General features: G+C 65.7%; 49 protein-coding genes. 31 read left to right on the top strand and 18 right to left on the bottom strand.

All coding sequences use genetic code 11. The features are described 5' to 3' along the window. Positions 1-91 precede the first annotated feature (91 nt). Positions 92-1,702, bottom strand: coding sequence for a bifunctional aminoglycoside phosphotransferase/ATP-binding protein (locus tag ACODTW_RS12840; protein WP_488946415.1), 1,611 nt, complete (start codon positions 1,700-1,702; stop codon positions 92-94). Between the two features lie 226 nt (positions 1,703-1,928). Here ACODTW_RS12840 and ACODTW_RS12835 point away from each other — a divergent pair, with 226 nt between their 5' ends. Next, a complete protein-coding gene (locus ACODTW_RS12835) occupies positions 1,929-4,964 on the top strand; it encodes a phosphoenolpyruvate carboxylase (RefSeq protein WP_488946414.1) in 3,036 nt (1,011 codons plus the stop codon). A 69-nt stretch (positions 4,965-5,033) separates the two neighbouring features. Here the strand turns inward: ACODTW_RS12835 and ACODTW_RS12830 are convergent, their stop codons facing one another. After that, positions 5,034-6,218: a TCR/Tet family MFS transporter gene (locus ACODTW_RS12830; protein WP_488946413.1), complete on the bottom strand. Its 1,185-nt coding sequence runs from the start codon at positions 6,216-6,218 to the stop codon at positions 5,034-5,036. A 371-nt stretch (positions 6,219-6,589) separates the two neighbouring features. Continuing rightward, on the bottom strand, positions 6,590-6,811 hold the full coding sequence (gene rpmE, locus ACODTW_RS12825) for a 50S ribosomal protein L31 (protein ID WP_054166111.1): 222 nt from the start codon (positions 6,809-6,811) through the stop codon (positions 6,590-6,592). 168 nt (positions 6,812-6,979) lie between these two features. Between rpmE and ACODTW_RS12820 the strand changes: the two genes are divergently transcribed. Further along, positions 6,980-8,812, top strand: a complete 1,833-nt coding sequence (locus ACODTW_RS12820; protein WP_488946412.1) for an ABC transporter transmembrane domain-containing protein — start codon at positions 6,980-6,982, stop codon at positions 8,810-8,812. A 7-nt stretch (positions 8,813-8,819) separates the two neighbouring features. Here ACODTW_RS12820 and thiE read toward each other — a convergent pair whose 3' ends face one another. From thiE to ACODTW_RS12805, 3 genes are all read right to left on the bottom strand, one after another. Next, positions 8,820-9,446, bottom strand: a complete 627-nt coding sequence (thiE, locus tag ACODTW_RS12815) for a thiamine phosphate synthase (RefSeq protein ID WP_488946411.1) — start codon at positions 9,444-9,446, stop codon at positions 8,820-8,822. A 203-nt stretch (positions 9,447-9,649) separates the two neighbouring features. Continuing rightward, complete coding sequence (locus ACODTW_RS12810) at positions 9,650-10,579, bottom strand: class I fructose-bisphosphate aldolase (RefSeq protein ID WP_488946410.1); 930 nt, start codon at positions 10,577-10,579, stop codon at positions 9,650-9,652. Positions 10,580-10,700: 121 nt separating this feature from the next. Continuing rightward, on the bottom strand, positions 10,701-11,156 hold the full coding sequence (locus ACODTW_RS12805; protein ID WP_488946409.1) for a hypothetical protein: 456 nt from the start codon (positions 11,154-11,156) through the stop codon (positions 10,701-10,703). Positions 11,157-11,433: 277 nt separating this feature from the next. On the opposite strand from ACODTW_RS12805, the gene ACODTW_RS12800 reads away from it, so the two are divergent. From ACODTW_RS12800 to ACODTW_RS12770, 7 genes are all read left to right on the top strand, one after another. Further along, positions 11,434-12,246, top strand: coding sequence for a transglutaminase-like domain-containing protein (locus ACODTW_RS12800; RefSeq protein ID WP_488946408.1), 813 nt, complete (start codon positions 11,434-11,436; stop codon positions 12,244-12,246). Positions 12,247-12,338: 92 nt separating this feature from the next. Next, entirely contained in the window at positions 12,339-12,692 is a 354-nt protein-coding gene (locus tag ACODTW_RS12795; protein WP_488946407.1) for a DUF1428 domain-containing protein, read from the top strand. Between the two features lie 81 nt (positions 12,693-12,773). Further along, positions 12,774-14,276, top strand: a complete 1,503-nt coding sequence (locus ACODTW_RS12790) for a pyruvate kinase (protein ID WP_488946406.1) — start codon at positions 12,774-12,776, stop codon at positions 14,274-14,276. Between the two features lie 131 nt (positions 14,277-14,407). After that, complete coding sequence (locus ACODTW_RS12785; protein WP_488946405.1) at positions 14,408-15,664, top strand: Bcr/CflA family multidrug efflux MFS transporter; 1,257 nt, start codon at positions 14,408-14,410, stop codon at positions 15,662-15,664. Positions 15,665-15,748: 84 nt separating this feature from the next. Further along, entirely contained in the window at positions 15,749-17,965 is a 2,217-nt protein-coding gene (locus tag ACODTW_RS12780; RefSeq protein ID WP_488946404.1) for a primosomal protein N', read from the top strand. Positions 17,966-18,228: 263 nt separating this feature from the next. Continuing rightward, the gene (locus ACODTW_RS12775) at positions 18,229-20,166 is read left to right on the top strand and encodes an alpha/beta hydrolase family protein (protein ID WP_488946403.1); all 1,938 of its coding nucleotides are present in this window, start codon (positions 18,229-18,231) and stop codon (positions 20,164-20,166) included. Positions 20,167-20,197: 31 nt separating this feature from the next. After that, positions 20,198-22,153 carry an alpha/beta hydrolase family protein gene (locus tag ACODTW_RS12770; protein ID WP_488946402.1) on the top strand — a complete coding sequence of 652 codons (1,956 nt, stop codon included), beginning with the start codon at positions 20,198-20,200 and terminating at the stop codon, positions 22,151-22,153. 3 nt (positions 22,154-22,156) lie between these two features. Here ACODTW_RS12770 and ACODTW_RS12765 read toward each other — a convergent pair whose 3' ends face one another. Continuing rightward, positions 22,157-23,047, bottom strand: coding sequence for a serine hydrolase domain-containing protein (locus ACODTW_RS12765; RefSeq protein WP_488946401.1), 891 nt, complete (start codon positions 23,045-23,047; stop codon positions 22,157-22,159). Between the two features lie 7 nt (positions 23,048-23,054). Further along, positions 23,055-24,290, bottom strand: a complete 1,236-nt coding sequence (locus tag ACODTW_RS12760; protein WP_488946400.1) for a divergent polysaccharide deacetylase family protein — start codon at positions 24,288-24,290, stop codon at positions 23,055-23,057. Positions 24,291-24,474: 184 nt separating this feature from the next. Between ACODTW_RS12760 and ACODTW_RS12755 the strand changes: the two genes are divergently transcribed. From ACODTW_RS12755 to ACODTW_RS12725, 7 genes are all read left to right on the top strand, one after another. Then, a complete protein-coding gene (locus ACODTW_RS12755) occupies positions 24,475-25,077 on the top strand; it encodes an anthranilate synthase component II (protein WP_488946399.1) in 603 nt (200 codons plus the stop codon). Positions 25,078-25,084: 7 nt separating this feature from the next. After that, positions 25,085-26,122, top strand: coding sequence for an anthranilate phosphoribosyltransferase (trpD, locus tag ACODTW_RS12750; RefSeq protein ID WP_488946398.1), 1,038 nt, complete (start codon positions 25,085-25,087; stop codon positions 26,120-26,122). Next, positions 26,119-26,943: an indole-3-glycerol phosphate synthase TrpC gene (gene trpC, locus ACODTW_RS12745; RefSeq protein ID WP_488946397.1), complete on the top strand. Its 825-nt coding sequence runs from the start codon at positions 26,119-26,121 to the stop codon at positions 26,941-26,943. The genes trpD and trpC overlap by 4 nt, the downstream gene beginning before the upstream one ends. Next, positions 26,940-27,425: a cyclic pyranopterin monophosphate synthase MoaC gene (gene moaC, locus ACODTW_RS12740; protein WP_488946396.1), complete on the top strand. Its 486-nt coding sequence runs from the start codon at positions 26,940-26,942 to the stop codon at positions 27,423-27,425. The genes trpC and moaC overlap by 4 nt, the downstream gene beginning before the upstream one ends. Before the next feature lie 108 nt (positions 27,426-27,533). Then, the gene (locus ACODTW_RS12735; RefSeq protein WP_488946395.1) at positions 27,534-28,733 is read left to right on the top strand and encodes a molybdopterin molybdotransferase MoeA; all 1,200 of its coding nucleotides are present in this window, start codon (positions 27,534-27,536) and stop codon (positions 28,731-28,733) included. 233 nt (positions 28,734-28,966) lie between these two features. Next, on the top strand, positions 28,967-29,704 hold the full coding sequence (lexA, locus tag ACODTW_RS12730; RefSeq protein ID WP_488946394.1) for a transcriptional repressor LexA: 738 nt from the start codon (positions 28,967-28,969) through the stop codon (positions 29,702-29,704). Positions 29,705-29,836: 132 nt separating this feature from the next. Next, positions 29,837-30,058 carry a hypothetical protein gene (locus ACODTW_RS12725; RefSeq protein WP_488946393.1) on the top strand — a complete coding sequence of 74 codons (222 nt, stop codon included), beginning with the start codon at positions 29,837-29,839 and terminating at the stop codon, positions 30,056-30,058. An 18-nt stretch (positions 30,059-30,076) separates the two neighbouring features. On the opposite strand, the gene ACODTW_RS12720 is transcribed toward ACODTW_RS12725, so the two are convergent. Further along, a complete protein-coding gene (locus ACODTW_RS12720) occupies positions 30,077-30,286 on the bottom strand; it encodes a hypothetical protein (RefSeq protein WP_488946392.1) in 210 nt (69 codons plus the stop codon). A gap of 1 nt (position 30,287) precedes the next feature. Continuing rightward, positions 30,288-30,968: a lipoyl(octanoyl) transferase LipB gene (gene lipB / locus ACODTW_RS12715; RefSeq protein ID WP_488946391.1), complete on the bottom strand. Its 681-nt coding sequence runs from the start codon at positions 30,966-30,968 to the stop codon at positions 30,288-30,290. 173 nt (positions 30,969-31,141) lie between these two features. Here lipB and cimA point away from each other — a divergent pair, with 173 nt between their 5' ends. Together cimA and ACODTW_RS12705 are read left to right on the top strand one after the other, a co-directional pair. After that, a complete protein-coding gene (gene cimA, locus ACODTW_RS12710; RefSeq protein WP_488946390.1) occupies positions 31,142-32,767 on the top strand; it encodes a citramalate synthase in 1,626 nt (541 codons plus the stop codon). Positions 32,768-32,805: 38 nt separating this feature from the next. After that, entirely contained in the window at positions 32,806-33,600 is a 795-nt protein-coding gene (locus ACODTW_RS12705) for an RNA methyltransferase (protein ID WP_488946389.1), read from the top strand. 165 nt (positions 33,601-33,765) lie between these two features. Here the strand turns inward: ACODTW_RS12705 and ACODTW_RS12700 are convergent, their stop codons facing one another. Further along, positions 33,766-34,017 carry a hypothetical protein gene (locus ACODTW_RS12700; protein WP_488946388.1) on the bottom strand — a complete coding sequence of 84 codons (252 nt, stop codon included), beginning with the start codon at positions 34,015-34,017 and terminating at the stop codon, positions 33,766-33,768. 492 nt (positions 34,018-34,509) lie between these two features. On the opposite strand from ACODTW_RS12700, the gene ACODTW_RS12695 reads away from it, so the two are divergent. From ACODTW_RS12695 to ACODTW_RS12680, 4 genes are all read left to right on the top strand, one after another. Next, positions 34,510-35,526 (top strand): ABC transporter substrate-binding protein, encoded by a 1,017-nt coding sequence (locus ACODTW_RS12695; RefSeq protein WP_488946387.1) that lies wholly within the window; start codon positions 34,510-34,512, stop codon positions 35,524-35,526. A 6-nt stretch (positions 35,527-35,532) separates the two neighbouring features. Further along, the gene (locus ACODTW_RS12690; RefSeq protein WP_488946386.1) at positions 35,533-36,291 is read left to right on the top strand and encodes an ABC transporter permease; all 759 of its coding nucleotides are present in this window, start codon (positions 35,533-35,535) and stop codon (positions 36,289-36,291) included. Beyond that, positions 36,288-37,046 (top strand): ABC transporter ATP-binding protein, encoded by a 759-nt coding sequence (locus ACODTW_RS12685; RefSeq protein WP_488946385.1) that lies wholly within the window; start codon positions 36,288-36,290, stop codon positions 37,044-37,046. The genes ACODTW_RS12690 and ACODTW_RS12685 overlap by 4 nt, the downstream gene beginning before the upstream one ends. 112 nt (positions 37,047-37,158) lie before the next feature. Then, positions 37,159-37,986, top strand: coding sequence for a hypothetical protein (locus ACODTW_RS12680; protein WP_488946384.1), 828 nt, complete (start codon positions 37,159-37,161; stop codon positions 37,984-37,986). A 79-nt stretch (positions 37,987-38,065) separates the two neighbouring features. Here ACODTW_RS12680 and ACODTW_RS12675 read toward each other — a convergent pair whose 3' ends face one another. Then, positions 38,066-39,334: an NAD(P)/FAD-dependent oxidoreductase gene (locus ACODTW_RS12675; protein ID WP_488946383.1), complete on the bottom strand. Its 1,269-nt coding sequence runs from the start codon at positions 39,332-39,334 to the stop codon at positions 38,066-38,068. 242 nt (positions 39,335-39,576) lie between these two features. On the opposite strand from ACODTW_RS12675, the gene ACODTW_RS12670 reads away from it, so the two are divergent. Continuing rightward, on the top strand, positions 39,577-41,820 hold the full coding sequence (locus ACODTW_RS12670; protein WP_488946382.1) for a methyl-accepting chemotaxis protein: 2,244 nt from the start codon (positions 39,577-39,579) through the stop codon (positions 41,818-41,820). A 24-nt stretch (positions 41,821-41,844) separates the two neighbouring features. Here ACODTW_RS12670 and ACODTW_RS12665 read toward each other — a convergent pair whose 3' ends face one another. Continuing rightward, positions 41,845-42,627: an ArsR/SmtB family transcription factor gene (locus tag ACODTW_RS12665; protein WP_488946381.1), complete on the bottom strand. Its 783-nt coding sequence runs from the start codon at positions 42,625-42,627 to the stop codon at positions 41,845-41,847. 110 nt (positions 42,628-42,737) lie between these two features. Further along, on the bottom strand, positions 42,738-44,819 hold the full coding sequence (recG, locus tag ACODTW_RS12660; protein ID WP_488946380.1) for an ATP-dependent DNA helicase RecG: 2,082 nt from the start codon (positions 44,817-44,819) through the stop codon (positions 42,738-42,740). A gap of 100 nt (positions 44,820-44,919) precedes the next feature. On the opposite strand from recG, the gene ACODTW_RS12655 reads away from it, so the two are divergent. From ACODTW_RS12655 to ACODTW_RS12645, 3 genes are all read left to right on the top strand, one after another. Next, entirely contained in the window at positions 44,920-45,192 is a 273-nt protein-coding gene (locus tag ACODTW_RS12655; protein ID WP_488946379.1) for an FAD assembly factor SdhE, read from the top strand. Between the two features lie 250 nt (positions 45,193-45,442). After that, positions 45,443-49,069, top strand: a complete 3,627-nt coding sequence (gene mfd, locus ACODTW_RS12650) for a transcription-repair coupling factor (protein ID WP_488946378.1) — start codon at positions 45,443-45,445, stop codon at positions 49,067-49,069. Positions 49,070-49,155: 86 nt separating this feature from the next. Beyond that, positions 49,156-49,650, top strand: coding sequence for a hypothetical protein (locus tag ACODTW_RS12645; protein WP_488946377.1), 495 nt, complete (start codon positions 49,156-49,158; stop codon positions 49,648-49,650). Between the two features lie 40 nt (positions 49,651-49,690). Here ACODTW_RS12645 and ACODTW_RS12640 read toward each other — a convergent pair whose 3' ends face one another. After that, a complete protein-coding gene (locus ACODTW_RS12640) occupies positions 49,691-50,326 on the bottom strand; it encodes a DsbA family oxidoreductase (RefSeq protein ID WP_488946376.1) in 636 nt (211 codons plus the stop codon). A 160-nt stretch (positions 50,327-50,486) separates the two neighbouring features. Here ACODTW_RS12640 and ACODTW_RS12635 point away from each other — a divergent pair, with 160 nt between their 5' ends. Continuing rightward, positions 50,487-51,224, top strand: coding sequence for a hypothetical protein (locus ACODTW_RS12635; RefSeq protein WP_488946375.1), 738 nt, complete (start codon positions 50,487-50,489; stop codon positions 51,222-51,224). A gap of 68 nt (positions 51,225-51,292) precedes the next feature. Here ACODTW_RS12635 and ACODTW_RS12630 read toward each other — a convergent pair whose 3' ends face one another. From ACODTW_RS12630 to cobS, 3 genes are all read right to left on the bottom strand, one after another. Next, positions 51,293-51,967 carry a lipid-binding SYLF domain-containing protein gene (locus ACODTW_RS12630; protein WP_488946374.1) on the bottom strand — a complete coding sequence of 225 codons (675 nt, stop codon included), beginning with the start codon at positions 51,965-51,967 and terminating at the stop codon, positions 51,293-51,295. 68 nt (positions 51,968-52,035) lie between these two features. Next, positions 52,036-52,653 carry a histidine phosphatase family protein gene (locus tag ACODTW_RS12625; protein WP_488946373.1) on the bottom strand — a complete coding sequence of 206 codons (618 nt, stop codon included), beginning with the start codon at positions 52,651-52,653 and terminating at the stop codon, positions 52,036-52,038. Further along, positions 52,650-53,486 (bottom strand): adenosylcobinamide-GDP ribazoletransferase, encoded by an 837-nt coding sequence (gene cobS / locus ACODTW_RS12620; RefSeq protein WP_488946372.1) that lies wholly within the window; start codon positions 53,484-53,486, stop codon positions 52,650-52,652. Before cobS ends, ACODTW_RS12625 begins: the two co-directional genes overlap by 4 nt. Positions 53,487-53,560: 74 nt before the next feature. Between cobS and cobT the strand changes: the two genes are divergently transcribed. The 4 genes from cobT to ACODTW_RS12600 all read left to right on the top strand — a co-directional run bounded on the left by cobT (position 53,561) and on the right by ACODTW_RS12600 (position 57,508). Beyond that, a complete protein-coding gene (cobT, locus tag ACODTW_RS12615; protein WP_488946371.1) occupies positions 53,561-54,619 on the top strand; it encodes a nicotinate-nucleotide--dimethylbenzimidazole phosphoribosyltransferase in 1,059 nt (352 codons plus the stop codon). Between the two features lie 21 nt (positions 54,620-54,640). After that, positions 54,641-55,738, top strand: a complete 1,098-nt coding sequence (locus ACODTW_RS12610; RefSeq protein ID WP_488946370.1) for a threonine aldolase family protein — start codon at positions 54,641-54,643, stop codon at positions 55,736-55,738. A 108-nt stretch (positions 55,739-55,846) separates the two neighbouring features. Continuing rightward, positions 55,847-57,142, top strand: a complete 1,296-nt coding sequence (gene purD, locus ACODTW_RS12605) for a phosphoribosylamine--glycine ligase (protein WP_488946369.1) — start codon at positions 55,847-55,849, stop codon at positions 57,140-57,142. Positions 57,143-57,160: 18 nt separating this feature from the next. Continuing rightward, a complete protein-coding gene (locus ACODTW_RS12600; RefSeq protein ID WP_488946368.1) occupies positions 57,161-57,508 on the top strand; it encodes an ArsC family reductase in 348 nt (115 codons plus the stop codon). The last annotated feature ends 163 nt before the right edge of the window (positions 57,509-57,671 follow it).

The raw sequence follows: 57,671 nt of genomic DNA, 5'->3' as shown, positions 1-57,671 counted from the left end.
GCCCGCGGTCATTGACCTGGATCAGCCGCACAATTGCCCCCGCCAATGGCTGGGAAGCGGAACCATCCGTCCGGTCCGCCGACGGGGAGTGTCACCGTCGGGCACCAGCCAGATGGCTGCGCGCGATGGCGGCGGTTTCCTTGGCGTCCCCGCTGGCGGGGATCACTTCCCAGCGCATGTCGCCCAGGTCATAAGCAGCCTGTCGGCGCACAATGCCGGCCGTGGCGTCGGATGCGTCATTGCGTCGCCGGGCCACGCGGGCCAGGGCGACGGCCTGATCGGCGACCAGCCACAGGCCGGTGAAGGGCACACCCGCGGCGCGCGCCACTGCCTCCACCGCCTGGCGCTGGTCGGGTCTGGCGTAGACAGCGTCGCAGATGACCCCGTGATGGCTGTCCAGCACCAGCCCGGCCTGTCCCACCAGTTCCGCATAGGTGCGGGTCGAATGGTCGGGGCCATAGAAGCTGTCCGGCAGGGCGGTCGTTTCGTCCACGCCCGCCAGCCGTTTGCGCAGCGCATCGCTGCGCAGGATCACCGCACCGGGGGCCGGACCCAGGCGGGGGGCCAGCATGCGGGCCAGCGTCGTCTTGCCCGTGCCGGACAGGCCGCCGATGGCGATCAGGGCGGCCGGCGGCGGGTCCAGCAGGCGGTTGGCCAGATCCAGATAGGAGATGGCATCGGCCCGTAACGCCATTGCCTGCGCCGGGTCGGCCTGACCGGCGGCGGCCGATGCCGTCAGATGGGCGCGGATGCCGGCCCGCACCGACATGAACAGCGGCAGCAGCGACAGGCCGGCCAGATCGCCCGTGATGTCCAGATAGCGGTTGAACAGGATATTGGCATGTCCGCGCAGGCGGCGATGTTCCAGATCCATCAGCAGGAAGGCCAGATCGTAAAGCACATCGGTGACGGCGATACGGTCGCCGAATTCGACACAGTCGAAAGGCACGGGCCGGCCGTCGATCATGACGATGTTGCGCAGGTGCAGGTCACCATGGCAGTGGCGTATATAGCCGGCATCCCGCCGTCGGTCGATCAGGCTGCCGCCCTGGGCCAGCGCCGCCTCCGTTGCCGCTGCCAGCCTGTCCACGGCCGCCGCATCGAACAGCAGGCCATGGCGGCGCATTTCCTGGATATTGGTGCGGGCCAGGGCCGCCATCTCGTCCGCCCCCGGCGCGTGGGGCCTTGGTTCGGCCGTTTCATGGAATTCCGCGATGATGGCCGCCAGATCGCGCATGATCTCCGGCGTCAGGGTGCCTTGCTCCGCCATGCGGTCCAGCAGGGCCGATTGCGGAAAGCGGCGCATGACCACCAGATATTCCAGCACCGACGGGTCGGGTCCGCCATCGGCGGCCACGGGTGCGTCATCGACCAGCCGGACATGTCCGTCCCCATCATGCACCAGCCCGCCGACGCCCAGGTACAAGGTTGGCGCCGTCCGCCGGTTCAGCACCAGTTCCGCCTGACAGGCATCCAGGCGCTGCGACAGGGTGGCGTAGTCGAAGAAAGGATAGGTGACGGCCCGCTTCATTTTGTAGGCGCGGTCACCGGCCATGAAGACGCGGGCCGCGTGCGTGTCGATCCGGTCCACCGCGACATCGTCGGGCAGGCCATGCGTGCGGGCGGCCGACAGCAAGGCAATAGCCTGCGTCTGCCCGCCTTCACCCAACACCGTTCCGCTGTCCCTTGCCCTGCTGTGCATGCGCAACACCCCGGCCGCAACTGCATGATTAAGTGAATGACGTTACAAGTAATCTATCGACTGACCTGGCACCTGTCTTTATTCTAAGGCTTCGTTATGCGCCGCAATGCGGACTGATTATGTCCGTCATTACCCTTTCGGGCGTTGACTAGGTAACGGAGTTACATCACCCTGCGACGCTGCGCCGCAACAGAATGCGGCCAATCCCCTGACGATGGAAGCCCTCATGCCGCTGGATCCCGCCATGCCCCAAGCCGCCGCCCCGTCTGATCTGGAATTCCTGGCGACTACCACCGGCAAGGGACCGCTGCTGGCGACCAAACAGGCCTGTTACCCGGCACCCAAGGGGCTGGACCTGCTGGGGCTGACCAATGACCTGATGGGGCGGCTGGACCGCTACACGGCCGAAGCCGGGCAGGATCCTTTCACCAATCCCGTCATGCTGCTGGCCCTTGATATCTCCCGCCGCGTCTCGTCAGGTGAATTGCCGCCCGGCGCCCTGGAACAGTTGATCCAGTATCTGTCGGCCGAAGGGTTCCTGGCCCGTGCCGCCCGACTTTCCAATTATCTGGGCGAGGCGTCGCCCGAAGCCAATGCCAGCCGCATGGAAGAACTGCTGGACGTGCTGGCCGATGGCAGCGGGGGCGAACCGCTGGCCTTCGAGGCGTTCCAGAAGGCGGTGGAAAAAGAGATTTTCGGTATCGTTATTACCGCCCATCCGACCTTCAACCTGCCCGGCACGCTGATGTCGGGGCTGGCCTGTCTGGCCACCAGCCGCGACCAGCAGGGCAAGCCGCTGACGGCGGAAGGCCGCGAAGCGCTGATCCGGCAGATGGCCGCGGTTCAGCATGCGCCGGAGGAGATGTCGCTGGCGCGTGAACATGAGCTGTCGCTGGACGCCATCGCCAATATCCAGATCGCCATTCGCACGCTTTATCGCGCCGTGCTGCGCGTTGGCCGCCGGCATTATCCCGATCGCTGGACGGAACTGACCCCGCGCCTGCTGACGGTGGCCAGCTGGGTTGGCTATGACCTGGATGGACGGTCCGACATCCGCTGGTCCGACACGCTGCACAAGCGGCTGCTGGTGCAGCAGCGGCAACTGCGCTTCTATCTGTCCACCCTGCGCGACATCCGCGCCGGCGCACCCGTGCTGGAGGATCTGCGCCACACGCTGGCCCTGATCGAAAGCCGGCTGGCCCTGGCGCTGAACCAGGTGACGGACGAGATCGCGACCTTTGGCGGGTCGGAAGCGCAGGACATGGACCATCTGCGCCGCATCGCCAAGCGCATGCATGAAGGTCTGCCGCTGCGTCTGGTCGATGCTTCGGAAGCCATTGAATTCGTGGACCGTGCCATCCGCCTGTCCGCCGCGATTGAGGGCGAGAAGGCCCTGGCGACGGTGGAGGCCCTGGCCGTGCTGCGGGCCGAACTGTCGGCCTTCGGGCTGGGCATGGCCCATACCCATGTGCGCCTGAACAGCACCCAGGTCCATAATGCCATCCGCAAGGCCGTGGGCCTGGAGACGGCGGCCGACGATCCGCGCTATCGCCAATCCTATCTGGCGGCCCTGACCGACCTGCTGGACAAGGTGGAGCCCGTCGCCATCAATTTTGGCTCTGTCGTGGCCGAACGCACCAGCGCCAAGCGCCTGTTCATGGTCGTGGCGCAGATGCTGAAATATTCGGATTCGCGCACGCCCATCCGCTTCCTGATCGCGGAAAGCGAAAGCGCCTTCACGGTCCTGTCAGCACTTTATTTCGCCAAGCTGTTCGGGGTGGAGGAGAGGGTCGATATCAGCCCGCTGTTCGAAACCGAAAAGGCGCTGGAAACCGGCAGCCGCATCATCGAACAGCTGCTGGAGAACCCGCATTACCGCACCTATGTGCAAAAGCGCGGGCGCCTGTGCATCCAGACCGGCTATTCCGATGCCGGCCGCTATCTGGGTCAGACGCCGGCCAGCGCGTCGATCGAACGTCTGCGTCTGCGCGTGCTGCGCCTGTTCACGCGCCATGCGCTGGAAAATGTGCAGCTGGTGATCTTCGACACGCATGGGGAAAGCATCGGCCGCGGTGGTCATCCGGGCGGCCTGCACAACCGTCTGGCCTATGTCAGCCCGCCGGCGACGCTGGCCTTTGCCGCCAAGCACAATATCGACCTGAAGCAGGAGGTCAGCTTCCAGGGTGGCGACGGCTACACTTATTTCGTGACGCCGGCATCGGCGCTGGCCGTGGTGACCCGCATCCTGGAATATATGATCGGCACGGCCAAGCCCGACCTGGATCATGACGTGTTCTATGCCAAGGGCGACTATATCCGGGAGTTCTTCACCACGGTGAAGACCTTCCAGGTCGGGCTGGTGGAAGACCCGAACTATGGCGAGCTGCTGGCGGCGTTCGGCACCAACCTGCTGTTCCCCAGCGGCAGCCGCGCCATCAAGCGTCAGCATGATGCCGCCCCCGATCCGGCGGCCCAGGTCATGGCCGGGCAGTTCCGCGCCATCCCGCACAATGCCATCCTGTTGCAGCTGGGCCTGCCGGCCAATGTGCTGTCCGGCGTGGGGGAGGCGATCGACCGCGACCCCGAACAGTTCCGCATGCTTTATGCCAAGTCCCCGCGTTTCCGCGAGCTGATGGGCATCGTCACCTATGGGGCCGCGGTGTCCTGTCCGGATGCGCTGAAGGCCTATGTCGACACGCTGGACCCCGGCCACTGGCTGGCCCGCGCCGCGCGGGAGGAAAACCCGCAAGTTGCCGACGACATGCGCCGCATCGCCGCCGTGCTGGAAGAGACGCCGACCCAGGCCCGCCTGATCCGCATCTTCCGCAAGCTGTTCCGCGATTACGGCGTGCTGCGTCAGAACCTGCAGCGCGCGGGTGCGGCCCCGGCGCCCAATCCGGACCTGGAACGCCATCTGGCCCTGCTGCATGCCATCCGCCTGTCGCTGACGCACCAGATCTATCGTCTGGCCGTGCATATTCCGGAATTTTCCAGCCAGCATTCCATCACCAACCAGCGGCTGGTGACGCGTCTGTTGCACCTGGATGTGCCCTGGGCCCTGGAACAGCTGGCCCGCATCTTCCCGGCCCGCACAGAGGCGACGCTGGACAATGGCTTTGGTGAGGTCGCGACCTATGTCAGCGATGAAAGCCAGGATTACAGCCAGGAAAACCAGAACATCTTCCGGCCTATTGCCTCCCTTTACGAATTGATCCGCCGCACCGGCAATGCGCTGACGCAGCGGATCGGGTTCTTCGGGTAAGGGGAGACATGTGAAGTGGACCCCGGCTGGCGGGTGGCTGGCCGGGGGCTTCTCTGTGGTGGCCGGAGTTCAGGTCCTTACCGGCTCTCCGAACAGCAGGCCCAGCACCAGGACGGCACCAATCGCATAGAGCGCGATGACCGACAGCCAGATGGCGCCGGGCCAGTGTGGGTGGACGGCCAGATAGAGGCCGGAGAAACCGAGCGGGGCCAGGATCGAGGCCAAGCTGACCACCGAGGCCAGCACGCCCTGGAATTGCCCCTGATCCTGATCATTTACAAGCCGGGTGGCCAGCGATTGCAGCGCGGGTGTGCCAATGCCACCCAACGCGAAGATCGGCATGATGGCAAAGACCATCCAGCCGTGCTGGCTGAACGCCATGACCGTCAGCGCAATGCAGACGCCGGCCACACCGGCCAGGATGGCCGATCTCTCACCCAGCAGGCGCACGGCTGGTCCGGGCAGGAAGGCCTGGGCCAATGTCTGGCACACGCCAAAGGCGGCCAGCGACAGGCCGATCCACATTCCGTTCCAGTGAAAGGCATCCCCCGCCCACAGTGCCCAGCAGACCCCATAGGCCTCCCCCGTGGCGCTGAAGATGAAAAATACCGACAGGACTGGCAGCAGATGTGTCATGGACAGGACGCGGTGCAGGGGCCGCAGGGGGTTCAGGTCGGCAAGGTTGATCGGGCTGCGGCTGGCTGTCCGCGATTCCGGCAGGGCAAGCAGCGCCAGCACCAGATTGACGCCGTTCAGCAGGGCGGCGGCCAGGAACGGCAGCCGCAGCCAATGATCCCCCAGCGCGCCGCCCAGGACGGGGCCGATGATAAAACCGGCACCGAACATGGCGTTCAGCAGGCCGAAGCGGCGGGCGCGGCTCTCTGCGGGTGAAATATCGGTGATGTAGGCTGTCGCCACCGACATGTTGGCGCTGGTCAGGCCGGCGATGGCGCGCCCGGCCAACAGCATCCAGAGATTGGTGGCGAAGGTCAGGAACAGGTAATTGGCGGCGGCACCCGCCAGCGACAGCAGCAGCACCGGTCGGCGGCCGATCCGGTCGCTGAGCGCGCCGAGCAGCGGGGCGAAGATGAACTGCATGACCGCATAAAGCGCGATCATGACGCCCATGAAGGGAGTGACGTCGGAGGCGTGCGTCACGTCCTGAAGCAGGGCGGGAAGGATGGGAAAGATCAGCCCGATGCCGACAGCATCCAGGATGATGGCGATGAAAATGGTGAACAAGGGCTTGTTCATGATGCGATGCTCCGGTCAACGCACAGCACAAAGTCCCCCGCAGGGGGCCGATGGCCTGCGATTGAGCCTGACCCCAGGGGTCAGGATTGGTTCTGGGGAGCGCTGGCCGGGCCCTGCACAGGATGGCAGGACCGGCGTATGCTTGACCGCCTGGACGTCAATTCGTCCACCTGTTTACTCCGCCTGTTGGCGGATCAAGGGAAGCGGTCGCTTTTCGCGACGCGCCAACCCTACGCCTGACATCCGGAGGCGGCAAGACCCATCATGAAAGCCGTCAGAAAGTGGATGCGGCCCTCGAATGCGCACAAACACAAAAAGCGCCGCCAGGATGCCCCGGCGGCGCTTTTCGTCATGCCTTGCGGCCAAGCTGCTTACTTCAGGCCGAAGCTCTGGAAGCGCTTGTTGAACTTGGCGATCTGGCCGCCGGTATCCAGCAGCTTCTGCACGCCCGTCCACGCCGGGTGGGACTTCGGGTCGATGTCCAGACGCAGCGTGTCGCCGGCCTTGCCCATGGTGGTGCGGGTCTTGAAAGAGGTACCGTCGGTCATGACAACGGTGATCTCGTGGTAGGCGGGGTGGATATCAGGCTTCATGGTCGGCAGTCCCTAAATCGAAGCCGCGCTTATATACAAAGCACGGAGTGAAGGCAACCCCGTCCGGCCCTGCGACAACGCAAGGCTGGGCTGATGCAGGATCGGCGCGGCAGCGAAGTCACCGGGGGCGTTGTTGTTGCCCTGACGCGGCCATGCGGGTACCACGGGATGGCTTTGATTTCCACCCGCATTCTTAGCAGCGGAGCGTTTTCCTTGGTATTTCGTGACAGCACTGCCGACCGCACCGCTTCTGAGGGGCGCCAGCGCCGCGATCTGAAGCCGCTGCGCATGCTTTGGCCGTTTCTGCGGCCTTATCGGCTGCAAATGGCCGGCGCCACCCTGGCGCTGATTGTGGCGGCGGGCACCGTCCTGGGCCTGGGGCAGGGCCTGCGCGCCCTGGTGGATCGTGGATTCGCGGCTGGCAATGCCGACCTGCTGAATCAGGCGCTGCTGGTGCTGCTGGTCGTCATCCTGCTGCTGGGCCTGTCCACCTTCGGCCGATTCTATCTGGTCTCCTGGATCGGGGAGCGGGTGGTGGGCGATATCAGGCGCAAGGTGTTTGACCATCTGGTCACGCTGTCACCCGCCTTTTTCGAGACCAACAAGACGGGCGAGATCCTGTCGCGCCTGACCACCGACACGACCCTGCTGCAACAGGTGATCGGCACCAGCGTCTCCATCGCGCTGCGCAATGCGCTGATGCTGACGGGCGGGCTGGTCCTGCTGGTGCTGACCAGTCCGAAGCTGACGGGACTGGTGTTGCTGGTGGTGCCACTGGTCGTGGCCCCCATCGTCATTTTCGGGCGCAAGGTCCGCAGCTATTCCCGCGCCAGCCAGGATGCCGTCGCCGGCATCGGTACCCGCGTGGACGAGGTGCTGGGCGGCATCCGCACCGTCCAGGCCTTTGGCCGCGAGCCCCTGGAGCGCGGCCGCTTCGCCGACAATGTGGAAGAAGCCGTCCGCGTCGCCCGGCGCCGCATCCGGGCGCGGGCCTGGCTGACCATGATGGTGATCATGCTGGTCTTCGGGGCCATCGGCACCGTGCTGTGGATCGGCGGGCATGATGTCATTGCCGGCCGCATCAGCGGCGGGCAGCTATCGGCCTTCATCTTCTATGCCGTCATGGTGGCGGGCGGCGTCGGCGCCCTGTCAGAGGTGGCCAGCGACCTGTCGCAGGCGGCCGGTGCCACGGAGCGGCTGTTCGGCCTGCTGTCCGTCGTGTCCGACATCCGCCCGCCAGCCCACCCCATCCCCCTGCCGTCCCCCACGAAGGGGGAGGTGCGGTTCGAGGATGTGCGTTTCAACTACCCCTCCCGCCCCAATGACAGCGCCCTGTCGGGCCTGTCCCTGACCGTGCGGCCGGGGGAGCGGGTGGCCCTGGTTGGGCCGTCAGGGGCCGGCAAGACCACGATCTTCCAGCTGCTGCTGCGCTTCTATGATCCGCAGGAAGGGGCTGTGCGCCTGGATGGGGTGGACATCGCCCAGGCCGATCCGGCCGACCTGCGCGCCCGTATCGGCATCGTGCAGCAGGACAGCGTCATCTTCTCCGCCAGCGCCATGGAGAATATCCGCTATGGCCGGCCCGACGCCACGGAGGCCGAGGTGCGGGCCGCCGCATCGGCCGCGCATGCGCTGGACTTCATCGAAGCCATGCCGGAAGGATTCGATACCTTCCTGGGCGAAAAGGGCGTGCGCCTGTCGGGTGGACAGCGTCAGCGCATCGCCATTGCCCGCGCCATCCTGCGCGACGCGCCCGTGCTGCTGCTGGACGAGGCGACATCGGCCCTGGATGCCGAAAGTGAACGGGTGGTGCAGGCGGCACTGGAAACGCTGATGAAGGGCCGTACCACCCTGATCATCGCCCACCGTCTGGCCACCGTGGTCAATGCCGACCGCATCATTGTGCTGGATGGCGGCAAGGTGGTGGAAGAGGGCACGCATGAGGAACTGCTGGCCCGCGGCGGGCTTTACGCCCGGCTGGCGGCGCTGCAGTTCGCGTGAAGGGGCTTTACGCCCCCGCAATGGCCGCGTTGAACGCCTTCACGGCCGCCGCCGGGCCGTCGGGATGGTTCCAGACCCCGCTGCTGACGGCCAGGAAATCCGCCCCCGCCTTGACCAGCACGGGGCAGTTCTCCACCGTGATGCCGCCGATGGCCACGCAGGGCACCTCCATCATCTCCTGCCACCAGGACAGGATTTCCGGTTCGGCCCGGGCGATGGGGTCCTTGGTTGCCGTGTCGAAGAAGGCGCCGAAAGCGACATAGTCGGCGCCATCCTCCCCGGCGACCATGGCCAGATGTCGGCTGTCATGGCAGGTGACGCCGACAATGGCGTCGCGGCCCATGATCTTGCGCGCCTGGGCATAGGGCGTGTCCTCCTGCCCGACATGCACCCCGTCACAGCCACCGGCCGCCGCCAGATCGGGCCGGTCGTTCAGGATGAAGGCCACCTCCCGGCTTTGCACCACGGGGCGCAGCGCGTCGATGGCGCGGCGGATGACATCATCGCCCACATCCTTCAGCCGCAACTGCACGCAAGCCACATCGCCCGCATCCAGGGCCGAGGCCAGCAGGGCGGGGAAGGTGGCCAGATCGATCTTGGGCGGGGTGATGAGGTAGAGGCGGCAGTCGGACATGATGGTTCCGGAACAGGATCGAGAATGAAAAAGGGCCCGGCGGGATGAACCACGCCGGGCCCCTTATTGGGCACTATATAGCAAGGGTCAAGGGCATTGACCCTTGCTATCCGCGCCGACCGGCGCGGCGCCCGCGCGTGCGGGCGTAAAGCCAAACCGCCGGACGGCGGCGCCCGGCGTTTGAGGGAACAAGCGTAACCCGCTTATTCCTTGCCCTGATAGATGCGGACCAGCTTGTCCAGCAGGGCCAGCGCGTCTTCGCGGCTACGCTGGAACGCGTTGCGGCCGATGATGGAGCCGTTGCCGCCGCCGTCGCGGATGGCGCGGGCATCCTCATACACCGCATCCTCGCCCTTGGCCGCGCCGCCGGAGAAGACGACGATGCGGCGGCCGTTGAAGCAAGCCTGGGTGATGTGCTTCACGCGCTCGGCCAGCGTCTCGCGCGGGACGTTGTTCTTTTCATAGACCTTGCGGGCCTCGTCCTGCTCCAGATCGGCCGTGGGCAGCTTCACCTTGATGATGTGGGCGCCCAGCAGGGCCGCCATGTGGGCGGCATAGGCGTCGACATCCAGGGCCAGTTCGCCCTTCTTGGAGATGTCGCCACCGCGCGGATAGGACCAGATGACCGTGGCGATGCCCTTGGACTTGGCTTCGCGCGACAGTTCGCGGATTTCTTCCATCTGGCCGAACTGGGCGTCGGAGCCGGGATAGATGGTGAAGCCGATGGCCGAAGCGCCGATGCGCAGCGCGTCATCGACACTGGCCGTCACGGCCTGATCGGCGCCTTCCTTGAAGCGCGACAGGCTGTTGGCGCTGTTCATCTTCAAGATCAGCGGGATGGAGCCGGCGAAGGTGGAGGCACCGGCTTCCAGCGGGCCCAGCGGGGCGGCATAGGCCGACAGCCCGGCATCGATGGCCAGCTGGTAGTGATAGTGCGGGTCATAGGCCGCCGGGTTCATGGCGAAGCTGCGGGCCGGACCATGCTCGAAACCCTGGTCGACGGGCAGGATCACCAGCTTGCCGGTGCCGCCCAGGCGGCCTTCCATCAGGATGCGGGCGAGATTGGCCTTGGTGCCGGGATTGTCGCTCTCATACCAGGAAAGGATTTCCTTCACGCGGCGGGTAAGCTTCATGTTCGTTTTCCTGCCAGGTTTATGGGCCCAGGATCGGGGCCGTGTCGGGTGCCGGTTTGATATCGCAGGAAAGGGGGGCAATGCAACGCGACACCCCGTTCCTGTAGTGTTTGTAATGCCGTTACATATGTGTAAAATCAATATGTTGGCTGAGGTATTGCCGTAAGGGGGCATCACGGTTGCGCCGCCAGCACGGCTTGACAACGTTTACCGGCGGATTGTGCAGCCGGCTCCCGTGCGCATCGGCCAGCGACGACAGCCGTTCGACCAGTCCCGCCGGTGTCTGCGGTCCCGCGTCGAACACGATGTCGGTGACGCCGGCGCGCAGCGCCGCCATCACCTGTCCCGGCAGGTCGGCACAATCCAGCAGGGCCAGGAACGGCCCGGTCGCGGCCTTGTTCCAGGCCCGCAGCAGCCCCGCCCACCAGCCGGCCCCGGCCAATCCCGCAATACCGTGGTCGGACAGCAGCCGCACGGGCCGCCCCCCCGCCAGGTCCAGCACCAAGCATCCGGCCGCATAGCCATCCACGCGCACGGCGGGCACGGCGGACCAGTCGGGCTGACATGCGATGGGCATCGTCGGGGGCTCTCACGGCGGACATTGTCTGCGACTGATCTTGCCCCCCGGACGGGCATGTGGCAAGGCGGACGCCGCCCCGGCGGCTTTTTCTTCGCATCTGCAGCAAAACCGATTAACCAATCCTTTGTCGCGGACGGTTGGGGGCGTAGCATGGTTGCTGCGCCCCTGGTCGGGTCGGGTGTGATTGCCGCCGCGCATGTCGCGGGGGCTGTCGGTATATGCGGGGGGGGGGATGCCCCTTCCGTCCGGCAAAAACCCTGGCGCGGGAGACGGCATGATCCGCATCCAACTGGGCTGTCAGCTCACTTACGATTTCCCCCAACAGACGGCCATGATCGTCATGTTGAATGTGCATTATTCGCGCGTGGCGCAGCTTGAAACGCCCGACCACCTGATCACCAGTCCGCCGGTGCCGATCCAGGGCTATCGCGACAGTTTCGGCAACTGGTGCTGCCGGCTGGTGGCGCCAGCGGGCCGCATGGTTCTGGGCACCAACAGCATCATCCACGATGATGGCTTGCCAGACCCGGTGGAGCCGGATGCCATGCAGCATGAAGTGCAGGACCTGCCGGCCGATACGCTGCTGTTCCTGCTGCCCAGCCGGTATTGTGAAACCGACAACCTGTCGGCGGAGGCGTGGCGGTTGTTTGCCCATGCACCCATGGGCTGGGGGCGGGTGCAGGCCATCTGCGATTTCGTCCATGGCCATATCAAGTTCGGCTATGAACATTCACGGCCCACGCGGACCGCCAGCGAGGTCTATGCCGAGCGGCGGGGCGTGTGCCGTGACTATGCGCATCTGGCCGTGGCCTTCTGCCGGGCCATGAACATCCCGGCCCGGTACTGCACTGGCTATATCAGCGATATCGGGGAGCCGCCGCCCTATGCCGAAATGGATTTCGCGGCCTGGATGGAAGTCTATCTGGGTGGGCGCTGGCATGTGTTCGACCCGCGCAACAACAAACGCCGTGTGGGGCGCATCCTGATCGCCACGGGGCGCGACGCGGCCGATGTGCCACTGACCCACACGTTCGGGCCCAACACGCTGGCGGGGTTCAAGGTGACCACGGTGTTGATCGACGGATAGAAAGCCGCCGGCCCCAAAAATTTCACACCTGCTGTCGGCGCGGCCGGGTCACCATCGTCCTTGGCGTATAGTTCCAACCAAGGGAGGCTGTGATGGCTTACGTCGATGGCTATGTCGTGCCCGTGCCGAAGGACCGGCTGGCCGATTACAAGGAACTGGCAACGGTGGCGTCGCAGGTCTGGAAGGACCATGGCGCGCTGTCCTATGTGGAATGCGTCGCCGATGATGTGTCCTGGGGCAAGCAGACATCCTTCCCCCGGTCGGTGGAGTTGAAGGAGGATGAGGTGGTGATCCTGGCCTGGATCATCTTCCCGTCCAAGGAAGCGCGTGATGCCATCAATGCCAAGGCCATGTCCGACCCGCGCCTGAAATGCGATCCGGACAATACGCCGTTTGATGCCACGCGCATGTTCTGGGGCGGGTTCACCCCCCTGGTGGAGGCTTGACGCCGGGCGCGGCGTGATGCCGCTGCCTTGACCTTTGTCATCACCCCGTCATCGCCCATCGCCTAGTCTCTGGGATGGTGCATGAGGGAGGTTACGATGCATGGCGGTCACGCCCACCTGGGCAACGAGGATGCGCGGGTGCTGATGGCGGAGGTTTCGGCCCTGCGCACCCTGGTGCTGGCTGATGGCGAGGCGCTGCTGCGCGACTGGACCGGCACCACCGACGCGTCGCCCGGCATCACCAACCTTTCCCATTATCTGGCTGTGCGCCGCCATGACCTGCGGGCGCTGCAACGGCGGCTGATGGCGCTGGGCCTGTCATCGCTGGGGCGTCTGGAAAGCCGCGTACTGCCCAATCTGGATGCGGTGCTGGTGGCGCTGGCGGCCCTGTCGGGTGTCAAGGCGCCGGTGGCCGCACCCGATGCGGCCTGCTTTTTCGCCGGGGAGGGGCGGCTGGCCCAAGCCTCGGATGCGCTGATGGGGGCGGCCCCGCCGCGACGCCGGTGCCGCATCATGGTGACCCTGCCCAGCGAGGCGGCGGACGAACCCGACATGATCGCTGATCTGGCGCGGCGCGGCATGGATATCGCCCGCATCAACTGTGCCCATGACGATGCGGATGCCTGGCGGTCGATGGCGGAGCATATCCACCGTGCGGCCGCCCTGACCGGGCGTGATCTGTCCATCCTGATGGATATTGCCGGACCGAAGATCCGCACCCAGGCCGTCAAGGCCAAGGGCGGGCGTGACCGGCTGCGCGCGGGCGACCTGTTCCGTCTGCAGGCGGAAGGCAAGCCGCATGTAGACGAGGATATACAGGTCGCCGCAACCGCGTCGCTGCCGCAGGTCGTGCATCGTCTGCGGGTGGGTGATCGTCTGCGCTATGATGACGGCACGCTGGAAGGTGTGGTGGAAGCGGCGGGGGAGGGCAATGCCCTGATCCGGGTGACCCGTGCCAAGGGCGGGGTGGTGAAGCTGAAGCCCGAAAAGGGGCTGAACCTGCCCGATACGGCCCTGGGCCTGTCGCCGCTGACGGCCAAGGATGAGAATGACCTGGCCTGTGTCATCGAATGCGCTGACATGATCGGCTATTCCTTCGTCTCGGAACCCAACGACATCGACCTGCTGGAAGCAGCACTGGGGCGGAATGCGCCGCGGCCCCGGCCGCTGGGCCTGGTTGCCAAGATCGAACGGCCGGAAGCGGTCAGCAATCTGCCCGCCCTGATGGCGCGGGCGGCGGCGGGCGGGCGGCCCTTTGGCGTCATGATCGCCCGCGGTGATCTGGCGGCGGAAATCGGGTTCGAACGCGTGGCCGAAATGCAGGAGGAGATCCTGTGGCTGTGTGAGGCCGCGGGTGTGCCTGTCATCTGGGCCACGCAGGTGCTGGAAGGGCTGGTGAAGGAAGGCATCCCGTCGCGGGGAGAAATGACGGATGCCGCCATGGCCGCCCGTGCGGAATGCGTCATGCTGAACAAGGGGCCGGCCGTGGGTGCCGCCGTGGACGTTCTGGACCGGCTGCTGGCCCGCATGGACGGCCACATTGTGAAGAAGACACCGACCCTGCGCGCCCTGAAATCCTGGTAACCGGCTCCTCTTCTCCGCCATGCGGACACCGGGCCCCAGCCATGGGGAGGGGCCTGTGCGTTGCAGCGAATCTCTATGCTAATTAATGCACTACCCGGTACTGCCGGGCGGGGTAGCATTGGATAGTCGGGATGCGCAGCGTGGACAGCGGGGACATGGGTCCTGAACAGACGGCCGGCGGTCATGTCGCCACGGGCAGCGGTCAGCCGCCGGTGAATGGATTCGCCTGGTTTGTGCTGGTCATGGGCTTTCTGACCATGTTCGGGCCGATGGCCATCGACATGTATTTGCCGGCCATGCCGACCATTGCCCATGATCTGGGGGGCAATCAGGCACAGGTGCAGATGACCCTGTCCATGTTCCTGATCGGCTATGGCGGTGGACAGCTGCTGTGGGGGCCGCTGGGCGATCGGTTCGGGCGCAAGCCACCGGTTTTCTTCGGCATCGCCCTGTTCATCGCCGGCAGCGTGGGCTGTGCCACCGCCGACAGCATCTGGACGCTGAGCGCCTGGCGCGTGCTGCATGGGATCGGCGCGTGTGCCGCCCCCGTCATCGCGCGCGCCATGGTGCGCGACCAGTTCGACCGCGACCGTGGCGCGTCGGTCATGTCGCTGATGATGCTGGTCATGGGCGTGGCGCCGATGCTGGCACCGCTGGCCGGCGGGCAGATCCTGGACCATCTGGGCTGGCGCGGCATCTTCTGGTGCCTGTGCGGGTTCGGCGTGCTGGCGGCCCTGGCCCTCACCACGGTGCGGGAAACGCGGGGCCACGCGGTCTCCGCCGCGGCCGGGCAGGGGGGCAATATCCTGGCCAACTACCTGCTGCTGCTGCTGGACCGCCGCTTCATGACCTATGCGCTGCCCAGCAGCTGCGTGTCGGGCGGCCTGTTCGCCTATATCTCCGGCACGCCCTTCATCTATATCCAGCATTTCGGCGTTCCGGCGGAACAATTCGGCCTGTGGTTCGGCTTCAATGTCGTGGCCATGATGGCGGGCAGCATCATCAACAGCCGTATGGTCCTGCGCCATGGCGTGGACCGCATGATCGGCTGGGGCATCGCCGCCACCGCGGCGATCGGGGCGGCTCTGCTGCTGAGCGGCGGCGTGCTGGGCATCGGCGGGATTTTCGGCGTGGCGGTGCCGCTGTTCTTCTTCCTGGGCGCCATGGGACTGGTGGGGGCCAACGGCATGGCCGGCGCCCTGGCCGCCTTTCCGCATCTGGCGGGCACGGCCTCTTCCCTGTCCGGCGCCCTGCAGCTTTGCACCGGGGCGGCGGCCGGGACCATCGTCGGCGCCCTGTCGGAAGGCGGATCACCCCTGCCCATGTGCGCGGTTCTGTGCGGCTGTGCGGTGTCCGGCCTGCTGCTGCGCTGGGTGCTGCAGCGCTGAACCGGCCATTGGCAGCGCCGGTCAATTGTGCAATCTCCTGCGGGACGGTTGCTGTGCCGGGGATCGCGTGGGAATGATCGGGTGATGGACGATCTGCTGGAAGGTACGGTGAAGCCGCCCGCCCGCGTGCGGGTGCTGCTGCCGTTGCCGTTGCCGGAACCCTATGATTACAAGGTGCCGGGCGACATGGTGCTGCCGCCCGGTTCCTATGTGGAGGTGCCGCTGGGTCCGCGGCGCCTGTTCGGCATCGTCTGGGGCGAAGGTGACGCCGCCACGGGTGTGGAGGAGCGCAAGCTGCGCGCCGTGCTGCGCCATATCGACCTGCCGCCCATGCCGGAAGTGGGGCGGCGTTTCATCGAATGGGTGGCCGCCTATACCATGGCCCCGGTCGGGGCCGTGATGCGCATGGCCGTGTCGGTGTCGGCCGCGCTGGAGGACCCCCGTGCGCTCACCGCCTATACCCGCGCCGATGGCGACCTGCCCGACGACCTGCGCCTGACCCCGGCGCGCCGGCGGGTGCTGGAGATCCTGTCCGACGGGCCGCCGCGTCTGGCTGCCGATGTGGCGGCGGAAGCCGGGTGTGGCCCCGGCGTGGTGCGCGGGCTGGCGGAGGCGGGCGCCCTGGTTACCGTACCCATGCTGGCCTTGCCGCGCTTTCCCCGGCCCGATCCCGACGCCAATTCCAAGGCGCTGTCGCCGGCCCAGCAGATGGCGGCCGATGATCTGTCGGCCAAGGTGACGGCGGGCGGGTACAATGTCACGCTGCTGGACGGCGTCACCGGGTCCGGCAAGACAGAGGTCTATTTCGAAGCCGTGGCCGCCGCCCTGCGCGCCGGCAAGCAGGCGCTGGTCCTGCTGCCGGAAATCGCCCTGTCTGCACAATGGCTGGACCGGTTCGCGGCGCGGTTCGGCGTGCGCCCGGCGGAATGGCATTCCGACATGGCCCCACCCATCCGCCGCCACACCTGGCGCGCCGTGGCAAAGGGGGAGGCCCGTGTGGTGGTGGGCGCCCGCTCGGCCCTGTTCCTGCCCTTCCCCGACCTGGGCCTGATCATCGTGGACGAGGAGCACGAGGCCGCGTTCAAGCAGGAGGACGGGGTCATCTATCATGCCCGCGACATGGCCGTGGCCCGCGCCCATCTGGCCCGTATCCCCATCATCCTGGCCAGCGCCACCCCGTCGCTGGAAACCCTGGTGAATGCGGAAACGGGCCGCTATGCCCGCATCGACCTGCCGTCCCGCCATGGCGGGGCGACCATGCCCGATGTCACCCTGATCGACCTGCGCCGCAAGGATCAGGCCCCGCCCGCCCGGCAATGGCTGTCACCCGTGCTGCGCGAGGCTTTGGCCCAGACCATGCTGGCGGGTGAACAGGGCATGTTGTTCCTGAACCGCCGGGGCTATGCGCCACTGACCCTGTGCCGGGGCTGCGGCCACCGGCTGCAATGCCCCCATTGCACGGCCTGGCTGGTGGAACACCGGCTGTCGCGGCGCCTGCAATGCCATCATTGCGGCTTTCAATCGAAAGCCCCGGAAGCCTGCCCCAAATGCGGGGAGGAGGGCAGCTTCGTGGCCTGTGGCCCTGGTGTGGAGCGGGTGGCGGAGGAGGTGGCGATCCTGTTCCCCGATGCCCGCGTTGCCATGATGACATCCGACACGCTGGCCGGACCGCGCGCCATGCAGAATGTCATCGAACAGGTGAAGGACGGGGCCATCGACCTGCTGATCGGCACACAGGTCATGGCCAAGGGCCATCATTTCCCGCTGTTGACCCTGGTTGGCGTGATCGATGCCGATCTGGGCCTGTCCGGCGGCGACCTGCGTGCGGCCGAACGCACCTTTCAGCTTCTGCATCAGGTGGCGGGCCGCGCGGGGCGTGAACAGCGGCCGGGCCGTGTGATGCTGCAGACCCATATGCCCGAACATCCCGTCATGCAGGCACTGGCCGCCCATGACCGTGACAGTTTCCTGGCCGTGGAAAGTGAACAGCGCCGGCAGTTGGAAATGCCGCCATACGGCCGGCTGGCTGCCCTGATCGTGTCGGGGGAGGACGAGGCGGAGGTGGATGCCGCCGCCGCCGCGCTCGGCCGCGCTGCCCCGCGGGAGCGGGAGGAACTGACCATCCTGGGCCCGGCGCCGGCGCCGCTGGCCGTGCTGCGCGGGCGCTTCCGCCGCCGGCTGCTGCTGAAGGGGCCGAAGAATGTGGCCTTGCAGCCGGTTCTGCAGGATTGGCTGCTGCGGGTACAGGTGCCGGCGTCCGTACGGGTGCAGGTGGATATCGATCCTTACAGTTTCCTGTGACCTCTCAGCCCCTTGTCCACGTAGTCTCGCCCGGTGCCGGCTCGGTTGTGAAGCACACCGGGCGACGCTGCGATTCTGGTGTATTCTCCGGCACCTGCGTGTGACTTCCATCCAACTGTGTGCGGGTTGTTTTGGCAGCATCCAGTATTCACCCCTGCGAATCTTCCATCGCTTTACGGCGCCGATAACGCTCGATTAGCCTTTTGCAGATTGGGGCGTGGGGACGCCCCGAAAGGCAAAATGGGGAGCGGTGGGGCATGGGGATGAACGGGGTGTGGGGCCGGGTTGCCGGGTTGGTTTTGTCGATGATGCTGACGGGCAGCGCCCTGGCGGAAAAGGTACCAGAACTGCCGGTGGCGGCCTTCGCACACAGGCCCTATATGGCCGATCTCTCCCTATCCTTCGACGGCTCCCATGTCGCCTATCTGGCGCCACATAATGGACGCATGCATCTGGTCGTGCGAAAGCTGCGGCCGGGCCCGGAGGACAAGCCGGCGATCATCGCGCCCACCGATGCGGAGATCACCGGTTTCGACTGGATCAGCAATGAGCGGCTGCTGGTCTATGTATTCATGACCGACCGTAAGCCGGTTGGCGATGGCGGCAGCATGCCGTTGCGTTTCTTTCGCACCATCTCCGTGTCCCGGGACATGAAGGAGATGAAGATCCTGTTTGAACGGCCACCCGCCAAGATCAGCAATTATTACTTCCTGGCGGCCCCGATCCTGCAGTTCGTCGATGATGAAAATGTGCTGATGGCCGTGCCGCTGGACGAGGATCCGGAACCCGGTGTGGTCAAGATGAATGTCATCACCGGTAAATTCACGCGTGTGCGCAAGGCCTTGCCCAATGTCTATGAGTATCTTCCCGACCCGTCGGGAAAGATCCGCGTGGCTATGTCCTATAATGACAAGACCCAGACGAACCGTTTTCTGCGCCTGAACAGCGAAGGCTATTTCGAGCTGATGCACAAATCCAACATGGCCGACGACAAGGAGGATTTCAGCGTCTACGGCTTTGATCCCGAGGGCAAGTGGCTCTATGTCGGGGTGCGTCCGGAGGGGAACCGCAACGCTATTTACCGCTACGACATGACGACCGACAAGCTGGAAGAGAAGGTCGCGGACCATCCGAATTATGATATCGGCGCCATCACACGGCGCGGCGCGGTCGTGGGTTTCGCCTGGATGGACGATCTGCCCAACCGTCGCTGGCTGGACCCGGAGAAGCAGAGACTGCAGGAAACGCTGGATAAGGCCGTCCCTGACAGCCGTGAGGTCATCGTCGACACGGCCGACGACCTTAATCTGATCCTGGTCGCCAGCTATGCCGACAATGCCCCGGTGACCTACCGGCTGTTTGATCGCAAGAAGAAAAGCCTGGAGATGTTTGGCGACACCTTCCCGGATATCCCGCAGGACTATGTTGCCCAGCAGAAGCCTGTCACCTACAAGGCCCGTGACGGGCTTGATATCCCGGCCTACCTGACCCTGCCGGTGGGGGTGGAGCCCAGGAACCTGCCCTTCATCGTGCTGCCGCATGGCGGGCCACATAGCCGCGACGCGGCCGTGTTCGATGTGTTGCCACAATTCCTGGCCAATCGGGGCTATGCGGTGCTGCAACCGAATTTCCGGGGCTCCACCGGCTATGGGGCCGTCTACTCCGCCGCCGGCAGCCGGCAATGGGGCGGGCTGATGCAGGATGACGTCACCGACGGCGTGCAATGGGCCATATCGCAGGGCATCGCCGATCCCAAGCGCATGTGCATCGTGGGCTGGTCCTATGGCGGTTATGCCGCGCTGGAAGGGGCGGTGAAGACGCCCGACCTGTTCAAATGCGTCATCGCCACGGCCCCCGTTGCCAATCTGGAACGGCTGTATGATGATCTGAAATATAGCGGCGGCAAGAACTACAATCGCAACATGTTCTTCGGCGACGACCGGTCCTCGCTGAACGCCATCTCGCCCTATCACAATGCCGACAAGATCCAGGCCCCCGTGCTGCTGATCCATGGTGATCTGGATTATCAGGCCCCGGCGGCCCACAGCCGCGACATGGAAAAGGCGCTGAAACGGGCCGGCAAGTCGGTGGAGTATATCGAGATCAAGGGCATGGACCACTCACCCATGGTGACGGAGCAGATGGTAACGGTCCTGTCCGCCTGGGATCGGTTCCTGAAGGCGCATATCGGATCACGATAGGCGTGTTACAGCCATAAACAGGGGGAACGGGATGATGGGGTTTGGGGGAAACGTGCCGCGGCTGGTCGGCCTGCTATTGTGCGCGGCCTTTACGGGGGGAGCCCCGGCCGTGCTGGCCGACCCCGCACCCCTTCTGCCGGTCGAATATTTCGCGCATCGGCCCGTGATGGCGGATGTCGACCTGTCGCCCGACGGCAGTCATGTCGCCTTTCTGGCGCCGGTCAATGGCCACCAGCATCTGGTGGTGCGCAAACTGCCCATCACCCAAGGGGAGAAACCGGCCATCATCGGGCCGTCCGATGCGGAAATTGTCGGGTTCGACTGGATCAGCAATGAACGCCTGCTGGTGCGCATCCTGACGACGGAGAAGATGAACACCACCGACGGGCGGCTTCCCCTGCGCTTTACCCGCACGGTGTCCGTTTCCCGTGATTTGCAGGAAGTGAAGGTGCTTTTGCAGCGGCCGCCGGACAATGGCTATATCCTGCAGCACACCCCCATCCTGCAATTCATCGACGATGAAAATGTGCTGGCGGCCTTCCCGACGGAAAACGGGCCCTGGCCCGGTGTTATCAAACTGAACGTGCTGACGGGCAGCTACTCCCGCGTGCGCCGGCCGGTGCGCAACGTCATGTCCTATATTCCCGATCCGACCGGGGAAATCCGCATCGCGGAAACCTATGACGACCGCAAACTGGAAAGCCGCTATCTGCGCCGCGTGGCCGGGGGCGATTTCGAAGTGATGATGAAGAACAAGGTCCTGGAGGATGACGGGGCCTTCGCCATCCTGGGCTTTGATGCGTCCGGCCAGAATCTTTTCGTCGCGTCCCGGCACGAGGGCGACCTGTCGGCCATCTACAAATATGATCTGGCCAATGACCAGATGGGAGAGAAGGTGGCCAGCGACCCGCATTTCGATGTGGACGGCGCCATCGTGCAGCGCGGCGCCGTCGTCGCCTTTGCCTGGATGGACGACCTGCCGCGTCGCCAATGGCTGGACCCCGCTGTCCAACGGGTGCAGGACGCGCTGGACAAGGCGCTGCCGGACAGCCGGGAAATCGTCATCGATACGGCTGCCGGCGGCAATCTGGTGCTGGTTGCCAGTTTCTCGACATCGGCGCCCACGACCTATCGCCTGTTCGATCGGCGAACGAAGGAATTCGCCCTGTTCGGCGACACCTATCCCGGTATCGCCCAGGATATGATCAGCCCGCGCAAGCCCGTCACCTACAAGGCGACCGATGGCACGGACATACCGGGCTATCTGGTTCTGCCGGTGGGGGTGGAGGGCCGGAACCTGCCCTTCATCATCATGCCGCATGGTGGCCCGTTCAGCCGCGATGATGGCACCTTTGACGTGATGGCCCAGTTCCTGGCCAATCGCGGCTATGGCGTGCTGCAGCCCAATTTCCGGGGCTCCACCGGCTATGGCGCCGCCTTCAACGAAGCGGGGGAGCATCAGTGGGGCGGGTTGATGCAGGATGATGTGACCGATGCCGCGAACTGGGCCGTGGCCCAGGGCTATGCCGACCCCCGGCGCATGTGCATCCTGGGCTGGTCCTATGGCGGCTACGCGGCGCTGATGGCGGCCGTGAAGACACCCGACCTGTTCAAATGCGCCGTCGCCACGGCGCCTGTCGCCAATCTGGAGCGGCTATATGACGAGGTGAAAATCTCCGGCTTCGGCAATCTGACGCGCGGGCTGCATTTCGGCAGCGATTCCGATGCGTTGAAGCCGATCTCCCCCTATCATCAGGCCGACAAGATCAAGGTGCCGGTCCTGCTGGTCCATGGCGATCTGGATTATCAGGCGTCCGTCGGCCATAGCCGCGACATGCGCCGCGCCCTGGAACGGGCCGGCAAGCCGGTGGAATATGTGGAGATCAAGGGAATGGACCATTCCCCCCTGGTCACCGAACAGATGAAGAAGGTGCTGGAGGCTTGGGAGAAATTCCTGAAGGCGAATATCGGCCCGGGCGCATCCTGACGGTCAGGACAGCAGACGGCGCACGACCTCGTTCTCTGTTGTGGTGGGATGGCCGTCGTCGCTGAAACAGGCGGCAGTTTGAACAGAGCCGGGGGACAGGCGGTGATAGACGGCCCCCGTGCTGCCGGGTCCGCCAGCCGAATGGCCCGTGACATCGAACGCCCGGCCCGGTGCCGTGCCCATCCGCCCCACCATCAGGCCCAGCCCGTATCCAGGCGCCAGCCAAGGGCGACCGGAAATGGGGCCACCCAGGTCATGACGGGCGGTCATCGTCGTCCGCGCCGACGGTGACAGGAGATCGCCGGTCAATAGCCGGTGCAGGGCCAGGGCCGCTTCCGACACCGGCCCGATGATGGTGCCGTGATAAACCCAGCCAGGGTCATAGCCATGGCCGCCCGCAAAGACGGTGCCATCCATGTCCGCCACGGTTACGGCCAGCCGCGCGGACGGCAGCCCCAACGGGCGCAGCACCAGATGGGCCAGCAGCTCGGCCAATGGCTGGTCGCAGAGCCGTTCAAGAGCCCGCCGGACCAGCAGATAGCCGACATTGGAATAGGCCCAGCCCGCGCCCGGTGCGAACAAGGGCCGGTCGGGCGGCACGCGGCTCAGCAGCGCGGCGTCATCCCAAGGCGCCGTTCCCGCCGCAACGGCCGCGTGATAGTCGGGCAGCCCGCCATAATCGCCGAGGCCTGACTTGTGCCCCAGCAATTGCCGCCAGCTATACGGCCAGCCGGGCACGGGCTGGTCCAGATCCAGCCGGCCTTGGTCGCACAGACGCAAGGCAGCCGCTGCGATCAGCGGCTTGGTGACACTCCACCAGGGGACGACCGCCTGCGACGCTTGCGCCATCAGGCAACCATTGCCGTCGACCGCGGCCGTGAGGAGGGTTGCCATGACGGTGTCACCCGTGGGGCAGGGCTGCCGTCAGCGGCACCAGTTGGAAGCCCTTGGCCTCCAGCGTCGGCAGCCATTGGGCCAGGGCGGCCGTTGTCACGTCATGCGGGTGGCCGATGGCGATGGCCAGGCCCTTGCGCCGCGCGATTTCCTCCACCTTGGCCAGGGAGGCGGCCACGGCCTTGGGCGTCATCTCATGGTCCAGGAACACGTCGCGCGCCAGGATCGGCACCTTGTAATGGGCGGACAGGGGCCCGGCCTTGGTGTCGGCCGTGGTGCGGCTGTCCAGGAACATCAGGCCCCGGCCGGCCAGTTCCGCCATGACCACGGCCATGCCGTGCTGATCGGCGGTGAAGCGGCTGCCCATATGGTTGTTGATGCCGACAAAGCCCTGGAAGGCGGACAGGTTGGCGGCCAGACGCTGGCGCAGGACCGCCTCGTCCATCCTGGTGGTCAGGGCGCCGGGGCCAGGGTCCTCCTTGCCCGTCGGTTCCATGGGCATATGGACCAGCAATTCGTGTCCGCCCGCCCGTGCCCGCTCCGTCAGGTGCGGCAGGTCGCGGGCATAGGGCAGCCAGGCAAAGGTCAGGGGACCGGGCAGCGTCATGGTCTTTTCGGTACGCGCGCGGTCGACGCCCATATCATCAATGACAATGATGATGCGCGGCCGTCCGTCCGCCGCCGGGGCCGGCAGAGCGAAATGCTTCCAGGCGGGCGTGCCGGCCGGCACCTCCGTCACGGGGGGCAGCGGGCGGGGTGGGGGCAGCATCGCCGTTTGCGTGGGCTTGGGCGCTGCGGTTGGGGCCTGTTGTGCCGGCGCTGTCGGCTGCTGGGCAGGTGGTGCATCCGGCACGGCGGGTGCGGGGCCGGGCAGGGTGGGCAGGTCGGCCTGTTCGGCCGCGTCCTCGTCCGTTGCGTCCTCCGGCTCGTCCGGGGCGTCGGCGTCGGCGGCTTCCTCCGTCGGGGTCAGGGCGGGCCCGGCGGGGACCGGGTGATAGCGTTCCTGGCCCAGCAGCGCCGTCAGGCCGCCGGCCACCAGTACCAGGGCGATGAAGCCAAGCGCGATGCGCCCGCCCAGGTTCAACCGGCCCAGCCACATCAGGGCCAGGCGCCGCGTCCGCACCAGCCCGTCGCGCCCCCGCTTGGCCCGGCTGCCCCCCACGGTGACGCGGGGGCGCTTCGGCTTCGGGCTGCCGGCGGGACGGGGGCGGTTGGTGCCGGGGGGCCGGGTGGGGGCGGGCATGGAAAAGGCAACCTCGGCGGGAAGGGATGGACAAGCTTAGTGCTACAAAGCGGGTACGGCGCGCAATGCCCCAGCCGCAATGCCGCCCGCCGGACAGGACAGGGCTGCACGGACTGGAAATCAGGACGGTCAGTCTGTAGGCTTCGCGGTCCAAGGCCCAGGGGGCCGTTGCTGGAATATGGCCATGCTGCTGTTCATCGACAATTACGACAGTTTCACCTGGAATCTGGTGCATTATCTGGGCGAATTGGGCGCTGACATGGCCGTGTGGCGTAATGATGCCCTGAGCGTGGAAGAGGCGCTGGCGTTGAAGCCGGAAGCCATCGTCCTGTCGCCCGGTCCCTGCGACCCGGACAAGGCCGGCATCTGCCTGCCCATCATCCATGCCGCGGCCGAACATAAGATCCCGCTGATGGGTGTGTGCCTTGGGCATCAGGCCATCGGTCAGGCCTTTGGCGGCCGGGTCATCCGCGCGCCGGAACCCATGCATGGCAAGCTGTCGGACGTGTATCATGATGGCAAGGGTCTGATGGCGGGCCTGCCCAGCCCGTTCAAGGCCACGCGTTACCATTCCCTGATCGTGGAGAAGGAAACGCTGCCGGATTGCCTGGAATCCACGGCCTGGCTGCCTGACGGCATGATCATGTCGCTGTCACACAAGACGCTGCCCATCCATGGCGTGCAGTTCCATCCGGAAAGCATCGCGTCCGAACATGGGCACAAGATCTTCGACAATTTCCTGACCCTGGCCGGCGTGACGCGCGGGCCGCGGCTGCGCGTAGCGTGAGGCGGCGATGTCGGGAAATATGGGGGATTTCAAGACGCTGCTGGCCAAGGTTGCCACCGGCGCCAGTCTGAGTGAGGAGGAGGCGGAACACGCCTTCTCCATCATCATGGCGGGCAATGCCACGCCGTCGCAGATGGGCGGGTTCCTGATGGCGCTGCGCGTGCGCGGCGAAACGGTGGCGGAGATCACAGGCGCCGCCCGCGCCATGCGGGCCAAGGCCATCCGGATCGACGCGCCCGACGGCATCATCGACACCTGCGGTACCGGTGGCGACGGGGCCCATACCTACAACATCTCCACGGCCGTGGCCTTTGTCATTGCCGGCTGCGGTGTGCCGGTGGCCAAGCATGGCAATCGCGCCATCTCCTCCAAATCGGGGGCGGGGGATGTGCTGTCGGCGCTGGGCGTCAATCTGGATGCCGATTTCACCCTGGTGAAGCGGGCGCTGTTCGACGCCCATATCGGCTTCCTGCTGGCGACCCGCCATCACACGGCCATGCGCAATGTCGGGCCGACGCGGGTCGAACTGGGCACGCGCACCATCTTCAATCTGATGGGCCCGCTGTCCAATCCGGCTGGTGCCAAGCGGCAGTTGATGGGCGTGTTCGACGCCAGATGGGTCGAACCGCTGGCCCATGTGCTGCGCAACCTGGGCTCCACCCGCGCCTGGGTGGTCAGCGGCGCGGACGGTCTGGACGAGATCACGACCACCGGCCCCACGCATGTGGCCGAGTTGCGCGATGGTCAGGTCCGCACCTTCACCATCACGCCCGATGATGCCGGCCTGCCGCGCGCCACGCTGGCCGAGCTGCGCGGTGGCATGCCGGAGGAGAATGCCGAGGCGTTGCGCGCCGTGCTGGCGGGGGCCGAAGGCGCCTACCGCGACATCGTCCTGCTGAACGCGGCGGCCGCCCTGGTCGTGGCCGACGCCGTGCCCGACCTGAAGGCGGGGGTGGCGAAGGCCGCCGATTGTATCGCATCCGGACAAGCGACCCTGGCGCTCGACCGGCTGGTTTCCATCACCAACACGCCGTTGACGCTATGACCAACCAACAGACACCCGACGTCCTGGCCCGTATCTGCGCCGACAAGGCCGACCATGTGGCCCGCGCCAGGGCCGCCCGGCCCCTGTCCATGGTGGAAGCACTGGCCCGGGAGCAGCCGGCCCCGCGCGGCTTTGCCAAGGCGCTGGAGAACACCGTGGCGCAGGGGCGCTGGGCCCTGATTGCAGAGATCAAGAAGGCCAGCCCCTCCAAGGGCCTGATCCGGGCTGATTTCGACCCGCCGACCCTGGCGCGGGCGTACAGCGACGCGGGCGCCACCTGCCTGTCGGTGCTGACCGATGTCCCCTATTTCCAGGGGGATGACGCCTTTCTGCAGGCGGCGCGTTCCGCCGTGGACCTGCCGGCGCTGCGCAAGGATTTCATGATCGATCCCTATCAGATCGTGGAAAGCCGGGCGCTGGGTGCCGACTGCATCCTGCTGATCATGGCCTGCCTGGACGATGTCCTGGCCCGCGACCTCTATGACGCCACCGTGGATCTCGGCATGGATGTGCTGGTGGAGGTGCATGACGAGGCGGAGATGGAACGGGCGCTGAAGCTGCCCGGCGGTCTGCTGGGCGTGAATAACCGCAACCTGAAGACCCTTGCCATCGATCTGGCCACGACGGAGCGCCTGGCCGCCATGGTCCCGGCGGGCCGGCATCTGGTGGCGGAAAGCGGCATCCACAGCCCGGCCGACCTGACCCGGCTGGCGGCAGCCGGGGCGCGGCGCTTCCTGATCGGGGAAAGCCTGATGGCCAAGCCCGATGTGGCGGCCGCCACCCGTGCCTTGCTGTCCACACCCATGGTGGCAGCAGCATGAGCAACCCCCTGACCCATTTCGACGAGGCGGGCAACGCCGCCATGGTCGATGTCTCCGCCAAGGAGGAGACGGTCCGCGTCGCCATCGCCCGCGGCCATGTCACCATGCGGCCGGAGACATTGGCCTTGATCCGCGATGGGGGAGTGGAAAAGGGCGATGTGCTGGGCGTGGCCCGGCTGGCCGGGATCATGGCGGCGAAGAAGACGCCCGACCTGATCCCGCTCTGCCATCCGCTGATGCTGTCCAAGGTTGCGGTCGATTTCCAGCTGGATGCCCGCGCCAACCGGGTGGAGATTGAGGCCACGGTCAAGCTGAAGGGCCGCACGGGTGTGGAGATGGAGGCGCTGACCGCCGTCACGGTGGCCGCACTGACCATCTATGACATGTGCAAGGCTGCGGATAAGGGCATGATCATCGGCGGCGTGCATCTGGTCTATAAGGAAGGTGGCAAGAGCGGCACCTTTTCCGTGCTGCCGGAGTAAGGGCCGCACAGGATCGGGAGAAAATCGGGGGTGTCGCCGCCTTGCCCCGTTGCCGTCCGTGATATATGCCCCAATATGTCGACGTCCTGCGACTGACGGAGCATCCGCGTGATCCCCCTTTCCGAGGCCCGTGCCCGCATCCTGGCCAAGATCGCCCCGTTGCCGGCCGAACAGGTGCCGATCACCCAGGGGCTGGGCCGGGTGCTGGCCGCCGATGTGGTGGCGCGCGTCACCCATCCGCCTGTCGCTGTATCCGCCATGGATGGCTGGGCCGTACGCACGGCGGATATCGCCTCCTTCCCCGTCACGCTGACCCGCATCGGGGAAGCGCCGGCCGGTTGCCCCTTCATGGGCGCGGTGGGGCCGGGGCAGGCCGTGCGCATCTTCACCGGTGGCGCCCTGCCCGATGGGGCCGACACCGTGGTGGTGCAGGAGGATGCGGACGATCATGGCGCCACCGTTACATGCAAGGATGGCGGTGGCCCCGGCCGCTGGGTCCGACCGGCGGGGCAGGATTTTGCCACGGGTGATGTCGGGGTGCCGGCGGGGCGCAAGCTGACCGTGCGCGACATCGCGCTGGCCGCGTCGATGAATGTGCCCTGGCTGAAGGTGCGACGCCGCCCGCGTGTCTCCATCCTGGCTACCGGCGACGAGGTGGTGATGCCCGGCGATATGCTGGCGCCCGGCCAGATCGTCAGTTCCAATTCGCTGGCCCTGTCCGCCCTGGTCCGGCAACTGGGTGGGGAGGCGGTGGATCTGGGGATTGCCGGCGACAGCACCGACAGCTTGTCCGCCCTGATCGCCGCTGCGTCGGGCACCGACCTGCTGGTCACCATCGGCGGCGCGTCGGTGGGGGAACATGATCTGGTGCGCTCCGCCCTGGGTGCGGCCGGGCTGGAGCTGGATTTCTGGAAGATCGCCATGCGGCCGGGCAAGCCGCTGATGTTCGGCCGCATGGGCGGCGTGCCCGTCATCGGTCTGCCGGGCAATCCGGTTTCCGCCCTGGTCTGCGCCTGGCTGTTCCTGCGCCCGCTGCTGCTGGGCCTGCAGGGGCTGCCCACGGATGACGCGGTGCGCGACGCCGTGCTGGCTCGCGATATGGGCCCCAATGACGGACGGGCCGACTTCATCCGCGCCAGACTGGCGGTGGACGGGCAGGGCAGGGAAGTGGCCGAGCCATTTCCCAAACAGGACAGCGGAATGTTGAGCCGGCTGGCCTGGGCCGACTGCCTGATCCTGCGCGCGCCGCACGCCCCGGCCGTGAAGGCCGGGGAGATGGTGCGGATCATGCCGCTGGACGCGCTTTGACGCGGTGATCCGCCCGGCTTCGGCTTTTTTCCTCCCGGTCTGGCGCAACACGGCCTGCAACCATGCAGGGAGTATCCTTTCCGAAGCTTCACCAGATTCTCGCAGAAAAACACGAACCAAACTGGAACATTGATTGACGTTCCGGGATTGTTCTATATTCTGACAGTGAATATGCCGATGGCTGGACGCCCGAATATCGGGCGGTCGCGACCGGACCAGGCTGAGGGGATGCCATGCTGACGCGCAAGCAACAGGAACTGCTGTTCTTCATCAATGACCGGCTGAATGAGGGGGGCGTGTCGCCTTCGTTCGATGAGATGAAGGATGCGCTGGGCCTGAAGTCGAAGTCGGGCATCCATCGTCTGATCACCGGACTGGAGGAGCGGGGGTTCATCCGTCGCCTGCCGCACCGCGCCCGCGCGCTGGAAGTGCTGCGCCTGCCGGAGAAGCCGTTGGCCAAGACAAAGCCCGTGCCGGCCGCTGCCGCCCCGGCCCCTGTGGCGGAGGTGTCGCCGCGCTTCAAGCCCAATGTCATCAAGGGGGATTTCCGCGGCGCCCTGCCGGGTCGGCAGGCCAGCAACGATGCCGAAGCGGTGGCCCTGCCGCTCTATGGCCGCATCGCCGCCGGTTTGCCGATCGAAGCGATGCGCGATAATTCCGTCACCATCGATATCCCGGCCAGCATGGTGGGGGCTGGTGACCATTACGCGCTGGAAGTCGCCGGTGACAGCATGGTGGAAGCCGGCATTCTGGACGGCGACACGGTGATCATCCAGCGCTGCGACACGGCGGAGAATGGCACCATCGTCGTCGCCCTGGTCGATGGGCAGGAAGTGACGCTGAAGCGGCTGCGTCGGAAGGGCAATTCCATCGCCCTGGAACCGGCCAACCCGAATTACGAAACCCGGGTCTTCGGCTCTGACCGCGTCAATGTGCAGGGCCGGCTGATCGGGCTGATCCGGCGTTACTGATCCCGTTGGTTGTGGCGGCCCGTCCCCACGGAAGGAGGCGCCGCCGCAATCCCGTCACCGACGTGCCGTGCTTTCGCCCGGTGCCGCGCGCAGGGTCCTGGTCATCCAAGCCTGTTGATGGTGACCCCGATCATGTCCGCCGTTCCACCGCGCATTCTGCTTTTGCTGCTGCTGCTGCCGCTGCTGTTGGCCGCCTGCGCCGGTCCCTGTGGTCGCATCGACAGGGAATTGCGGCAATTGAATGCCGACACCATCCGCAACCCCGCCATCGCCGCCGACGGGCGTTATCTGTCGCAGTTCCAGGAGCTGGCGGCGCAGTCGGTCGAACATGGCTGCCTGGCGGACGACCGGTAGGGGACGTGTCCAGGGGGCTCAGCCCCTTCCTTCCATCAGGTCGCGGATGCGCGACAAATGCTGGCAGGCGCGGCCCACCCCCAGCAGCAGCACGCCCAGCAGCAGGCCGACCAGGGCGGGGCCATAGGTGTCCGGCGTGGGGGCGACCAGCATGAAGGCGCTGACCACCAGGGCGGCGGTGCCGACGCCGTAAAGGACCAGGGCGCTGATGCTGCGGCGCGGGTTCATCTCAATCCTCCACGGCGCAGGCGGCGGGCGTCCGGGCGACGGCATTTTCGCCGAACACTTCTTCAAACGCGGCCTGCATGGCCATGTCCACCTCCGGCATCGTGACGATATGGCCCAGGGCCGCCAGCGAGGTGACGCCATGTTCGCGGATGCCGCAGGGCACGATTCCCCCGAAATGGCTCAGGTCCGGCTCCACATTCAAGGAGACACCGTGGAAGCTGACACCGCGACGCACGCGCACGCCGATGGCGGCGATCTTGTTCTCTGTGCCCGGCTGGCCGAAGGGACCCATATCGACCCAGACGCCGACGCGGCCGCAGCGGCGTTCGCCCTTTACGGCGAACTGGGCCAGGGTGCGGATCAGCCATTCCTCCAGCCGCCAGACGAAATCATGCAGGTCGCCGCCGCGCGCCTGTACATCCAGCATGACATAGCCGATGCGCTGCCCCGGCCCATGATAGGTATATTGGCCACCGCGCCCCGCCTGGAACACGGGGAACTGCATGGGGGCCAGCAGGTCCGTCTCCCGCGCCGACGTGCCGGCGGTGTAGAGCGGGGGATGTTCCAGCAGCCAGACGGTTTCCGGCGCCGTGCCGGCCCGCACCTCGGCCACGCGCGCTTCCATGAAGGCAAGGGCTTCCGGGTATTCGACTAGGCTATCGCTGATCCGCCACAGGGCCATGATGGGCAACTTCCGAAGCTTGGGGGGAGCTTTGGCTGCCTATTTAGGGCAAAAACGCCCGCTTACCAATGGGCATGCGACCGGGGGACAGTTGCCCCATGCGCGCATGACCATTGATCCGCCGGCCGCGATGCGCCACATTCGGCAACGTCGTTGCTATCTGGCCTTTGATTATGAACGAAACGAACCGCGTCTATCTCTATGACACCACGCTGCGCGACGGGGCGCAGACCTCCGGCGTTGATTTCACCGTGGCGGACAAGATCGCCATCGCGCAGGAGCTGGACGCGCTGGGCATTGATTATGTCGAAGGCGGCTGGCCCGGGGCCAACCCGACGGACGACGCCTTCTTCGCCGATCCGCCGCATCTGCACCGCGCCACCTTCACGGCCTTTGGCATGACCCGCCGGCCGGGCCGCAGCGCGTCGAACGATCCTGGCCTGTCGGCCCTGCTGGACAGCCCGGCCGATGCGGTGTGCATCGTTGGCAAGACCTGGGATTTCCATGTCGATGTCGCGCTGTCGATTCCGCGGGAGGAAAATCTCTCCCTGATCGCCGACAGCATCCGGGAAATCGCGGCGCGTGGGCGTGAGCCCTTGTTCGACGCTGAACATTTCTTCGATGGGTTCAAGGCCAATCCCGATTATGCCCTGTCCTGCGTGAAGGCGGCGTATGAGGCGGGGGCCCGCTGGATCGTGCTGTGCGACACCAATGGCGGCACCCTGCCGGACGAGGTGGAACGCATCGTCGGGGAAGTGACCAAGCACATCCCCGGCGGTCGCATCGGCATCCACACCCATAATGACACGGAAAACGCCGTGTCCAATTCCCTGGCCGCCGTGCGCGCCGGGGCCCGCATGGTTCAGGGCACGCTGAACGGGCTGGGGGAGCGCTGCGGCAATGCCAATCTCCTGTCCCTGATCCCGACCCTGTCGGTGAAGATGGGGTTCGAGACGGGGGTGGATGCCGATGGCATGGCCCGTCTGGTCCATATCAGCCGCATGCTGGACGAGCGGTTGAACCGCACGCCCAACCGCCACGCGGCCTATGTCGGTGAAAGCGCCTTTGCCCATAAGGGCGGGCTGCATGTCTCCGCCGTGGAGAAGGATCCCAGCAGCTACGAGCATGTCGATCCGTCGCTGGTCGGCAACCGCCGGCATGTTCTGGTCTCCGATCAGGCCGGCCGGTCCAACATCCTGGCCCGCCTGCGCGAGGTGGGGGTGGCCGTCGACCCCAGGGATGAGCGGGTCGGCCATCTGGTTGATCTGGTCAAGCGCCGGGAGTTCGAGGGCTATGCCTTCGATGGGGCCGAAGCCAGCTTCGAGCTGCTGGCCCGCCGTGCCCTGGGGGAGGTGCCGGACTATTTCCGCCTGGCCGCCTTCCGCGTGCTGGATGAACGCCGCTGGAACGCCAAGAACGAGCTGGTGACCCTGTCGGAGGCCACCACGAAGGTGGAGGTGCCGGGCCCCAACGGTCCGGAATCGGTGATGACGGTGGCAGAGGGCAATGGCCCCGTGAACGCCCTGGATCAGGCGCTGCGCAAGGCTCTGATCCCCGTCTATCCGGCGCTGGAGGGCATGCGGCTGGTCGATTACAAGGTACGCATCCTGAATGCCCAGGATGGAACCAAGGCCGTGACCCGCGTCATGATCGAAACGGCGGACCGCCACGGACACCGCTGGTGTACGGTCGGCGTGTCGGCCAATGTCATCGATGCCAGCTTCAATGCCCTGTCGGACAGCATTACCTATTGCCTCTACCGGGCTGGTGCCGCTATCGACAATCCTGCGGCGGCCTGAGGTCGGGCCGCCTTTCAGGGTCCAGATAGCGGCAAGCGATGTCCAGCGGTACGAACAAGCGGGAATTGGCCAAGATGCAGGCGGACGGCGATGGGCCGGCCGTCATCCTGATCGAACCCCAGATGGGGGAGAATATCGGCGCCTGTGCGCGGGCCATGCTGAATTGCGGTCTGACTGATCTGCGTCTGGTCAATCCGCGTGATGGCTGGCCCAACGAGAAGGCGGTATCGGCATCCGCCGGCGCTACCCTGGTGCTGGACCGCGTGCGCGTGTTCGACAGTACGCCCGCCGCCATCGCCGACCTGCACAAGGTCTTCTCCACCGCCGCGCGTGTGCGCGACATGGTGAAGCCCGTCGTCACCCCGCGTGAGGCCGCGAACGAGATGCGTGGCCATTGGTCGATCGGGCGCAAGGTCGGGCTGATGTTCGGGCCCGAGCGAACGGGTCTGGTCAATGATGACATCACCCTGACCGACACGCTGATTTCCGTGCCGCTGAACCCCGGCTTCTCCTCGCTCAACCTGGGGCAGGCCGTGCTGCTGGTCGCCTATGAATGGTGGATGACGGGGGTGGAGGCGGAAGACCGCTATCTGCATACCGGCGCGTCGGAGCCGGCCACCAAGGCCGAATTGCAGAACCTGTTCGATCATCTGGAAGGCGAGCTGGAACAGTCCGGATTCTACACCCATCCGGACAAGCGCCCCTCCATGATCCGCAATGTGCGCAACACGCTGCAACGCTGTGGCATGACTGAACAGGAAGTGCGCACCTTCCACGGCGTCATTGCGGCCCTGGCCGGGCGCAAGAAGCAGCGCAAGGCGGAGGAGGGGTAACCCCCGCCAAGGCCGGCAGCCGCAGGAAACGTCAGCGTTCGCAGGTCGGGGTGAGCGTATGCGACCCCCGACATTATAAAGGCAGCGTCGGCTGTCGGGGTTCGCTCAGGCTTCCCCCGACCTGCGCACCGCCCTGGGTCGGGTCGACGGGACGGAACAAGGAAATCACGCCGCCGTCGCGCGGAAGCCCCAGGATCGGAACACCTGTCCGCGGCTGTCCTGGCGGCGCGTGTCGGCCCGTGCCTCCGCCTCGCGCTGGCGGGCGGCCTTTTCCACGGCGGCGACGCTGTTATATTTCCGGCCATCCAGGCTGCTGAACAGCGGATGGGCGGCAAAGAAGCGGTATCCCTGGCCGTCGGCGACGGCGATGCCGGCGCTGTAGCGGCCGGTTTCAATGCTGAATGCCTGATTGGTCATGATATGTGTCTCCCATCGCGGCAAATAGCATAGCCGCGCTGTACAATCGCTTGGGGCAGGTGGATGGACGCGTGACCGGACGCGTCAACAACACCGCATTCGGGTCTTGCCGGGAGGTTCAATCTGCTGAAGCGAGCGGGTTGTGTGGCCCATATTGCCCTTCCTTACCAATGGTTTGAACCAAACCACGAAGGGACTTCGTGGCGCTTTAGCGTTTGTTGACGCGGCGCAAGCTGCTGTTCGTCAAATTGCCGCGGACTGGTGGGCGTCACCCTGGACCTTGCGGTCACGGGTTCAGATTTGGTGATCCGGACGCCACTGTCAAGGGGTGAATCGCTATTTTCTGAACCTGATCAATTCCACATAACACATATGAAAACTGTTCTTTGTGTAAATTCACATTCCGTGTTGACGAAACCGGGGAAATAACAAACCTTGCATGGCGACGGCGCCCCCCGCCGAACCGGAATGCCCCCAAGGAGGCCGTTCAACATGTCGATTGCCCGTTTCGCCACCCGGCTGATTGCTGCCACCGCCCTGACCGCCACGCTTGTCGGCGGTGCGTCTGCTGCCGATCCGGTGGTGGTGCGTGCGGCCTATATCCCCGTGCTGGGGGCGGCGCAGGCCTTCGTCATCGACAGCCAGGGCTGGGATCTACGGAACGGCTTCGATCTGCAGCTGAAGCAGTTCGACAGCGGCCCCAACGCCATTCAGGCTGTGACCTCGGGCACGATCGATGCCTATATCGCCGGTGTCGCCCCCGTCATTGTGGCCAACAGCAAGGGCATCGGTATCAAGGTCGTGGCCGCCACGGCGGTGGAGGAACTGGTGGTTGCCGCCGGTCCCGATCTGGCCGGCATCTCGGCCAAGCCGGCTGAAGCCATCGCCGCCCTGTCCAAGAAGCTGGGGCGCCCGCTGAAGCTGGCGACGCAGCCCGCCGGTTCCGTGCCCAACACCTTCCTGCAATATTGGCTGTGGGAAGTGGCCAAGGTGGACAAGGCCTATGTCGAGTTAGTGCCGCAGGGTATCGACGCCACGCAGCAGGCGCTGCTGGTCGGTGCCGTGGACGGCGCCATCATCCGCGAACCCGCCCTGACCATCATCACCGACCGCAATCCGGGCGTGAAGGTGCTGGCCTATGGTGGCGACATCATGAAGAACCAGCCGGGCAATGTCATCGCCCTGACTGATGATTTCACCGCCAAGCACCCGGACATCGCCCAGAAGCTGGTCGAACTGACCGCCAAGGCGACGGAAGTGCTGAAAAAGGACAAGAAGATCGCCGTTGCCGCCGTGGAATCGGCCATCGGCAAGGGCCTGATCCCGCCGGCGACGCTGGAACGGGCGCTGGCTTCCCCGGCGGTCAAGTTCAACACCGATCCCGCCGCCATCGTGGCCGAAGTTGGCTTGGTGCAGGATTATCAGGTGAAGCTGGGCACGGTGAAGGCGGCCGTTCCCGTCGAGCAGCTCTTTGATCTGTCCTATTACAAGAAGGCCGCGGGAAAGTAAGACACCATGACCCGTTCGCCCCTTCGCCGACTGGCCCTGTCTTTACTGGGCGTTGTCCTGTTCTTCGCCCTGTGGGAGGCGCTGCCCCGGCTGGGGCTGGTCAAGGCCGTGCTGCTGCCGGCGCCCAGTGATATTCCCGCCACCTTCTGGCAGGAACTGACCTCAGGCGCCTGGGCCTCGGCCGTGCTGGAAAGCCTGCGCCATTATCTGTCGGGTCTGGTGCTGGGCTCGGCCCTGGGCGTGGCGCTGGGCGTGGCGACGGGCATGTCGCGCACGCTGGAGGATATGACCAACTGGATCGTGCGCCTGCTGCGTCCCATTCCGGGTCTGGCCTGGGTGCCGTTCGCCATCATCTGGTTCGGCGTATCCTCCACCGCGGCCAATTTCATCATCGTCGTCGGGGTGTTCTGGATCAATTACTTCGCGGCACTGGGCGCCGTACAGGCCGTGGACCGCGATCTGATTGAACTGGCCGACGCCTTCGGCCATCGCTCGCCGTTGGCCAAGCTGGTGAAGGTGATCCTGCCGGCGTCGGTCCAACCCATCATGGCCGGCCTGCGCACCGGCCTGGGGCAAGCCTGGATGGCGGTGGTGGCGGCGGAACTGTTCGGCGTGGCGGGGCTGGGCCAGCGCATGATGCAGGCCTCCTCGCTGCTGGCGACCGATATCGTCGTCGTCTACATGATCACCATGGCGCTGCTTTATGGCGTCGTCGACATGATTTTCGTCGCCCTGCGCGACCGTCTGCTGGCGTGGAAAGCATGATTTCGATCAAAGATCTGGCGCTGGCTTTCGGCCGGGATGGCGGGCAGACGACGGTACTGAAGGATTTCAACCTGGATATCCAGGACGGGGAATTCGTGGCCGTGGTGGGCGCGTCGGGCGTGGGCAAATCCACGCTGCTGCGCGTCATTGCCGGGCTGGTGAAGCCCAGTGCCGGCACGGTGACGCGCGACCATCCGGAAACGCCCGGCCGCCGCCCCTATGCCCTGGTGTTTCAGGATGCGCGGCTGCTGCCCTGGCGACGCGTCGCCAGGAACGTTGAATTCGGGCTGGAAGGGCTGGGCCTGGACAAGGCCGCGCGCCGCCGCCGTGCGCTGGACGCGCTGGAACTGGTGGGGCTGGCCGACAAGGCGGACCGCTGGCCGCACCAGCTTTCGGGTGGTCAGCGCCAGCGTGTGGCCATCGCCCGCGCCCTGGCCGTTGATCCCGACCTGCTGATGATGGATGAACCGTTCGGTGCCCTGGACGCCATCACGCGTCAGGGTTTGCAGGATGAACTGGTGGAGCTGTGGCAGCGGACGGGCAAGACCATCCTGTTTGTCACCCATGACATTGACGAGGCGGTGTATCTGGCCGACCGGGTCATCCTGCTGGCCGGCAGCCCCGCCGGCGTCCGCAGTACGGACCAAATCACGGCCCCGCGTCCGCGTCCGCGCGACGATGCCGGGGCCCGCCGCACGGCCAATGCCATCCGCGACCGCCTGTCGGGGGTGGGCGAGGCTGGCGAGGGCATCTGACATATATTTAATGTGCCAGTCTTAAATTCACGCGACAGCAAGTCGCTTAACATCCGTGCAAGGGAAGATACCCCGATCCGGTATCCAGCTATCCCTTGCCCGGAGGTTACCCATGGCCCCCCGTTCCGCACCGACGTCCACCCGCCAGAATGCCTATGCCGCTACCACCGGCAGCATCACACCGACGGGGCTCGCCGCCGGCCACACCTTCGTGCAGCCTGTGCTGGCCGAAGGTTTGCTGAAATTCGGCATCCTGGACGATCTGCTGCACCCATCCAGCGACGATGCCGATCAACCGGCCGACATCGACAGCCGTCCCGATGTCAGCAGCAGGACAACGACCACCACCGACACTGGCAGCATCACCAGTGTCAGTTTCGATGATGGCTCCACGCTGGTGGTGACGCGCAGCCACACGACCGACAACGATACGCTGACGGCGGTGCGGACTGATTCCACCGGCACCGTGACCACCGACACCCATTCGGTGACGAAGCTATCCGATACGCAGATCCAGATCAGCGATACGCACAGTGACGGCAGCAGCCGCACCACCACCATCGACAGCAGTGCGGGCACCACCCTGGTGCAGACGGTGGAAGCCGATGGCGACACCGCCACCCTGACCCTGACCCAGGACCAGACACTGGCGACCGTGACGGCGCATCTGGTGGTGACACAGGCCGATGGCGATACCGGCATCCTTGATTATTCGCTGACCCGCAGCGGTACCACGGAGACGGTGGATATTTCCGGCCAGACCGCTGACGGGGTGACGGTGGACAGTGTCATCATCATCGACGGCACGGCCCGCACCGTGAAGGTGACCGACCATCAGGGCGACATTGCCACCTACAATATCGCCACTTTCATGCACGAGGTTCATGACCATGGCCTGGTCGGCGTCGTGGCCGACGTGACCAGCGGCTATTTCGGGTGAGGTGAGGGAGCCTCCACAAGGCCGGGCGGCGGCGGAGCGGACGCAACCGTTCCCCGCCGCCCGGCAATTCCCATGACCGTCACAGCCAGTCCTGGATCCGGTACCAGAGCATGCCCAGCACCAGGGCCGGCATCTTCAACATGCCGGGGCCGGGGAAGGGCCGGTGCGGCACGCGGGCGAAGATGTCGAAACGGCCATGCTGTCCTGCAATGGCCTCTGCGATGACGCGGCCGGCGATGGCGGTCAGCGCCACGCCATGGCCGCTATAGCCCTGGGCGAAATAGGTGGTCGGGCTGATCCGGCCCAGATGGGGCAGGCGGTTCATGGTGATGGCCACATGCCCGCCCCAGCAATAGTCGATGGCAAGATCGGCCAGTTGCGGGAAATACTTCAGCATGGTGGCGCGCAGGGACTGTTTCAGCCCCGGCCGGTCGAAACCGGAATAGCTGACCCCGCCGCCGAACAGGAAACGGTTGTCGGGGCTGCGCCGGTAGTAGTTCAGCACGAAATTGACATCGGCCACGGCGATGCCTGAGGGGATCAGGGCATGGGCCCGCTCCGGGTCCATCGGTTCAGTGCCGATGATATAGGTGCCGGCGGGCATGACCCGGCTGCGGATGGGGGGACACAGACCGCCCAGATAGGCATTGCCGGCCAGGACCAGGAATTTTGCCGCCACCTTGCCTGTGGCCGTGGCCGCGACAGGGTTGGCGCCCGTGTCGATGCGTACCACGCGGCTGCCCTCATGAATGCGCACGCCCAATCGCTCGGCCGCCGCGGCCAGCCCCAGGGCGTAGTTCAGCGGATGCAGCTGCCCGCTGCCGGCATCGTACAACCCGCCCAGATAGGCGTCGGTGGCGACCATGGCGCGGGTTTCGTCACGGCTGACCATGCGGGTCTTGTCATAACCCAACCCGTCCAGTTCCGCCTTGTGTTCGGCCAGCCCCACCATGTGCCGCGGTTTCAAGGCGGCCAGCAGATATCCCCATTTCAGGTCGCAATCGATGCCGTGCCGGTCAACCAGATCGGCCAGCAGGCGCTTGGCTTCTTCCGACAGGTCCCAGAGATGGCGGGCATCGTCCTTGCCGACCCAGCCCTCGATCTCCCCGATTCCCTTGTTGAAGCCGGTCACGATCTGGCCGCCATTGCGGCCCGACGCGCCCCAGCCGACCGTCTCTGCCTCCAGCACGACGACAGACAGGCCCTTTTCTGCCAGTTCGATGGCTGTCACCAGCCCCGTATAGCCGGCGCCGATCACGCAGACATCGGCTGTCAGATCGCCCACCAGCATGGTGCGGGCGGGGGCGGCATGGGCCGTTGCGGCGTACCAGGACGGGGCGTGGGGCATGATCTTTGTCCGCTGGCCGGGAAAACGACAATACCGGCCTAATCCATCGGGTTGGGGCAGGTCAATCTGCGCCTGCGGGAATTCCACCCTTCCAGCTTAACCGTCTTTCGGATAGGGCCGCAGTTCAGAAAGTATGACTTTTTGGCGCAGGGGACGGCGACCGCATCCTGCTATTAATCTGATAAACAGTGTACAGGTCTATTATAAAGTCAAAGTTCTCATTTCGGATGGGGAAGTCGGCCATGTTCCAGTCGCTACGAATTGCCCATAAATTAGGCTTGCCGGTCCTGCTGTTTCTTTTTCCAATCGGCTATCTGCTTTATGCGCTGATCGCCCAGCAGCAGATCGCGATTGATTTCGCGCACAAGGAAGTGGCCGGCACCGAATACCTGTCCGGGCTGCAGCATGTGCATATGGCGTTGGGTCGGGCGGCGACCGGTGGCCCTGCCGCCAATGGCGCAGAGCTGGCGGCGGCCGTCACCAAGCTGGAAGCCCAGCATGGCGACGGCATGGAAAGTGCGGGCAAGGCCAAGGCCCTGTCCGACATCCTGGGCAACAAGGGGGCGGTGGAGACCGCGAAGCGGGAAGCGGCGCGGACCCTGATCGCCCAGATCGGCGACAAGTCGAACCTGATCCTGGACCCGGACCTGGACAGCTATTACGCCATGGATATCGTGGTGGTGAAGCTGCCGGCCCTGGCCGACCAGACGGCGGATCTGACCGCCATGGCCGCCAGGGCCTGGGCCGCCGACGCGACGGAAAAGGACCGTATCGCCCTGTTCGTGGCCCTGGGCCGGTTCCAGGAGACCTTGTCGGGCGTCGTCGCCTCGGCCCAGTCCGGCTATAGCGGCAACGCCGATGGCAGCCTGAAACAGGCGCTTTCCGGTCCCGTGGCGGCCGCGCAGAAGGCGGCGGAACTGCTGTCCGAAGCGGCCGACGACCGGGCATTGACGGTGGCGGAGGTGCAGGCGGCGCTGGCGGCGCAGGACAAGCTCTATACGGCCACGTCCGCGGAACTGGAACGGCTGCTGACCCAGCGCATCAGCGGCTTCCGGTCGGCGCAGCTGATCACCCTGCTGATCTCCTTCGTGCTGTTCGCCATCGGCAGCGCCGCCGTCTATCTGGTGGTCCGCCGCTTTGTCATCCAGCCGCTGGACCATCTGACGGTCGCCATGGGGCGCCTGTCGGAGGGAAAGCTGGATACCGAGGTTGACCATGCCGACAGCGGGGACGAGGTGGGGGCCATGGCCCGCGCCCTGCTGGTGTTCAAAAGCAATGCCCTGCGCAATCTGGAACTGGAAACCGAACAGGCCCGCGACCAGGAACGCCGTCTGCGCCGGCAGCAGGCGCTGGAGACGCTGACCCGCGATTTCCAGGTGGCCATCGGCACGGAGCTGCGCCGGGTGACCGACGCGGCGTCCAAGCTGGAGGAGACAGCGTCGGCCCTGTCGGCCCAGGCGGACCAGACGGCTGACCGCAGCCGTGATGCCGGCTACAGCGCCAGCCAGGCCACGGCCAATACCCAGACCGTGGCCGCCGCGACAGAGGAACTGGCCGCCAGCAGCAGCGAGATCGGGGCCCAGGCCGAACGCACAGCCGCCACCACCCGTACCGCAGTGGATGAGGCGGAGCGGGCCCGCAGCGTGATGGACGAACTGGTCAGTGTGGCCGATGGCGTGAACGCCGTCGTGCGCTTCATCCAGGATATTGCCAGCCAGACCAACCTGCTGGCGCTGAACGCCACGATCGAGGCAGCAAGGGCCGGCGATGCCGGCAAGGGCTTCGCCGTCGTGGCGTCGGAGGTGAAGGCCCTGGCCAACCAGACCGCCCAGGCCACCGACGAGATTCAGGCCAAGGTGGCGGCGGTAAAGGTGGCGGCGGACAATGCCACCGGCATCCTGTCCCACATCACCAGCACCATCTCCATCGTCGATGGCAATTCCAGCGCCATCGCCGCCGCGGTCAGCCAGCAATGCGCCGCCACGGGGGAAATCAGCCGCAATGTGACCGAAGCCGCCAACCGCACCTATGAAGTGTCGGATGCCTTGACCCTGGTCGGCGACAGCGCCGATTTCACCAAGAAGGTGTCGGGCGAACTGCTGAGCGCCGCCAATGAGCTGTCGCGGCAGTCCGACCATCTGCGCACGGAGGTGGAGGAGTTCCTGTTTGCCATGCAGACGACGGAGGACCGCCGCCGCTTCGAACGGATCGACCTGGACCGGCCGGCGTCCCTGTTCTCGGGCGATGTGGATGGCTCCGGCCACACGGGCCATCGGCTGGAAAATATCGGCCGCGGCGGCTGCGCCCTGGCCGGCCCCTTCGTGGCGGAGGTGGGCAAGACCGTGACCGTGGTGGTGGATGGCATCCGCTTCAGGGGCCGCGTCGTCACCCAGGATGGGACCGCCACCCGCGTGCAGTTCCGCCTGAACGATGCCACCACCCAGGCGCTGGACAATCTGCTGGACCGGGTGAAGGCGGCGGCCTGACGCCCCCGCCTTCCCGGTTACCGATCAGCCGGCCGACGGCGGTGGGGCGGCGAAGCGGAAGGGCTGGCCCGTTTCCAGCAGCGTCTTCAGGCGCGAAATGGATTCCGGCCAGCCGCCCGTGACCATGCGGCTGGTCAGCGTATCGCCGCCGAAATCGCCATGGGTCAGGACCAGCTTCACCGCAGCGGGCCCGGCCGGGATGATGTCCCACGTCACCTTGGACGGCGGATCACCCGTTACATCCGGGCTCCAGCGGGCGCTGAAACTGTGTGACAGGCGGCGGGGCGGGTCCATCTCCAGGATCTCGCCCACGATCATCTCGTTCCCGTTCAACAGGAAGGTGATGGAACCGCCGACGCGCCAGTCGGTGCGGGAATCCATGTCGAAATGCTGCCAGAGCGGGGTCTTGGCATCATCGGTCAGCGTCGCCCAGACGGCATCGGCCGAAGCGCGGATATAGATTTCATAGACGTGGGTCGGGCCCTTGGACATGGCGAATGCACCTTCCTCGCTCAGGTGTCGGATCGACACCATGGCCCGCGTGAAACCACGGGCGTAGTTGGATATCCAGCGGTCGCCCAGTTCCTGGATGGGAACCGGGTTCAGGTAATGGAACTTCTCCCGCCCCACCTTGCGGGTGGAGACAAGGTTCACCTCTTCCAGCACGCGCAGATGCTTCATCACCCCGAACCGCGTCAGCGGCAGGGCCTGCTCAATCTCCGTCAGCGTCCGCCCGTCGCGTTGCTGCAACAGGTCCAGGATCTGCCGACGAAGGGGATTGGCGATGGCGTCGAAGATGTCGTGCATGGGGGCTTATAGGTGACAATATGGTAACGTGTCAATTTGGTAACGTATCGGGCCTTGCGTAGGGCGCCCGCAGGGCTATCAGGGGGCCATGTCTGTCTAAAAAAGGGTGATTACCCCGACCGCAGATACTTCACCGCCGCATCCCGTTCGAACAGGTACAGCAGCGTGCGCAGCGCCTTGCCGCGTTCCGTCTCCAGTTCCGGGTCGCGCTCCACGATCAGCCTTGCATCGTCGCGCGCCACCGCCAGCAGGTCCCCATGCACGGCCACATCGGCCAGGCGGAATTCCGGGATGCCGGATTGCTTGGTGCCCAGCATTTCGCCGGCCCCGCGCAGTTCCAGGTCCTTTTCGGCGATGATGAAGCCGTCTTCGGTATCCTTCATCACCTGCAAGCGCTGCCGTGCCACCTCACCCAGCGGCTGGTAATAGAGCAGCAGGCAGGTGCTGGCCCCGGTGCCGCGGCCCACGCGGCCGCGCAGCTGGTGCAACTGGGCCAGGCCGAAACGTTCGGCATGTTCGATGACCATGATCGTGGCTTCGGGCACGTTCACCCCCACCTCGATCACCGTGGTGGCGACCAGCACGTCCAGGCGGCCTTCGGCGAAGTCGGCCATGACCTTATCCTTGTCCGGCCCCTTCATCTTGCCATGGATCAGGCCCACGCGGTCGCCCAGCCGTTCGACCAATGCCGCATGGCGATGGGTGGCGGCGGCCAGATCGACCTGCTCGCTTTCCTCCACCAACGGACAGACCCAATAGATGCGCTGGCCCGACGCGATGGCCCGGTGCAGGCCGCCGGCCACTTCCTCCAGCCGGTCGGCATGCATGACCACGGTCTTCACCGGCTGGCGGCCCGGCGGCTTTTCATCCAGGCGCGACACATCCATGTCACCATAGACGGTCAGGGTCAGGGTGCGGGGGATGGGGGTGGCGGTCATCACCAGCGTATCGACCCCGCGCCCCTTGGCCGCCAGTTGCAGGCGCTGATGCACGCCGAACTTGTGCTGTTCGTCGATGACGGCGATTGCCAGATCGGCGAAGGTCACTTCCTCCTGGAACAGGGCATGGGTGCCGACCAGGATGTCGATCTCCCCCGCCGCCAGCCGTTCCAGCAATGCTGCCCGCGCCTTGCCCTTGTCGCGCCCCGTCAGCACGGCGAGATTAACGCCCGCCGCGGCGCACAGCGGCGCCAGCGTGTCGGCATGCTGGCGGGCCAGGATTTCGGTCGGCGCCATCAGGGCCGCCTGTGCCCCCGTTTCCACGGCGTTCAGCATGGCCATCAGGGCGACGATGGTCTTGCCGCTGCCCACATCGCCCTGCAACAGACGCAGCATGCGGGCATTGTCGGCCATGTCGGCATAGATCTCCGCCAGCGACCGGTCCTGCGCGCCGGTCAGGCGATAGGGCAGGGCGGCGGTGACCGCGGCACGCAACCGCCCGTCGCCCGCCGTGACCCGGCCCGCCAGCTTGCGCTGCTGCGCGCGGACCAGGACCAGGGCCAGCTGGTTGGCCAGCAGCTCGTCAAAGGCCAGCCGCTGACGCACGGGACCCAGCGGGTTGATGTCGGCTTCATCCACGGGATTGTGCAGGCGGGTCAGCGCGCTGTGCCAGTCAGGCCAGTCCCGCCGCTTCAGCCAGGCGGCATCCTGCCATTCCGGCAATTCCGGGGTGCGCTCCAGGGCCGCCTGGATGGCCGTGCGCAGCGGCTTGGGGTTTAACCCGCCGGTCAGCGGATATGTCGGCTCCGTCGCCGATGGCGGCGCGCCTTCGTCCGCCGGGGCGGCATGGTCGGGATGGGCAATCTGCAGGTGATTATTGTAATATTCCGCCTTGCCCGACACGGTGATCATCGTGCCCACGGGCAACTTCTTTTCCAGCCAGTCGCCCTTGATATGGAAATAGACCAGATCCATGGCCCCGCTATGGTCCATGCAGCGGATGCGATAGGGCCGGCTGTGCGACAAAGGCGGCACATGCCCATCCACCCGCACCGTCAGCACCACATGCCGCCCGTCCGGCGCCTCGGCAATGGAGGGCACCTGGATGCGGTCGACGATGCCCACGGGCTTGTGCCACAGTAGGTCAACGACATGTGGCCCGGCCAGCCGTTCGGCCAGCTTGCCAAGGCGCGGACCCAGGCCGGGCAGGCTGGTTACAGGCGCGAAAAGCGGGAACAGGATGGCGGGACGCAAGGGTTGACCCTATCTGTCGCGGGGGATGGGGCAGGGGACGGCTGACAGGCCGCCCTGACCGTTCTATATCAAAGCCCAGCTTCAAACCGGAACCAAGATCATGAATGACCTGCCCGACATTGAACTGGACGCCCGCCGCAAGCGTCTGATCTTCCGCAGCGACCATCGCGGGACCAAGGAGATGGATCTGCTGCTGGGCAGCTTCGCCCGCCGCAACATCGCCACGCTGGACGAGGCGCTGGTGGATCGGTTCGAGGTGATGCTGGAACTGTCGGACCCCGATCTTTACAACTGGATCACCGGCCAGGAACCGACCCCGCCGGAATGGGAAGGCCCGCTGATGGACATGCTGCGGGCGCATCGGTATCGGTGAGGGGGATGGGGGTGATGGAGGGCCGAAACGCGTTCCGTCACCTTCTATATGCTTTCCCCGCGAAAGCGGGGATCCAGGGGCCACAGGCTCAACTGTGGTTCCAAGCGGCCCCTGGACCCCCGCTTTCGCGGGGGAGGCAGCTTTGAGCGATTGGAAACGGTGAGCCAAACCACCCCGTCCCCCTTTTGTTCCCATCCGCCGCGACCCCTGCTATAACCCGCGCACCCGTGCCGCAGACAAAGCAAGTGCCATGAGCCTGATCCCCACGCCCGACTTCGCGCTGAACCTGGGCCATCCCCGTCGTCTGCTGCTGTCGGGTGCGCCTGATGGTCAGGATGCGCGTATCCTGGCAGCGCTGGCCCGGCGCGGCGGGGCGGCAGGATTGCTGCACATTGCCAGCGATGATGCGCGCGCCGCCCGGCTGGCCGAGGCCGTGTCGTTCTTCGACCCGTCGGTGGAGGTGATCAGCTTTCCGGCCTGGGACTGTCTGCCCTATGACCGCGTGTCGCCCAACGGGGAGATCGTGGCCCAGCGCATCACGGCCCTGACCCGGCTGCTGCGCCCGGCGGGCAAGGGGGCGTCGGCCATTCTGGTCATCACCACGGTGAACGCGGCGGTGCAGAAGGTGCCGCCGCGCCTGGCCTTCCGCAATTCCAGCTTCAGCGCCAAGGTCGGGAGCCGCGTGAATGTGGCGGAGCTGCAGCGCTTCCTGTCGCAGAACGGCTATATTCGGGCGCAGACGGTGCGGGAGCCGGGGGAATTCGCCGTGCGCGGCGGCATCATCGACCTGTTCCCGCCCGGCAGTGCAGAGGCGCTGCGCCTGGACCTGTTCGGTGACGATCTGGACGGGGTGCGCAGCTTCGATCCCATGACGCAGCTGACGGTGGAAAAGCGCGACGGCTTCCTGCTGATGCCCATGTCGGAAGTGTTCCTGGACGAAATGTCGATCCAGCGCTTCCGCACCGGCTATCGTGAGCATTTCGGCGCCGTCATGGATGACGATCCGCTGTACGAGGCGGTGAGTGCGGCGCGCAAGCATGCCGGCATGGAACATTGGCTGCCGCTGTTCCACAGCTCCATGGAAACGCTGTTTGACTATCTGCCCGACGCGTCGGTGACGCTGGACCCCGATGTCGAACAGGCCCGCGACGAGCGGCTGGAACAGATCCAGGATTTCTACAATGCCCGCCGCAGCATGGTGGAGGCGGAGAAGAAGTCCGGCAACCCCGTCTATAAGCCCATCCCGCCGTCGCTGCTGTTCGTTGATGGCGATACGTTCGACCGGCATCTTTCCGTGCGCGCCGTGGCCCAGCTCTCGCCCTTCGCCGCGATCGAGGGGGAGACGTCCAACAAGGACATGGTCGATGGCGGCGGGCGCAAGGGCCGCGACTTTGCAGACGCGCGCGTGCAGTCCGGCGTCAATGTCTATGACGTGCTGCGTGACCATATCGGGGCGCTGACGGCGGACGGCCGGACAACGGTCATCGCCGGCTATACGGCCGGGTCGCGCGACCGGTTGCTGTCGGTGCTGAAGGAACATGGCCTGAACCGGTTGAAGGCCGTGGATGCCTGGGCCGACCTGTTGTCGCTGGACAAGGGCACGACGGCGCTGATCGTGCTGCCGCTGGACCATGGGTTCACCGCGCCCGGTCTGGCCGTCATCACCGAACAGGACATCCTGGGCGACCGTCTGGTCCGCGCCGGGTCGAAGAAGAAGCGCCGCAACGCCAATTTCATCGCCGAGGCGGCGTCGCTCAACCAAGGCGATTTCGTTGTCCATATCGATCATGGCATCGGCAAATATGATGGTCTGGAGACCCTGACTGTCGGCGGCGCCCCGCATGATTGCCTGCGCATCATCTATGATGGCGGCGACAAGCTCTATGTCCCGGTGGAGAATATCGAGGTCCTGTCCCGCTATGGCAGCGAGGAGGCGGGCGCCAATCTGGACAAGCTGGGCGGTGCCGGCTGGCAGTCGCGCAAGGCCCGCGTCAAGCGCCGCCTGAAGGACATGGCCGACGCCCTGCTGCGCATCGCGGCCGAACGCGCGCTGCGCCGGGCCGATGCCGTGCCCATCCCCGATGGCGCCTGGGACGAATTCTGCGCCCGCTTCCCCTATGCGGAAACGGACGACCAGTTGCGGGCCATCGATGACGTGATCGAGGATATGGGCTCCGGCAAACCCATGGACCGGCTGATCTGCGGCGATGTCGGCTTCGGCAAGACGGAGGTGGCCTTGCGCGCCGCCTTCCTGGCTGTGATGGCCGGCCGCCAGGTGGCCGTCGTCGTGCCCACAACGCTGCTGGCCCGCCAGCATAGCCGCACCTTTGAGGCGCGCTTTGCCGGCCTGCCCGTGCGCATCGGGCAATTGTCGCGCATGGTGACGACCAAGGACGCCAACCTGACCAAGCAGGGCGTTTCCGACGGCACCGTCGATATCGTCATCGGTACCCATGCGCTGCTGGGCAAGGGCGTGGATTTCAAGCGTCTGGGCCTGGTCATCGTGGACGAGGAACAGCATTTCGGCGTGAAGCAGAAGGAACGGCTGAAGGAACTGCGCGCCGATGTGCATGTGCTGACCCTGTCGGCCACGCCCATTCCGCGCACCCTGCAACTGGCTTTGTCGGGTGTGCGTGAATTGTCGGTCATCGCCACGCCGCCCGTGGACCGCCTGGCCGTGCGCACCTTCGTCCTGCCCTTTGACCCAGTGGTCATCCGCGAGGCGATCATGCGCGAGCATCATCGCGGCGGGCAGAGCTTCTATGTCTGCCCGCGCGTGGAAGATCTGGACAAGGTCCGCGTGCGGCTGGAGGAACTGGTGCCGGAGGTGAAGCTGATCACCGCCCATGGCCAGATGGCGGCCACGGAGCTGGAGGACGTGATGACGGCCTTCGATGACGGCAAATATGACGTGCTGCTGGCCACCAACATCATCGAAAGCGGTCTGGACATCCCCCGCGCCAATACCATGATCGTCCACCGCGCCGACCTGTTCGGTCTGGCCCAGCTCTACCAGATCCGCGGACGCGTCGGCCGGTCCAAGGTGCGTGGCTACGCCTATCTGACCTACCAGCCCAAGACGGTTCTGTCCGCGACAGCCCAGCAGCGCCTGCATGTGCTGGAGACCCTGGACAGTCTGGGGGCTGGCTTCCAGCTGGCCAGCCACGACATGGATATCCGCGGCGCCGGCAACCTGCTGGGCGAGGAACAGTCGGGCCAGATCCGTGAGGTGGGCGTGGAGCTTTACCAGCAGATGCTGGAAGAAGCGGTGGAGGCGGCGCGGGGCGGCCTGTCGGACGCGCAGGTGGCCGAAGATGCCTGGTCGCCGCAGATCGCGCTGGGCATGCCAGTCCTGATCCCCGACAGCTACGTCCCTGACCTGGGCGTGCGCCTGACACTTTATCGCCGCCTGTCCGACCTGGACAGCAAGGACGAGGTGGAGGCGTTCGGCGTGGAACTGATCGACCGGTTCGGCAAGCTGCCGCCAGAGGTCGATAATCTGCTGCGCCTGATGGAGATCAAGCGCCTTTGCCGGGAAGCCGGTGTCTCCAACCTGGATGCGGGTCCGAAGGGGGCCGTCATCGGTTTTCGCAACAATAACTTTAAGAACCCGGCTAAGCTGGTTGAATTCATTCAGAAGCAGGCGGGCACGGCCAAGCTGCGCCCCGACCATAAGCTGGTCTTCCTGCGCCCCTGGGACGCGGAGGAGACGCGACTGGCGGGTGCCCGCACCCTGATGCAGGCCCTGGCCCAGATGGCGGCGGGCGAACGGGTAACGGCCGATCTGCCGCCCCCACCGCCGCCCCCTCCACCCCCGCCGCCGCCCAAACCGCTGGTGAAGCGCCCGCCCTTTGGGGCAGCGAAGCGGCGGTGGTGAAATATGATAAGAAATTCGAATATGACTTTCAAATTACAGTCGATGCATCTTATATTGCGGTTTCAAATTGCATATGGAGCGTTAGAATGTCGGGAAAGCTTGCAATTTTGATGTTAGGTAATCAAGGAGCTGGGAAGTCGACGACTTGGTATGGTTTATTTGAAGCGTGCGTAAAGACGGGAAAGAATTTGAGGTCTCTTTATGTAACTAAATCTCATTATGTTGATGATGTCTTTCTGATAAATGGCTCTCCAGAGGAAAGTGATAAAGATGTGGGCGTCATTCTGAGAGATGTTGATCCAAATATAGTCCTTTGCTCCACTCAGTATGTTGGCGGAAATAATACCATAGAGTTTTTTGTAAATAATGGATATGATGTTAATGTTTTCTGGCTGAATCCGGGGTATGGAGACGATTCTGAATACAAAGATTCCCATGGTCTTGTAGAAAAATTCCTGAGTGTCGGTGTGAATTGGAGGGTAAGAAACGGGAATATTTCTCCAGAAGGACGTATTCAGGAAATTAAAGAGCTGATTTTTGGTTGGGCTTCGTTTAGGAATCTAATCAACACAAATTTTTGAGATGCCTGTTACACAAAGTAATGTGCCCAGGCGAGTCTATTTACCCCGCCACCTCGTCCCGCGCCAGGTCCAGCATGGGCAGGAAGGCGGTATGTTCCTGGGCGCCTGACAGGGCGTAGCGGCGGTCGAAGATGTAGCAGGGGACGGCCTGTACGCCCAATTGCCTTGCCTGGCCGTCGCTGGCGCGGACGGCGGCCGTGTCCACGTCGCCGGCCAGATATGTCGCCACCTCGTCCATGTCCAGCCCCTGTTCGCCGGCGATACGGACCAGTTCCGTTGGGTCGCCGATATCGCGACCCTGTTGGAAATGCCCCTGGAACAGGGCCATGGTCATGGGGGTGGCCTTGCCGAACCGTTCAGCGAAGCGGACCAGACGATGGGCCTGCAGGGTGCTGGGGATGCGCCGGATCAGGTCCAGGCGCAGAAACAGCTTGTCGCGGGATGCCGCCTGTTCGACCACGGCATTCATCTGCCGGGCCCGTTCCGGGCCGCCGAACTTGGCCGTGAAATACAGATCGCGGGCCATGCCGCCGGCCGGCAGGTCCGGGTTCAGCTGAAACGGCATCCAGCGGATATCGACGCGCACGCCGGGCCGTTCAGCCAGGGCGCGATCCAGCCGCACCTTGCCCAGATAGCACCAGGGACAAATCAGGTCTGAATAAATCTCGATCAGCATCCCAAGGTCCCCGCCGATGACAGGCGCCCATCATACGCCGATCGGGCGCGGGCGGCGAGGAGAAGCACAACCTTCCTGATGCACTGACCATTGCGCCGCAAGGCGCGAAGGATCATGATGGCCGTTACGATTTTGTGACGGGGTGGGGCGGAAGGTCGCGATGGTGGAGAATAGCGCGACGGCACGGCAGATGGCGTCCGCCTTTGTCGGCCATACCACCCTGTTGCTGGCCGTCAACCTGACCCACGACATGGACCCGGTGCTGGACGGGCTTCTGCAGCGTGACGTGCCGGGGGCGGAGGAACTGCTGGACGATCAGGTGCTGATCGGACAGGTGATCCGCGCCCCGCGTGGTGATCCGCGCCTGGAACGGACGCTGGCCTGGCTGGAACAGGTCTGGTTCGCGCAGGAGGATCATGGGGATGTCGATCCCCTGGTCCTGGTCGAACTGGCGCAACGACGGGATACGCCGGTTGTGTTCGATCTGGATGATGGGCTGAACGGCGCGGCGCATCTACTGGATCTGCTGATCCGGCAATGCAAGGGGCTCCGTGATGTCGAAGGGCTGACCGCTGTCCTGGCGCTGCTGCGGCAGTGGCAGAGCGATCGGTCGCGGGAAACGCTGGTAGAACTGGAACGGGTCTGCCTGCCATTGCTGGGCCGGGACGAAGGCACGCCCGCCACTGAACAGGTAAGGCGTATCCGTTTTCTGGCGGTGGAAGGGGCCTTGCCCGCGTCGGAATATCTGACGCTGCATTTCGATCCCCAATCGCTGGGCGATTGGGACATGGGCGAACTGACCCGTCTGGTCCGCACCCGCTATCCGTTGCTGCGCCGGTCGGATGTGGAAGCGATGGTTGATCGCCATGTGCCCGCGCACCGGGCGGCTGTCGCCTGATCCCCGAAAAGGCAAACGCCGCGCCCGGAAAAAAGGCGCGGCGTTCTATCTGGCCGATCAAGTCGGCGTTAAGGCGCGCTCAACGCGGTAGCCAGGGCCTGGGCTTCCGGCCGGTAGAAATGCCGGTCGACCAGGATGGCGCGCGGTTCCGTCTTCTGGCCATAGAACTTGTCGTTGAACTCGCTGCGCGGGGCGATGACCGACCCTTCCACGGCCATGCCGCCGAACAGGCCGCTGGTCTTGGCATAGACATAGATGTCCGCAGACAGGCCGACCCCGTAGGAGGCACCGACGCCCGTGCCCAGTTCGCCGATGGCGACATTGGCATCGGCGCCCAGCTTCACCTTGCGGTCGATGACGGCGTCCAGACCCTTCTGGGTCATGATCACCATCATCATTTCCGACGCCTGACCACCGAATTGCAGGCCGAAGCTGGCTTCCGCCAGCGTGTAAAAGGCAGGACCGCTCCAAGCCCCGTCATCGCCGCGCGCCACCATCACGCCCGTGCCCCCGCCACCGCCGACAAAGAAGCCGGCCTGAATGACACTGGGCAGGATCATGACGGCGCGGGCCCGGCCGACCAGGGATTTCAGGTCCTTATATTGCGGGTCGGTCAGCAGGGTCAGCGCGGTCACGCGGGCCCGTTCGACCATCAGTTCGGGTTCCGTCAGGGCCTGGGCCGGACGCACCAGGGCGGAAACCGCCAGGGTCAGGCCGAACAGGGCCATCACGAAACGCTTCATCTTGTCGCTCCATTGCTTCCGTGCGAACGTCTTCTCATGCCCGCAAACCCTGCCTAAGGCAAGCGGCGCTAACAGGGCGGAATATTGGCACCGACAAGGCGCCATTGTGCCGGTTGCCCTGCGATCGCCAGATGGTCCAGCCGGAACAGGTGCCAATGGTCCACCGCCACCGACAGCACACCTGATGGCGGCAGGCTCAGCGCCAGGGCCAGGGCCGCGCGGATGGGGCCGGCATGACCGACCATGATGATGTCGCGCCCGGCATGCGTCGCGGTCTCCCGCCCGATGGCGGCCTGCACCCGGTTGCACAGGGCCGCGAAGCTTTCGCCGCCCGGCGGGACATTGCCGGCGGCATCCTGCCAGAATCGGGACGACGTGTGCGGATCGTCATCCCAGATCTGCTGATGCGTGCGGCCCTGCCAGTCGCCGAAATCCTGCTCCGTCAGGTCGGGCACGATGTGGCAGGGGGCATCCGGGTGCAGTGCCTGCGCACAAAACTGGCTGCGCGACAGCGGCGTGGTCAGCCAGACGGCCCCGGCGGGCAGGCGACGACGGGCGCCGTCAATCATTCCGGTATCAGAAAGATCGACCGCTGCGTCCAGCTGTCCTGCGATGGTGCCCGCCGGCAACAGCAGGGGTGCGTGCCGCACCCACCACCAGCGGGTGACAAGCACAGCATCATTCATGTCGAAGCCGGAATGACAGCCGCCAGAGCCAGCAGGAAGCCGATTTCCGCCATCTGCTGGGCTGTGCCCAGCACATCGCCGGTGATGCCGCCGATCTGTCGGCGGGCCAGCTGTGCCACGGCCCAGACGGCCCCCACCGACACAGCCATGACCGACAGGCTGACCATGCCCGATGCCAGATGCAGCTTGGCCAGGGTCGTGGTGGCCAGGGTGAAGCCGATCAGGGCGGCGACCATGGCGCGGGCGCGGTCGGGCCGGCCCTGGCTGGCGGCCGTGCCGGTCTGGCGGGCGTCGGGCAGGGAGATGCGCATCCAGGGCAGCAGCCCGCGGGAGAAGGCATGCGCCCCGATCAGGGCCAGGGTAACGGCGCGCGGATCGGCCAGGGTGGCGATCGCGCCCACGCGGGCCAGCACCACCAGGATCAGCGCCACCGATCCATAGGTGCCGACGCGGCTGTCCTTCATGATGGCCAGCTTGGCTTCCCGGTCGCGGCCGCCACCGAACCCGTCGGCGACATCGGCCAGCCCATCCTCGTGCAGGGCACCGGTCAGCCAGGTCAGGCCGGCGACCGTGACGATGGCGGCCAGCAACGGCGCCAGCCCGGCGATACCCAGGAACCAGTAGGCGATGCCCCCGACGGTGCCGATCAGCGCGCCCACGATGGGGAACCAGGCCATGGCGCGCCGATCCAGATCGGCCGGCCATTCCCCTTTCCAGCGGATCGGCAGGCGCGTCAGGAAGATCAGGGCGGCCACGAACTCGCCAAGCGGTTGGGGCCTGTGCTGCTTTGTTGCATCGCTCATGACATCGGTATAGGCCAGTGTGGCTTTCACCGCCAGCGCCGTTCCGGCACCCGTGCAGGGAGCCAGCGGCGTCGTACCCGTCGACCCGTTACAGGAATATCCCCATGTCCGGCCATGATCACCACCATCACCACCATCACGACAATGATGACGGTGTGCCCAGTATGGAGGAGATCCGCCGCGTCCTGCCCGAATTGCCGGGCCCGGACCTGGAGGCGGGAACGGCCGCCCTGCAGCGTGAACAGACCCTGCTGAAGCCCCCCGGCGCCCTGGGCCGGATGGAGGAACTGGTGCAGTGGCTTGCCACCTGGCAGGCCAAGGCGCCGCCGGAGCTGACCCATCCGCGCATCGTCGTCTTCGCCGGCGCCCATGGCGTGGCCCAGCGCGGCGTGTCGGCCTATCCGCCGGCCGTGACGGGGCAGATGGTGCAGGCCTTCCTCAACGGCCATGCCGCGATCAACCAGCTGGCCGAACTGCACGACGCGGACCTGCGTGTGCATGAGATGGATCTGGACCACCCGACGGCCGATTTCACCCAGGGCCCCGCCATGGACGAGGCGACCTGCGCCCGTGCCACGGCCTATGGCATGATGGCGGTGGAGCCGGGCCTGCACCTGCTGTGCGTGGGTGAAATGGGCATCGGCAACACCACGGCCGCATCCGCACTGTGCGCCGCCCTGTTCGGCGGAACCGCCGCCGATTGGGTCGGCCCTGGCACGGGTGTCGATGCCGCCGGCATCCAGCGCAAGATCGCCGCGGTGGAGGCGGGGCTGGCCGCCAATCCCGCGGCGCTGACCGACCCGTTCGAGGCGCTGCGCTGCCTGGGCGGGCAGGAATTCGCCGCCATTGTCGGTGCTATCATCGCCTGTCGTCTGGCCCGCGTTCCGGTGGTGCTGGACGGCTTTGCCTGCACGGCGGCCGCCGCCGTGCTGTACAAGGCCGATCCCAAGGCCCTGGACCATTGCATCGTCGCGCATAAGAGCGCCGAGCCCGGCCATGCCCGCCTGCTGGCCGCCATCAACAAGCGTCCGCTGTTTGAATTCGACATGCGCCTGGGCGAGGCGTCGGGCGCGGCCCTGGCCATTCCCATCCTGCGTTCCGCGCTCGCCTGCCACCTGAACATGGCCACCTTCGCCGAGGCTGGCGTATCGCAGAAGGCCTGAGGCCGAACCGGAGCCCGTCCCATGTCCGCCATCACCATCGACCGCGCCCTGCAGGCGCGGTGCCAGACCTTCCTGCATGGTCATGGGCCGATCAGCCCGCGCGACTGGATGACCCGCATGCTGGCCTTGCCGGAGGCGGACTGGCAGGGCGACCTCTATAATGCCGGGCCGGCGGTCACAGCGCTGGAAGGGCAGGTGGCGCATCTGCTGGGCAAGCCGGCGTCGCTGTTCTTCCATAAGGCGGTGGTGGGGCAGCAGGCGGTGCTGTTTTCCCATCGCGAACGCACGGGCCGCCGGCTGGTGGCCGTGCATCCCAAAAGCCACATCGCCATCGACGAATCCGACGCGGTTGAGCGGCTGAGCGATATCAGGCTGGTGCGGATCGGCTCCGATGATGCGCCCTTCACCCTGGCCGATTTGAAGGCCGTGGCCGAGCCGCTGGCGGCGGTAGTATTGGAACTGCCTTTGCGCAACGCGGCCTTCCGGGCGCTGCCCTGGGAGGAACTGGTCGCCATTTCCCGCTGGTGCCGGGAACAGGGCATTGCCCTGCATCTGGACGGCGCCCGCCTGTGGGAGGTGCAGCCCTGGTACGGTCGCCCGCTGGCGGAAATCGCCGCACTGGCCGACAGTGTCTATGTCAGCCTTTACAAGGGGCTGGGTGCGCCGGGTGGATCGCTGATCGCCGGGCATCTGGGCTTTCTTGAAACGCTGAAGCCCTGGCGGTCGCGCATGGGCGGCAATCTCTATTCCGCCTTTCCCTATGTGCTGGGCGGGCTGGACGGTCTGCGCCGGTATCTGCCCCGAATGGGGGATTACCATGCCGGGGCCGTCGCCCTGGCCGATGCCCTGTCGCGGCGGGAGGCGCCGCGCGCCGCCGATCAGGTGGTGTGCAATTCCTTCCGGCTGGTCTGGCCGGTTGCCGCCCCGGCCCTGGCCCGCGCCCTGACGGACCTGGCGACGGGCGACGGGGTCTGGTGCTTTGGCCGCGTCCTGCCCTTGCCCGTGGCTGGATATTGCTTCACCGAGATGGTGGTCGGGGAGGCGACGCTGGCCCATGGCGTGGCCGCCGTGGCCGACCGGCTGGCCACCCTGCTGGCCGCTGCCCGCCAGGTGGCATAGAACCCCGCGTTCCCCCCTCGCAGGGGCGGTATCCGTCAAGGCCGGGTGACCCGTTCCGGTCCCCATGCTAAGAACCCGCCGCCGAAGGCGAAGCAGGGGAAGGGTGCCATGAAGATTCTGGTCGTGGGTTCCGGTGGTCGCGAACATGCGCTGTGCTGGGCCATCAAGCGTTCGCCCCTGTGCGACCGGCTCTACTGCGCCCCCGGCAATGCCGGCATCGCCGCCGTGGCTGAATGCGTGCCCCTGTCCGGCAATGACGTGGCCGGCATCACCGCCTTTGCCCAGGAACAGGGCATTGAATTCGTCGTGGTCGGGCCGGAGGAGCCGCTGGTGCTGGGCCTGGCCGACAGCCTGCGCGCCGCCGGCATCGCCACTTTCGGCCCATCAGCGGAAGCCGCCGCGCTGGAAGGCTCCAAGGGCTTCATGAAGGATGCCGTGGCCCGCTTCGGTGTGCCCACGGCCGCCTATGGCCGCTTCACCGATGTGGCGTCCGCCAAGGAATTTGTTGCCCGCCAGGGCGCGCCCATCGTCGTGAAGACGGACGGGCTGGCCGCCGGCAAGGGCGTGACCATCTGCCAGAGCGTGGACGAGGCCTTTGCTGCCATCGACGAGGCCATGGTCGGCCGCCGCTTCGGCGATGCCGGGGCCGAACTGGTGATCGAGGAATTCCTGGATGGGGAGGAGGCCAGCTTCTTCGCCATCTGCGACGGCACCAATGCCGTCGCCCTGGCCGGGGCCCAGGACCATAAACGCGCCTTTGACGGCGACCTGGGCCCCAACACGGGCGGCATGGGCACCTACAGCCCGGCTCCGGTGCTGACGCCCGATCTGGAAGCCCGCATCATGCAGGAAATGATCCTGCCGACCGTGAAGGGCATGGCGGCAGAGGGCAAGCCCTTCATCGGCGTGCTGTTCGCTGGCATAATGGTGGTGAATGGCCCCGATGGTCAGCCCGTGCCCAAGCTGCTGGAATATAATGTCCGCTTCGGCGACCCGGAATGCCAGGTGCTGATGCGTCGGCTGAAATCCGATCTGGTGCCGCTGCTGCTGGCCGCCGCCCAGGGCGATGTGTCGGGCAGCGAGCCGGAATGGCATGACGAGGCCGCCCTGTGCGTCGTCATGGCCGCCAACGGCTATCCCGGCGACTATATAAAGGGCACGCGTATCGGCAATCTGGATCAGGCTGGGCAGGTGGATGGGGTGGAGATATTCCATGCCGGCACCAAGACCGGGGCCGATGGCGCCATCCTGGCCAATGGCGGGCGTGTGCTGGGCGTGACGGCCATCGCCCCCCGCGTTGCCGACGCCCGCGCCCAGGCCTATGAGGCCGTGGACCGCATCGACTGGAAGGAAGGCTTCTGCCGCCGCGACATCGCCTGGCGCGCCATGGCGCGTGGCCTTTAAGGGGAAGGGGATCAGCCAATGACTAGCGTCACCCTCTACGGCATCAAGAATTGCGATACCATGAAGAAGGCCCGCACCTGGCTGGAGGCCAAGGGCGTGGCGCATCACTTCCATGACTACAAGGTGGCGGGCATCGACCGGGATCGCCTGTCCGCCTGGGTCGATGCGCTGGGCTGGGAGGTGCTGCTGAACCGGGCCGGCACGACCTTCAAGAAGCTGCCCGATGCGGCCAAGGAAGGGCTGGACCGGGAGAAGGCCATCGCCCTGATGCTGGACCAGCCTTCCATGATCAAGCGGCCGGTGCTGGACATTGGCGGGCGCCTGCTGGTCGGCTTCAAGCCGGAACAGTATGAGGCGGCATTCTGATTACGCGATCCTGACGTCGCCTCACGGAAGTGGAGCGACGATTGGGATAAACCCAAAACAAAAAAACGCGCCCGGCGGGGCGCGTTTTTTGGAAAGGTCTTGCTTGGATGGCTCCCAGGGAGGGATTCGAACCCCCGACCGGGCGGTTAACAGCCGCCTGCTC

Source organism: Niveispirillum sp. FG148, assembly GCF_057809655.1.
This window is presented reverse-complemented; position numbering and strand designations above follow the sequence as displayed.

Excerpts from the sequence above, each read along its gene's own strand:
- ACODTW_RS12785 (WP_488946405.1), top strand. The coding sequence starts at position 14,408 with ATGCGCAGCGTGGACAGCGGGGACATGGGTCCTGAACAGACGGCCGGC.
- ACODTW_RS12830 (WP_488946413.1), bottom strand. The coding sequence starts at position 6,218 with ATGAACAAGCCCTTGTTCACCATTTTCATCGCCATCATCCTGGATGCT.
- ACODTW_RS12770 (WP_488946402.1), top strand. The coding sequence starts at position 20,198 with ATGATGGGGTTTGGGGGAAACGTGCCGCGGCTGGTCGGCCTGCTATTG.
- ACODTW_RS12775 (WP_488946403.1), top strand. The coding sequence starts at position 18,229 with ATGAACGGGGTGTGGGGCCGGGTTGCCGGGTTGGTTTTGTCGATGATG.
- rpmE (WP_054166111.1), bottom strand. The coding sequence starts at position 6,811 with ATGAAGCCTGATATCCACCCCGCCTACCACGAGATCACCGTTGTCATG.
- lipB (WP_488946391.1), bottom strand. The coding sequence starts at position 30,968 with ATGGCCCTGTGGCGGATCAGCGATAGCCTAGTCGAATACCCGGAAGCC.
- purD (WP_488946369.1), top strand. The coding sequence starts at position 55,847 with ATGAAGATTCTGGTCGTGGGTTCCGGTGGTCGCGAACATGCGCTGTGC.
- ACODTW_RS12780 (WP_488946404.1), top strand. The coding sequence starts at position 15,749 with ATGGACGATCTGCTGGAAGGTACGGTGAAGCCGCCCGCCCGCGTGCGG.
- ACODTW_RS12765 (WP_488946401.1), bottom strand. The coding sequence starts at position 23,047 with ATGGCAACCCTCCTCACGGCCGCGGTCGACGGCAATGGTTGCCTGATG.
- ACODTW_RS12690 (WP_488946386.1), top strand. The coding sequence starts at position 35,533 with ATGACCCGTTCGCCCCTTCGCCGACTGGCCCTGTCTTTACTGGGCGTT.
- cimA (WP_488946390.1), top strand. The coding sequence starts at position 31,142 with ATGAACGAAACGAACCGCGTCTATCTCTATGACACCACGCTGCGCGAC.
- ACODTW_RS12795 (WP_488946407.1), top strand. The coding sequence starts at position 12,339 with ATGGCTTACGTCGATGGCTATGTCGTGCCCGTGCCGAAGGACCGGCTG.
- ACODTW_RS12805 (WP_488946409.1), bottom strand. The coding sequence starts at position 11,156 with ATGCCCATCGCATGTCAGCCCGACTGGTCCGCCGTGCCCGCCGTGCGC.
- trpD (WP_488946398.1), top strand. The coding sequence starts at position 25,085 with ATGTCGGGAAATATGGGGGATTTCAAGACGCTGCTGGCCAAGGTTGCC.
- ACODTW_RS12685 (WP_488946385.1), top strand. The coding sequence starts at position 36,288 with ATGATTTCGATCAAAGATCTGGCGCTGGCTTTCGGCCGGGATGGCGGG.
- ACODTW_RS12840 (WP_488946415.1), bottom strand. The coding sequence starts at position 1,702 with ATGCACAGCAGGGCAAGGGACAGCGGAACGGTGTTGGGTGAAGGCGGG.
- ACODTW_RS12670 (WP_488946382.1), top strand. The coding sequence starts at position 39,577 with ATGTTCCAGTCGCTACGAATTGCCCATAAATTAGGCTTGCCGGTCCTG.
- ACODTW_RS12755 (WP_488946399.1), top strand. The coding sequence starts at position 24,475 with ATGCTGCTGTTCATCGACAATTACGACAGTTTCACCTGGAATCTGGTG.
- ACODTW_RS12810 (WP_488946410.1), bottom strand. The coding sequence starts at position 10,579 with ATGAAGCTTACCCGCCGCGTGAAGGAAATCCTTTCCTGGTATGAGAGC.
- trpC (WP_488946397.1), top strand. The coding sequence starts at position 26,119 with ATGACCAACCAACAGACACCCGACGTCCTGGCCCGTATCTGCGCCGAC.
- ACODTW_RS12675 (WP_488946383.1), bottom strand. The coding sequence starts at position 39,334 with ATGCCCCACGCCCCGTCCTGGTACGCCGCAACGGCCCATGCCGCCCCC.
- cobT (WP_488946371.1), top strand. The coding sequence starts at position 53,561 with ATGTCCGGCCATGATCACCACCATCACCACCATCACGACAATGATGAC.
- mfd (WP_488946378.1), top strand. The coding sequence starts at position 45,443 with ATGAGCCTGATCCCCACGCCCGACTTCGCGCTGAACCTGGGCCATCCC.
- ACODTW_RS12680 (WP_488946384.1), top strand. The coding sequence starts at position 37,159 with ATGGCCCCCCGTTCCGCACCGACGTCCACCCGCCAGAATGCCTATGCC.
- ACODTW_RS12835 (WP_488946414.1), top strand. The coding sequence starts at position 1,929 with ATGCCGCTGGATCCCGCCATGCCCCAAGCCGCCGCCCCGTCTGATCTG.
- ACODTW_RS12790 (WP_488946406.1), top strand. The coding sequence starts at position 12,774 with ATGAGGGAGGTTACGATGCATGGCGGTCACGCCCACCTGGGCAACGAG.
- ACODTW_RS12720 (WP_488946392.1), bottom strand. The coding sequence starts at position 30,286 with ATGAACCCGCGCCGCAGCATCAGCGCCCTGGTCCTTTACGGCGTCGGC.
- ACODTW_RS12760 (WP_488946400.1), bottom strand. The coding sequence starts at position 24,290 with ATGCCCGCCCCCACCCGGCCCCCCGGCACCAACCGCCCCCGTCCCGCC.
- ACODTW_RS12800 (WP_488946408.1), top strand. The coding sequence starts at position 11,434 with ATGATCCGCATCCAACTGGGCTGTCAGCTCACTTACGATTTCCCCCAA.
- ACODTW_RS12655 (WP_488946379.1), top strand. The coding sequence starts at position 44,920 with ATGAATGACCTGCCCGACATTGAACTGGACGCCCGCCGCAAGCGTCTG.
- thiE (WP_488946411.1), bottom strand. The coding sequence starts at position 9,446 with ATGTCCGACTGCCGCCTCTACCTCATCACCCCGCCCAAGATCGATCTG.
- ACODTW_RS12820 (WP_488946412.1), top strand. The coding sequence starts at position 6,980 with ATGGCTTTGATTTCCACCCGCATTCTTAGCAGCGGAGCGTTTTCCTTG.
- ACODTW_RS12705 (WP_488946389.1), top strand. The coding sequence starts at position 32,806 with ATGTCCAGCGGTACGAACAAGCGGGAATTGGCCAAGATGCAGGCGGAC.
- ACODTW_RS12645 (WP_488946377.1), top strand. The coding sequence starts at position 49,156 with ATGTCGGGAAAGCTTGCAATTTTGATGTTAGGTAATCAAGGAGCTGGG.
- ACODTW_RS12630 (WP_488946374.1), bottom strand. The coding sequence starts at position 51,967 with ATGAAGCGTTTCGTGATGGCCCTGTTCGGCCTGACCCTGGCGGTTTCC.
- ACODTW_RS12665 (WP_488946381.1), bottom strand. The coding sequence starts at position 42,627 with ATGCACGACATCTTCGACGCCATCGCCAATCCCCTTCGTCGGCAGATC.
- ACODTW_RS12610 (WP_488946370.1), top strand. The coding sequence starts at position 54,641 with ATGTCCGCCATCACCATCGACCGCGCCCTGCAGGCGCGGTGCCAGACC.
- ACODTW_RS12635 (WP_488946375.1), top strand. The coding sequence starts at position 50,487 with ATGGTGGAGAATAGCGCGACGGCACGGCAGATGGCGTCCGCCTTTGTC.
- ACODTW_RS12695 (WP_488946387.1), top strand. The coding sequence starts at position 34,510 with ATGTCGATTGCCCGTTTCGCCACCCGGCTGATTGCTGCCACCGCCCTG.
- ACODTW_RS12700 (WP_488946388.1), bottom strand. The coding sequence starts at position 34,017 with ATGACCAATCAGGCATTCAGCATTGAAACCGGCCGCTACAGCGCCGGC.
- ACODTW_RS12725 (WP_488946393.1), top strand. The coding sequence starts at position 29,837 with ATGTCCGCCGTTCCACCGCGCATTCTGCTTTTGCTGCTGCTGCTGCCG.
- ACODTW_RS12600 (WP_488946368.1), top strand. The coding sequence starts at position 57,161 with ATGACTAGCGTCACCCTCTACGGCATCAAGAATTGCGATACCATGAAG.
- lexA (WP_488946394.1), top strand. The coding sequence starts at position 28,967 with ATGCTGACGCGCAAGCAACAGGAACTGCTGTTCTTCATCAATGACCGG.
- ACODTW_RS12625 (WP_488946373.1), bottom strand. The coding sequence starts at position 52,653 with ATGAATGATGCTGTGCTTGTCACCCGCTGGTGGTGGGTGCGGCACGCA.
- moaC (WP_488946396.1), top strand. The coding sequence starts at position 26,940 with ATGAGCAACCCCCTGACCCATTTCGACGAGGCGGGCAACGCCGCCATG.
- ACODTW_RS12640 (WP_488946376.1), bottom strand. The coding sequence starts at position 50,326 with ATGCTGATCGAGATTTATTCAGACCTGATTTGTCCCTGGTGCTATCTG.